The 57,671-nt window shown below is 47.7% G+C and carries 53 protein-coding genes, 3 tRNA genes, 1 pseudogene and 1 CRISPR repeat array (1 of these 58 running past the window's edge); of the genes and pseudogenes, 18 read left to right on the forward strand and 39 right to left on the reverse strand.

All coding sequences use genetic code 11. The annotated features are described in order from the left end of the window. Positions 1-480: pseudogene (locus Mcas_RS17680) on the forward strand (ISAzo13 family transposase); the annotation flags it as partial. Between the two features lie 233 nt (positions 481-713). Continuing rightward, positions 714-3,138: a CRISPR direct-repeat array (repeat unit 29 nt; unit sequence CTTTATATCCCACATAGTTCAGATGAAAC). 214 nt (positions 3,139-3,352) lie between these two features. On the opposite strand, the gene cas2 reads toward Mcas_RS17680, so the two are convergent. The 14 genes from cas2 to Mcas_RS10235 all read right to left on the reverse strand — a co-directional run bounded on the left by cas2 (position 3,353) and on the right by Mcas_RS10235 (position 18,152). Further along, on the reverse strand, positions 3,353-3,619 hold the full coding sequence (cas2, locus tag Mcas_RS10165) for a CRISPR-associated endonuclease Cas2 (RefSeq protein WP_040335437.1): 267 nt from the start codon (positions 3,617-3,619) through the stop codon (positions 3,353-3,355). Next, on the reverse strand, positions 3,619-4,602 hold the full coding sequence (cas1b, locus tag Mcas_RS10170; RefSeq protein ID WP_040335438.1) for a type I-B CRISPR-associated endonuclease Cas1b: 984 nt from the start codon (positions 4,600-4,602) through the stop codon (positions 3,619-3,621). Before cas1b ends, cas2 begins: the two co-directional genes overlap by 1 nt. An 18-nt stretch (positions 4,603-4,620) precedes the next feature. After that, positions 4,621-5,145: a CRISPR-associated protein Cas4 gene (locus Mcas_RS10175; RefSeq protein ID WP_040335439.1), complete on the reverse strand. Its 525-nt coding sequence runs from the start codon at positions 5,143-5,145 to the stop codon at positions 4,621-4,623. A 33-nt stretch (positions 5,146-5,178) separates the two neighbouring features. After that, a complete protein-coding gene (locus tag Mcas_RS10180; RefSeq protein ID WP_040335440.1) occupies positions 5,179-7,365 on the reverse strand; it encodes a CRISPR-associated helicase/endonuclease Cas3 in 2,187 nt (728 codons plus the stop codon). 1 nt (position 7,366) lies between these two features. Beyond that, positions 7,367-8,080, reverse strand: a complete 714-nt coding sequence (gene cas5, locus Mcas_RS10185; RefSeq protein WP_040335441.1) for a CRISPR-associated protein Cas5 — start codon at positions 8,078-8,080, stop codon at positions 7,367-7,369. Between the two features lie 6 nt (positions 8,081-8,086). Further along, positions 8,087-9,058: a type I-B CRISPR-associated protein Cas7/Cst2/DevR gene (gene cas7i, locus Mcas_RS10190; RefSeq protein WP_040335442.1), complete on the reverse strand. Its 972-nt coding sequence runs from the start codon at positions 9,056-9,058 to the stop codon at positions 8,087-8,089. Between the two features lie 4 nt (positions 9,059-9,062). Continuing rightward, positions 9,063-10,685: a type I-B CRISPR-associated protein Cas8b1/Cst1 gene (cas8a1, locus tag Mcas_RS10195; RefSeq protein ID WP_040335443.1), complete on the reverse strand. Its 1,623-nt coding sequence runs from the start codon at positions 10,683-10,685 to the stop codon at positions 9,063-9,065. Further along, the gene (gene cas6 / locus Mcas_RS10200; protein ID WP_040335444.1) at positions 10,682-11,512 is read right to left on the reverse strand and encodes a CRISPR-associated endoribonuclease Cas6; all 831 of its coding nucleotides are present in this window, start codon (positions 11,510-11,512) and stop codon (positions 10,682-10,684) included. Before cas6 ends, cas8a1 begins: the two co-directional genes overlap by 4 nt. A gap of 46 nt (positions 11,513-11,558) precedes the next feature. Next, on the reverse strand, positions 11,559-13,352 hold the full coding sequence (cas3, locus tag Mcas_RS16760; RefSeq protein WP_052567142.1) for a CRISPR-associated helicase Cas3': 1,794 nt from the start codon (positions 13,350-13,352) through the stop codon (positions 11,559-11,561). 22 nt (positions 13,353-13,374) lie between these two features. Next, the gene (locus Mcas_RS10210; RefSeq protein ID WP_040335445.1) at positions 13,375-14,217 is read right to left on the reverse strand and encodes a CRISPR-associated endonuclease Cas3''; all 843 of its coding nucleotides are present in this window, start codon (positions 14,215-14,217) and stop codon (positions 13,375-13,377) included. Next, positions 14,207-15,022 carry a type I-B CRISPR-associated protein Cas5b gene (gene cas5b / locus Mcas_RS10215; RefSeq protein ID WP_040335446.1) on the reverse strand — a complete coding sequence of 272 codons (816 nt, stop codon included), beginning with the start codon at positions 15,020-15,022 and terminating at the stop codon, positions 14,207-14,209. The genes Mcas_RS10210 and cas5b overlap by 11 nt, the downstream gene beginning before the upstream one ends. A 136-nt stretch (positions 15,023-15,158) precedes the next feature. Then, positions 15,159-16,301, reverse strand: coding sequence for a type I-B CRISPR-associated protein Cas7/Cst2/DevR (gene cas7i, locus Mcas_RS10220; protein ID WP_040335447.1), 1,143 nt, complete (start codon positions 16,299-16,301; stop codon positions 15,159-15,161). Then, the gene (locus tag Mcas_RS10225) at positions 16,294-16,854 is read right to left on the reverse strand and encodes a hypothetical protein (protein WP_040335448.1); all 561 of its coding nucleotides are present in this window, start codon (positions 16,852-16,854) and stop codon (positions 16,294-16,296) included. The genes cas7i (Mcas_RS10220) and Mcas_RS10225 overlap by 8 nt, the downstream gene beginning before the upstream one ends. A gap of 434 nt (positions 16,855-17,288) precedes the next feature. Continuing rightward, complete coding sequence (locus Mcas_RS10235; RefSeq protein WP_040335450.1) at positions 17,289-18,152, reverse strand: hypothetical protein; 864 nt, start codon at positions 18,150-18,152, stop codon at positions 17,289-17,291. Between the two features lie 409 nt (positions 18,153-18,561). Here Mcas_RS10235 and Mcas_RS10240 point away from each other — a divergent pair. The 6 genes from Mcas_RS10240 (at position 18,562) to Mcas_RS16765 (ending at position 22,738) form a co-directional block, all read left to right on the forward strand. After that, positions 18,562-18,651: transfer RNA gene (locus Mcas_RS10240), tRNA-Ser, on the forward strand. A gap of 116 nt (positions 18,652-18,767) precedes the next feature. Then, the gene (locus Mcas_RS10245; protein ID WP_162176305.1) at positions 18,768-19,205 is read left to right on the forward strand and encodes a PH domain-containing protein; all 438 of its coding nucleotides are present in this window, start codon (positions 18,768-18,770) and stop codon (positions 19,203-19,205) included. A 200-nt stretch (positions 19,206-19,405) separates the two neighbouring features. Beyond that, positions 19,406-19,792, forward strand: coding sequence for a DUF3568 family protein (locus tag Mcas_RS10250; protein WP_040335452.1), 387 nt, complete (start codon positions 19,406-19,408; stop codon positions 19,790-19,792). A gap of 29 nt (positions 19,793-19,821) precedes the next feature. Beyond that, positions 19,822-20,043 carry a DUF2249 domain-containing protein gene (locus Mcas_RS10255; RefSeq protein WP_040335453.1) on the forward strand — a complete coding sequence of 74 codons (222 nt, stop codon included), beginning with the start codon at positions 19,822-19,824 and terminating at the stop codon, positions 20,041-20,043. 89 nt (positions 20,044-20,132) lie between these two features. Next, positions 20,133-20,594, forward strand: coding sequence for a CBS domain-containing protein (locus tag Mcas_RS10260; protein WP_040335454.1), 462 nt, complete (start codon positions 20,133-20,135; stop codon positions 20,592-20,594). Positions 20,595-20,725: 131 nt separating this feature from the next. After that, entirely contained in the window at positions 20,726-22,738 is a 2,013-nt protein-coding gene (locus tag Mcas_RS16765; protein ID WP_052567144.1) for a bacteriohemerythrin, read from the forward strand. A 58-nt stretch (positions 22,739-22,796) separates the two neighbouring features. On the opposite strand, the gene Mcas_RS10270 is transcribed toward Mcas_RS16765, so the two are convergent. Beyond that, positions 22,797-23,366, reverse strand: coding sequence for an NYN domain-containing protein (locus Mcas_RS10270; protein ID WP_040335455.1), 570 nt, complete (start codon positions 23,364-23,366; stop codon positions 22,797-22,799). A gap of 223 nt (positions 23,367-23,589) precedes the next feature. Between Mcas_RS10270 and Mcas_RS10275 the strand changes: the two genes are divergently transcribed. The 3 genes from Mcas_RS10275 (at position 23,590) to Mcas_RS10285 (ending at position 25,881) form a co-directional block, all read left to right on the forward strand. Further along, positions 23,590-24,393: a Stp1/IreP family PP2C-type Ser/Thr phosphatase gene (locus Mcas_RS10275; RefSeq protein WP_052567146.1), complete on the forward strand. Its 804-nt coding sequence runs from the start codon at positions 23,590-23,592 to the stop codon at positions 24,391-24,393. 1 nt (position 24,394) lies between these two features. Then, positions 24,395-25,108, forward strand: coding sequence for an FHA domain-containing protein (locus tag Mcas_RS10280; protein WP_040335456.1), 714 nt, complete (start codon positions 24,395-24,397; stop codon positions 25,106-25,108). Between the two features lie 224 nt (positions 25,109-25,332). Beyond that, positions 25,333-25,881: a type II secretion system protein gene (locus Mcas_RS10285; protein ID WP_040335457.1), complete on the forward strand. Its 549-nt coding sequence runs from the start codon at positions 25,333-25,335 to the stop codon at positions 25,879-25,881. Between the two features lie 2 nt (positions 25,882-25,883). On the opposite strand, the gene Mcas_RS10290 is transcribed toward Mcas_RS10285, so the two are convergent. The 7 genes from Mcas_RS10290 to Mcas_RS10320 all read right to left on the reverse strand — a co-directional run bounded on the left by Mcas_RS10290 (position 25,884) and on the right by Mcas_RS10320 (position 31,586). After that, entirely contained in the window at positions 25,884-26,309 is a 426-nt protein-coding gene (locus Mcas_RS10290) for a response regulator (RefSeq protein WP_040335458.1), read from the reverse strand. A 19-nt stretch (positions 26,310-26,328) separates the two neighbouring features. Next, positions 26,329-27,234: a signal recognition particle-docking protein FtsY gene (gene ftsY / locus Mcas_RS10295; RefSeq protein WP_156033307.1), complete on the reverse strand. Its 906-nt coding sequence runs from the start codon at positions 27,232-27,234 to the stop codon at positions 26,329-26,331. A gap of 13 nt (positions 27,235-27,247) precedes the next feature. Next, complete coding sequence (locus tag Mcas_RS10300) at positions 27,248-27,925, reverse strand: SurA N-terminal domain-containing protein (protein WP_040335460.1); 678 nt, start codon at positions 27,923-27,925, stop codon at positions 27,248-27,250. A 19-nt stretch (positions 27,926-27,944) separates the two neighbouring features. Next, on the reverse strand, positions 27,945-28,202 hold the full coding sequence (gene hfq, locus Mcas_RS10305) for an RNA chaperone Hfq (protein ID WP_040335461.1): 258 nt from the start codon (positions 28,200-28,202) through the stop codon (positions 27,945-27,947). 44 nt (positions 28,203-28,246) lie between these two features. After that, positions 28,247-29,755 carry a tRNA (adenosine(37)-N6)-dimethylallyltransferase MiaA gene (miaA, locus tag Mcas_RS16770; RefSeq protein WP_081853774.1) on the reverse strand — a complete coding sequence of 503 codons (1,509 nt, stop codon included), beginning with the start codon at positions 29,753-29,755 and terminating at the stop codon, positions 28,247-28,249. Positions 29,756-30,270: 515 nt separating this feature from the next. After that, positions 30,271-31,311, reverse strand: coding sequence for a hypothetical protein (locus Mcas_RS10315; protein WP_040335462.1), 1,041 nt, complete (start codon positions 31,309-31,311; stop codon positions 30,271-30,273). Then, on the reverse strand, positions 31,311-31,586 hold the full coding sequence (locus Mcas_RS10320) for a hypothetical protein (RefSeq protein WP_040335463.1): 276 nt from the start codon (positions 31,584-31,586) through the stop codon (positions 31,311-31,313). The genes Mcas_RS10315 and Mcas_RS10320 overlap by 1 nt, the downstream gene beginning before the upstream one ends. A gap of 71 nt (positions 31,587-31,657) precedes the next feature. Between Mcas_RS10320 and Mcas_RS18205 the strand changes: the two genes are divergently transcribed. Both Mcas_RS18205 and Mcas_RS17685 read left to right on the forward strand, forming a co-directional pair. Next, positions 31,658-31,822, forward strand: a complete 165-nt coding sequence (locus tag Mcas_RS18205) for a hypothetical protein (protein ID WP_156033308.1) — start codon at positions 31,658-31,660, stop codon at positions 31,820-31,822. Between the two features lie 731 nt (positions 31,823-32,553). Then, the gene (locus Mcas_RS17685) at positions 32,554-33,870 is read left to right on the forward strand and encodes an EF-hand domain-containing protein (RefSeq protein WP_081853775.1); all 1,317 of its coding nucleotides are present in this window, start codon (positions 32,554-32,556) and stop codon (positions 33,868-33,870) included. Positions 33,871-33,916: 46 nt separating this feature from the next. Here the strand turns inward: Mcas_RS17685 and Mcas_RS17690 are convergent, their stop codons facing one another. The 3 genes from Mcas_RS17690 to Mcas_RS10345 form a co-directional block, all read right to left on the reverse strand. Continuing rightward, on the reverse strand, positions 33,917-34,879 hold the full coding sequence (locus Mcas_RS17690) for a glycosyltransferase (protein WP_040335490.1): 963 nt from the start codon (positions 34,877-34,879) through the stop codon (positions 33,917-33,919). A 54-nt stretch (positions 34,880-34,933) separates the two neighbouring features. Continuing rightward, positions 34,934-35,010 (reverse strand) — tRNA-Arg (locus tag Mcas_RS10340). A gap of 15 nt (positions 35,011-35,025) precedes the next feature. Next, positions 35,026-35,103 (reverse strand) — tRNA-Pro (locus tag Mcas_RS10345). Positions 35,104-35,311: 208 nt separating this feature from the next. Here Mcas_RS10345 and Mcas_RS10350 point away from each other — a divergent pair. The 3 genes from Mcas_RS10350 to Mcas_RS10360 all read left to right on the forward strand — a co-directional run bounded on the left by Mcas_RS10350 (position 35,312) and on the right by Mcas_RS10360 (position 38,900). Then, on the forward strand, positions 35,312-35,602 hold the full coding sequence (locus tag Mcas_RS10350) for a hypothetical protein (RefSeq protein ID WP_040335466.1): 291 nt from the start codon (positions 35,312-35,314) through the stop codon (positions 35,600-35,602). A gap of 371 nt (positions 35,603-35,973) precedes the next feature. Continuing rightward, positions 35,974-37,176 (forward strand): DUF401 family protein, encoded by a 1,203-nt coding sequence (locus Mcas_RS10355; protein ID WP_040335467.1) that lies wholly within the window; start codon positions 35,974-35,976, stop codon positions 37,174-37,176. Positions 37,177-37,343: 167 nt separating this feature from the next. After that, positions 37,344-38,900 (forward strand): peptide-binding protein, encoded by a 1,557-nt coding sequence (locus Mcas_RS10360; protein WP_235203380.1) that lies wholly within the window; start codon positions 37,344-37,346, stop codon positions 38,898-38,900. A 13-nt stretch (positions 38,901-38,913) separates the two neighbouring features. On the opposite strand, the gene Mcas_RS10365 is transcribed toward Mcas_RS10360, so the two are convergent. Together Mcas_RS10365 and Mcas_RS10370 are read right to left on the reverse strand one after the other, a co-directional pair. Beyond that, the gene (locus Mcas_RS10365) at positions 38,914-39,720 is read right to left on the reverse strand and encodes a polysaccharide deacetylase family protein (protein ID WP_052567151.1); all 807 of its coding nucleotides are present in this window, start codon (positions 39,718-39,720) and stop codon (positions 38,914-38,916) included. Positions 39,721-39,728: 8 nt separating this feature from the next. Next, on the reverse strand, positions 39,729-41,000 hold the full coding sequence (locus Mcas_RS10370; RefSeq protein ID WP_052567153.1) for an NAD(P)/FAD-dependent oxidoreductase: 1,272 nt from the start codon (positions 40,998-41,000) through the stop codon (positions 39,729-39,731). A 227-nt stretch (positions 41,001-41,227) separates the two neighbouring features. Here Mcas_RS10370 and Mcas_RS16775 point away from each other — a divergent pair, with 227 nt between their 5' ends. Then, complete coding sequence (locus Mcas_RS16775; RefSeq protein ID WP_052567155.1) at positions 41,228-41,770, forward strand: response regulator; 543 nt, start codon at positions 41,228-41,230, stop codon at positions 41,768-41,770. Positions 41,771-41,940: 170 nt separating this feature from the next. On the opposite strand, the gene Mcas_RS10380 is transcribed toward Mcas_RS16775, so the two are convergent. The 12 genes from Mcas_RS10380 to rplU all read right to left on the reverse strand — a co-directional run bounded on the left by Mcas_RS10380 (position 41,941) and on the right by rplU (position 56,397). Then, positions 41,941-44,091, reverse strand: a complete 2,151-nt coding sequence (locus tag Mcas_RS10380) for a sodium-translocating pyrophosphatase (protein WP_040335468.1) — start codon at positions 44,089-44,091, stop codon at positions 41,941-41,943. 341 nt (positions 44,092-44,432) lie between these two features. After that, positions 44,433-45,122 carry an ABC transporter ATP-binding protein gene (locus tag Mcas_RS10385; RefSeq protein ID WP_040335469.1) on the reverse strand — a complete coding sequence of 230 codons (690 nt, stop codon included), beginning with the start codon at positions 45,120-45,122 and terminating at the stop codon, positions 44,433-44,435. 5 nt (positions 45,123-45,127) lie between these two features. Next, positions 45,128-46,318, reverse strand: a complete 1,191-nt coding sequence (locus Mcas_RS10390) for an efflux RND transporter periplasmic adaptor subunit (protein ID WP_040335470.1) — start codon at positions 46,316-46,318, stop codon at positions 45,128-45,130. Between the two features lie 43 nt (positions 46,319-46,361). Further along, a complete protein-coding gene (locus tag Mcas_RS16780) occupies positions 46,362-48,551 on the reverse strand; it encodes a DNA translocase FtsK (RefSeq protein ID WP_052567157.1) in 2,190 nt (729 codons plus the stop codon). Next, complete coding sequence (locus Mcas_RS10400; RefSeq protein WP_040335471.1) at positions 48,536-49,321, reverse strand: undecaprenyl-diphosphate phosphatase; 786 nt, start codon at positions 49,319-49,321, stop codon at positions 48,536-48,538. The genes Mcas_RS16780 and Mcas_RS10400 overlap by 16 nt, the downstream gene beginning before the upstream one ends. Next, positions 49,318-50,994 carry a ribonuclease J gene (locus Mcas_RS10405; RefSeq protein ID WP_040335472.1) on the reverse strand — a complete coding sequence of 559 codons (1,677 nt, stop codon included), beginning with the start codon at positions 50,992-50,994 and terminating at the stop codon, positions 49,318-49,320. Before Mcas_RS10405 ends, Mcas_RS10400 begins: the two co-directional genes overlap by 4 nt. Before the next feature lie 84 nt (positions 50,995-51,078). Next, a complete protein-coding gene (argF, locus tag Mcas_RS10410) occupies positions 51,079-51,975 on the reverse strand; it encodes an ornithine carbamoyltransferase (protein WP_040335473.1) in 897 nt (298 codons plus the stop codon). Further along, entirely contained in the window at positions 51,972-53,171 is a 1,200-nt protein-coding gene (locus Mcas_RS10415; protein ID WP_040335474.1) for an acetylornithine transaminase, read from the reverse strand. The genes argF and Mcas_RS10415 overlap by 4 nt, the downstream gene beginning before the upstream one ends. Before the next feature lie 3 nt (positions 53,172-53,174). Beyond that, complete coding sequence (locus Mcas_RS10420; RefSeq protein WP_040335475.1) at positions 53,175-54,137, reverse strand: GSU2086 family protein; 963 nt, start codon at positions 54,135-54,137, stop codon at positions 53,175-53,177. A gap of 450 nt (positions 54,138-54,587) precedes the next feature. Then, on the reverse strand, positions 54,588-55,658 hold the full coding sequence (gene obgE, locus Mcas_RS10425; RefSeq protein WP_081853777.1) for a GTPase ObgE: 1,071 nt from the start codon (positions 55,656-55,658) through the stop codon (positions 54,588-54,590). Positions 55,659-55,808: 150 nt separating this feature from the next. Further along, positions 55,809-56,069 (reverse strand): 50S ribosomal protein L27, encoded by a 261-nt coding sequence (rpmA, locus tag Mcas_RS10430; RefSeq protein ID WP_040335476.1) that lies wholly within the window; start codon positions 56,067-56,069, stop codon positions 55,809-55,811. Beyond that, on the reverse strand, positions 56,059-56,397 hold the full coding sequence (rplU, locus tag Mcas_RS10435; protein ID WP_040335477.1) for a 50S ribosomal protein L21: 339 nt from the start codon (positions 56,395-56,397) through the stop codon (positions 56,059-56,061). The genes rpmA and rplU overlap by 11 nt, the downstream gene beginning before the upstream one ends. A gap of 258 nt (positions 56,398-56,655) precedes the next feature. Here rplU and Mcas_RS10440 point away from each other — a divergent pair, with 258 nt between their 5' ends. Beyond that, positions 56,656-56,901, forward strand: coding sequence for a hypothetical protein (locus tag Mcas_RS10440; protein ID WP_040335478.1), 246 nt, complete (start codon positions 56,656-56,658; stop codon positions 56,899-56,901). Between the two features lie 30 nt (positions 56,902-56,931). Continuing rightward, positions 56,932-57,671: the 5' portion of a glycosyltransferase family protein gene (locus tag Mcas_RS10445; protein WP_156033309.1), read on the forward strand. The gene runs 799 nt beyond the window's last position; the window shows 740 of its 1,539 coding nt (coding positions 1-740); it begins with the start codon at positions 56,932-56,934; the stop codon falls past the right edge of the window.

Raw genomic sequence — 57,671 nt, forward strand, 5'->3', positions numbered from 1 at the left:
AGATAACGATACTTCGGAGTTTGCAGTGGAAAGTATCCGCGCTGGTGGCGTAAAATGGGGTGTGAACATTATCCCAATGCTAAAACACTTCTCATTACTGCTGATTGCGGGGGCAGTAATGGCTATCGTGTCCGTTTGTGGAAGGTTGCACTCCAACGTTTTGCAAACGAAACAGGTTTAAACATATCGGTTTGTCACTTTCCACCGGGAACCAGCAAATGGAATAAAATAGAACATAGAATGTTCTGCCATATAAGCATGAACTGGCGTGGTAAGCCTTTGACAAGCCATGAGATAATCGTAAATCTAATAGGTAGCACCACAACAAATAAGGGTTTAAAGATCAAGGCAGAACTGGATACAACTGCTTACTCAAAGGGAATTAAGGTGTCTGATGAAGAATTTGACAAAGTTAATTTAACTAAGGCTTCATTTCATGGTGAATGGAATTATACTATAGCACCTAATTGTTCAAGTTAATTATGGACAGTTACTAAGAAGGAGAACCTTTCTTTAATCACTTTATATCCCACATAGTTCAGATGAAACCGCATATCGCCAGTGCTGCTTTATAAGCATTTCCCACTTTATATCCCACATAGTTCAGATGAAACAGCCAAAGCAGACAAGGGACGGACAGTATCTTGACACTTTATATCCATTCCCTGTTGCACTTCAACGCGTTACCTTTACAGACGGACAGTATCTTGACACTTTATATCCCACATAGTTCAGATGAAACGCATTGCCTGTGGTGACAGCACAGACAGTGAAATCACTTTATATCCCACATAGTTCAGATGAAACGCTTACCCACATTCAAAAACACCGGAACCTTTTTCCTTTATATCCCACATAGTTCAGATGAAACGCAGAACGCAACCCGCAGTTTAACGGCATACAAAACTTTATATCCCACATAGTTCAGATGAAACGTGTTGACCTATTTCGTAGACAAGCTCCTTAATGGCCTTTATATCCCACATAGTTCAGATGAAACTTTACATTAACCGTGCCACTTGCTTTTGTCTTTAAACTTTATATCCCACATAGTTCAGATGAAACTGACGCCACAACCGCAATACCGGCAAAGTACATGTTCTTTATATCCCACATAGTTCAGATGAAACTACAGCCTTGTCATCCAGTTTGGTTAGTGTACCGTCCTTTATATCCCACATAGTTCAGATGAAACCCGTCAAAAGTTGCCCGTTTGCCCATATGCGTATAAACTTTATATCCCACATAGTTCAGATGAAACACGGCACGGTGATTGATACCAGTAGTGATTTGGAACTTTATATCCCACATAGTTCAGATGAAACTTTAATATCAGGTAAAGCCATTCTTGACATATCTGACTTTATATCCCACATAGTTCAGATGAAACTTGATAGACCCAACTAAGACAATCCTTTCATCCTCACTTTATATCCCACATAGTTCAGATGAAACGTAGCCCTTGCGCTTAAAATACTCAATAGCCTCTTTCTTTATATCCCACATAGTTCAGATGAAACCCAGCCGTGCTATCTGCCCTGAAAAGCAACTTACCACTTTATATCCCACATAGTTCAGATGAAACAAGGATATCGGCGATAAGGCCCACGGGCTTTTGTGTCTTTATATCCCACATAGTTCAGATGAAACGTGGATGCTCATCAGGCTGCCCAAAGTTGATTAAGCTTTATATCCCACATAGTTCAGATGAAACACCCTGCCAACTCACGCAAGATACTCGTTATTGACGCTTTATATCCCACATAGTTCAGATGAAACTCTGCCAGTTTTTTCATTTTGGCGTTAAATTCTTCCCTTTATATCCCACATAGTTCAGATGAAACGCAATGTAGTCATACGTCTCTTTATTTACAGTCATGCTTTATATCCCACATAGTTCAGATGAAACCTGAATCTGAAAAAAGAAATGTCAATGTAGTTATTACTTTATATCCCACATAGTTCAGATGAAACCATCGTAAGCGGCCTGATATGACGTATGCAGAATGCCTTTATATCCCACATAGTTCAGATGAAACCTCCTGATGCTTTAGCTGAACTTAGAAGGAAGTATGCTTTATATCCCACATAGTTCAGATGAAACTTGACAGTTAATTATAACAACAGACGCATCAAGCCTTTATATCCCACATAGTTCAGATGAAACGCTGTAGGGACGACGGCGGCAGCGGTAAAAACACCTCCTTTATATCCCACATAGTTCAGATGAAACTCGCTCGTATCGGGGCAGTGGAGGAGTTGTTATCACTTTATATCCCACATAGTTCAGATGAAACCTACAGGGGCCGGAGACGTGAAGCCTATCTCTGCACTTTATATCCCACATAGTTCAGATGAAACGACTTGCTGTGATGTTACGACGGTTGTCATTTTGACTTTATATCCCACATAGTTCAGATGAAACACGCTTGCCCCCCATGAATCCCCGGAGTTCAGCTTACTTTATATCCCACATAGTTCAGATGAAACTTCGTTGCAACTGCTCAAGGTTTGCCATCCATTCTGCTTTATATCCCACATAGTTCAGATGAAACTATTCCTTCTGAAATTATGTTTGCAGGGTCTCCATCCTTTATATCCCACATAGTTCAGATGAAACTCATAGTGACTCCTGATTATCCACACCAGAGGTGTCCTTTATATCCCACATAGTTCAGATGAAACGCGGACACTCCGACACGATCTGCGCATCGTCATGATCTTTATATCCCACATAGTTCAGATGAAACTAATATATACAAGTATTCGTATATTAAGTGTTAGAACTTTATATCCCACATAGTTCAGATGAAACGAGGTCATAGATGGTAGTTTACAATCTGTGTTTACTCTTTATATCCCACATAGTTCAGATGAAACCCGGACGTGAAGGTTCCCGTAAGGCTGCGTCTTCTTCTTTATATCCCACATAGTTCAGATGAAACCTCAATCTTGAAGCGTACAGGATTGCTTCATTGAACCTTTATATCCCACATAGTTCAGATGAAACTAATTGCCTTTATCAGCAAGCCCCTTCCTTTAGGTACTTTATATCCCACATAGTTCAGATGAAACTTGGTATTAGTCCTCCTTGCCACTAACCGTAGCTCTTTATATCCCACATAGTTCAGATGAAACTCAACCTTTGCTGTCAAAGATCAAAATCACAAGCCCTTATAAAATAACATATTAGACGAGGGGTTTTCTCAAAATAATTGAAATGTACGTACTTTTTTGCAGTGAACCTGCGGTCGCGTTTTTCAGGCATAGATAATTCACAGGTATTGTTTAATATTATCAGTGACTTATATGGATTCATACTTGAAAGAGGTTTACTGCACATACCATCTGCCTAAAAAATGTTACCAGTCATTTCTTTTTCAAGGCCAAGCACTGCCTTTGAGAGATTGCTTCTGTTTTCTATGACGTAGAAGTATACGCTGTCTGATTCTAAGTCTATTATTTTTAAAAGCTCCTGCCTGCACTTTTGAAGCTTACCGACGCTCAACTCACCCTCAAACACCGAGTTTTGTACCCAGTGAAGATATTTTTTGAGCGCCTTGCGAACCTTGTTTACACGCAACTCCCCAATATCGTATGTCACCACGTAATAGGGCATCACCACCACGCCTTAAGGGGAACGTACTCTTCGTCTCCCAACAGATGCTTTATAAGCTTGTAGCACTCTAAACGTATCAACGTGGAATACGACACCTTGCGCTTGAGCTTTCGGTGCTGGACGGTGGTATTGAGTTTTTCGTCGAGCTCCCGCAGATACTTCTTGCGCCCAACCTCCGTCAGGTAACAATAATCCACATCCTCATCGAAGTCTTCCTCCGTGAGCATCCTGTTGTTGACGAGCTTGAACATGACCGTATCGGCAATTAGTGGCTTGAATATATCCGATATGTCAAGACTCAGCGAATAACGCCGCTGACTTGGTTCGTGCAGATAGCTGATAGTTGGATTAAGCTGAGTGTGGTATATATTGGTCAACACGTGTGTGTACATCAGCGAGTTGCCAAAGGAGATCAGGGCATTAACGGGATTTGTAGGTGGCCGCTTATTACGCTTGTCAAAGGAGAAACCATCAGCCACCATCACGACGTTAAGTGCCTGGTAATAGGCGTTGCGAGCACGTCCCTCACATCCCATAAGCTCGGCAACGGAACCCGCCGATTCAATGTGTTTCAATTCACGGTCTATGATGTCCCTGAATTCTTCAGTGCCCTTGTGACGGCGGAGATTACGCTGGAGATGAAAGAGACTCCCCTGGACAAATCCAACTGCAATGGCCAACCGCTTGGCGGGGTCAAGGTAGTGCTGAACCTGCCGGACGGTAAGCTCCCCCGATGCACTCTTATGGGGCGGCATGAAGCTCCCCGTGTAAAACCCATAGTAGTTGTAGAAGTGAATGGTCGTGTTGTGTTTGGAGAGAAAGTTCAACAGCTTGGAGTTTAGGTCAATTTCACCAAACAGGTGGATGGTGTCGATGTCTTCAATGGGAATGGCCTTCTTGTCACCCTTTTCGTTTTCGATGACAACGGTGTTTTCCATCCGTTTTATCCTGCCATTTGAGGATATGTAATACGGTCTGTCCATAGTCTTTTTTTCCTTATGTTATGCCCAACACAGTTGACAGTATGCACACTTTGAACAGATGGGTTTATGGACTGGTTTGGGCGGATTTGGTAGTGCGGTGATGGCCCTGATTTTATCGAGGTCAGCAAGAACACTCAACTCGTCTTGTTCCGTGAGAACGACTTCTTCGGTTCGTCGGAGTTTGGGATAACTGATAATACCCGTTTTGTTGATGCCGCGTTGTTTGAGAATGAACAGGTAATAGAGAATTTGCGCCCTATCGGCATCGGCAATGGAGTTGGAGAGCTTGATCTCGCGGATGGTGTCGGGGCCAACGACGTCGATCCTAATCAGGTTATCGATCAATACCTCGCGTGACTTCTCCCGTGGATAGGCAGATTGATCAAGGAGCTTGCCAAGCAGAACACTGTCTGACTCTGCCTCCATCGTGATGTGCCGGTCAAAGAGCCATAGCTTGCGCTGACAAACGTACAGGTAGTTGACCTTTACCCCCGTTACCCGAAACTCCTGCGGCGGAGACCCTATCGATTGTGAATCTGACATACCTATATCAACCTGAGCTTAACATAAACAGCGTCAGTCAATAAACACCCCCGCACCCACAGCCTCGTTGAGTTCAATCCCCTTCTCAAAGGAATACGTGACATCGTTTATGATACATATAGCGTTTCTATTGCAGTAAGCGGAACCAGCAACACGCATCAGGCGCTTGCGGTCAAATAACTGAACGGCAACCGTATATTGCCTCAACTCCGCCTTTGCACGGAGCCTGTCATCGAACGACACCCCCTTTGCCTCAATTATGCCGAGAGCTTCGGTGATCTCCTTCTCACATGCGTTGTAGACCGGTCGGGGAATAACGCAGTAATTAAAGGCAATCTTTCTGAACATCTCCTGGGCTTCTTTTTTTGTTTGCGCCTTAAAACCGAGTTCAAGCAGGTTCTTGTAGTTTTTATAGCTGCGATAGTATTGCGTTGTTTCGATGTCACGAAAAATATGTTCTATTGTCGCTTGCTTGTCTTCTTCGGTCATAAAGAGGCCGTCATAGCGATCCTTCAGGTGGCGATACGTCCGTGCCATCAGGTCAGCGTCGTAGACTTTGAATGTCTTTGCATGAAATATGTGGATATTGGGTGTGGGCAACCCATACTCCCGTTTCCTGTAACAGCGCCCAAAGCGTTGAAACAGACTGTCCACGGGAGAACATTCGGTAAAGAGTACGTCAAAGTCGAGATCAAGGCTGGCCTCAACTACTTGCGTGGCTATCCAGACCACAGGTGGATGAGTGGGATCGTTGATGGCCATGATGGCCGTTTCCTTGAGCTTGCGATCTCTCTGTATGAACCGGGAATGAAGGAGACAAGCCCCCTCGTCTCTGAGCGCCTCGTACATCTCCTGTGCACGCCTGACCGTGTTGCAAACGACAAGCACCTTTCTGCCGGTTTCGAGACTGTCAATGACCATTGCCAATGACCCCGGGTCGTTAATCTCTTCACCGTGTACTGAAATCCTATGCCGCCTGATGCCAGGGAGAACAGGGGAAGGGATTTCAACGTTGCCAAGGGCCTCCAGCTCCTCTTTTACAAAAGGCGGAAGGGTTGCCGTCATCAGTAGAAACTTACCCCCCAGGCGATGAATCTCCTTCAGAAACACAACAATGGCCGCAATGGAATCGGGCGAAAAGCTCTGTATCTCGTCAACGACGATCTTTGAGTAGGACGCGGTGAGGTAAACAAGTTCATAGCCGTTGTACTTAAAGGCCGCCGTGACAAGCTGGTCTGCCGTGGCAACCGTCAGGGGGGCGCAGAGTTTTCTGGCCGTCTCGATACGTTCCGTGTAGGTTTCGGTGTTATCGGTGTCCTCAAGGTTATAAGCAATGTCCCCATGCAGGAGCGAAACGTTATTATTGTCGTCTTTGGCAAACACCTCACGAAACCGCTTGTGCATCTCACTCACGGCCATCTTAAGCCCCAGGAGATAAAACGCCTTAGCGCCATCTATCCAGTTCATGGAGTACTCGGTCTTACCCGAGCCTGTGGCCGCAACCAAGATGATGTTCTTGGCAGCCAGCCTCCTGGCCTCCTGCTGAAAAGGTTTCAGAGTCCAGACTTTGCCAGCAAGACAGCGGGCAAAGTCGTCGCGATAGTTGCCACGATAGAGTCTTTCGGCATCTATGCCGGCGGATGCGGTGTAGTCACACTTGTGGAGGATGCCCTTGAAAAACACGATAAGCTCAAAGTAGTGGCGATAGTACGCCTGTGACTCTATAAGTTGCCGCAGGTCTTTTTCAATGTCGTAGTCTGCATTGAGCGGTGAGGTGAAGCCTATCTTGTCTTTGTTTTTCTCCAGGTCGAGTTCAATAAACTTTATCACGGCTTCTTTGTTAAACTTGTCGCTTCGTGTGTGGTGAAAAGCCACGCAGTATTGGACGAGCCTATAAAAGCGGATATTCTCCGTACTGAAGCCGTGAAAATACCTATTATCTTCGCTTGTGATGAAGGCAACGGAGAGCCATTCGTGTGGGATCTCTTGTGCGTCCTTCAGCTCTGGGATGATAGCCTTTTCCTGCAGTCCCAGTTTGTTCTGAAACTTGTGGTTGAGTTTACCGAGGTCGTGGTAGCAGAGTATCTTTTTAATGACGGCGTCGTATTTGTTGACCTTTTCGGGGTCAAGGTACGGCTTGAGTGTCTCATAACATGCGAGCAGATTGCGGTTGTGTGTCTCAATTGTCTCCGGAGGGTCTGATTTTGCGTAAACTGGCATGTCATTTCTCCATAAGGTTTACGATATAGCCATCACTGTCTATGGTAATATTGTAAAACTTTATTTGATTGCCCTTTGTTATGTATATGGTATCGACATAGCTAAATATCCGTTTGTCCTCAAAGGACTTTACGTCTTCATAGTAAAACGGCAGACGATAATATGTCCCAACCAATTGCTGCTGTTTACAGAACTCCGGCGGGAGGTAGGTATCGTATGGAAGCCTGAATCCGTCTGTTTCATGGGACGATATATCGACGAGCTTCGTTTCGCCTAAGTCAACGCGGGCGATGTCCTCGTTTCTGCCAATTACAACGGTCTTTGTCCTGACCGCATCATAGAGCTGATCGGTAAGGCCCTCATCGTCAAAGGCAATATGCAGGAGAAGCTTCATGTCAACGATTTCGTCAACAAACATGACGCCGTGTGTTGCTGTTTTCTCAGATGTACCAATAACCACATCGTAGGGATTTTTGGGTCTATCCTTTCTGGCACGGTCGAATTTATACACCTTCTGCATGTTGGTAACAACGGATGCGTACCTGCCCTGGATCGATATGGCAAGGTTGCGATACTGTGTTAAATCGAGCAGGGCGTGTGCCATGCCCCTTACCATCGAGGGCGTGGGAAGCGGATATGTCTGGACATAGCCAAAGCTCATCTCTCTGCGGTAGTTGACCAGGTTTTGATACAGCTTTATCTTTAATGCCTTCATGGTGGCTTAATTTGCGTTTCCATTGTAGTGTTCGTCAACCGATTGACGCAACTGCGCAAAGAAACCTTCTACGTCCCTTTGATTGTCCACCGTTATGGAACCGACATTGGAAAATATGCCGTCTATAACGCCAAGCATGGTTTGTTCCTTCACGGTATGATTGTTGAGAGTCGTGATGGCGAGTACGCTGTTGATGGCCTTTTCGTCTATCTCAACCTTGTCTCTGAGGAAGGTCAGTCGCAGTCTGTTGTAAAAGAACGGATTGCCGACGTCGTAAATTCCGCCTATTACAAAGACCGGGGCAAGGTTTTCCCGTTTTCCTCTGATGTCCCGGTAGAGGAGCTTTATGACGCTAAGGAGGTTGTTGACTCGTTCTGCTTTCCTGGCAGGAGACAGGTTAACCTTGTCTATTGTGTCTTTACCGATATCATCGAGATTGAAGGTCATTGAATAACAATAAAACGAACGGTGTATCTCTGCCTGAAAGATGTCGTTACCAACGTTATTGGGGATTCTGTCAGCAAGTCCCTTGTTTGTTCCAAACTCCATTTCGTTGTGGAAGGTTTCGAGGCTTACTGCGTCTGTGAGGCGGACTACAGCCTTTCTGATTTTTGTTTTTTCTTTTACATCTTCATCATTTGTCTCGGGTTCTTCAATTTCGTTTTTTGTCTTACTCTTTTTCTTTTTCTCTGTTTTCATGTAGCCAAAGAAATCTATTTCAGGAAACTTGTCAATTGTTGATGATTTGGAAAATTGTATAACACCACTCTCTTTATCAACTTCAGTAAGTGGATAGTTGTATACCTCATTGAGCATACGCACGATATCGTAACGAATGGCCTGTCTGCTGACGTATGAATAGTTCTTGGCATCTGTGGTAAGTTTTTTCAACGTAAGAATGTTGCCAACCCCTTCGCCGTAGTTCAGATTAGAGGCCTTAAAGATTACGGCCATGTGTATATGTTTGGACTTTGCCATTGTGTTATCCTCCTTGTTTGCTATTGTCTGTGTTATTGTCTTTTTCAGATGCAAGAAGTCCGTTTAGAAACGAATAGCCAAATTGCATGAAATAATCATCATCGAGCATTTCGTCTTGTCCAAAGGCAAGAGATAAGTCATTGGACATCATCACTCGCATGTACTTGTCAAGGAACTTCTCACGGTCGGCTAACTTTAGATCGTTTAGAAAACCGTAGGCAATGCCATTGATCTGATTGTCCTTATTTCTTCTGTGAAGCTCTTGGCGGAGAGTTATTCCACTTCGGTAGCCTTTTTTCACTATCTTCTGACTGTTGCCCATATCCTTCTGCCCCCTTATAGTTTGAATGTAGCTTATTATGTAATTTGTAACCTTGTAGAGGTTGTATTTGCCTGATTCATCGAGATAATAGGAGAAATATCTGTCAAGCGTTGCGTATCCGATCTGGCGGTTGATGGCATACAACAAAAGCTCTTCCTCAATGCTATAAAACGTCTTTTTTATCTTGTAAAAACCTTTAGGGATTTTATCCTTTGTAAACTGTTCGTCAAGGAACCTCGCAATATCAACGCTGATATTGTAATTGTACGTGTTATATCCTTTTGTGCTTTGCCCACCGGCAATCGGGTTGTCTGAGACCTCAATAAAGTTGATATTCTCACTTGTGTCTTTGACCTGCCGGGTTCTGATATGACGAACGGTTTCTTTTATCATGGCAATAATTACATTAGTCTCAGTCTTGTCTGTTATGATGTTGAGTTGGGTATTAAATGATACCGTGGATTCGTAAAGTGTTTGTAAATCGGTGTTTTGATTTACAAAGTAGAAATACTTTAAGTAATCGCTACGTCTTAAGACATATATCAGTGAATCAAAAGCACTGTTGTATATGAGGGCACATAGAGGACAGACCTTTACCTTCTGAGCCTTACAGCCCCATATCCAATTAGAATTGTCCTTGTTAAAGCCTATGATGTTTGAAATGGCATTGCTGAACTCGTATTCTGCCTTTTTCGTCTGGCATGAAACACACAGGTCAGTGTTCTTGATTGTCTTAACCGGGGGCCGTTTTTTTATGTCCTTAATGTACTCATCGGCTTTATCGTGTGCACAGACTCCCTTTAAAGCAAATTTAGACGATATAAACGACTGTATTGAATCTTTTCCTTCCTGGGTTTTATTTAGCGCCTGAAATACGCCATCTTTAGTCAGGCCCTTGAGCTTCTCTACTGTGGCATCAAGATATGCGGCATAGTCATCTTGGGTCTCTATGCTGTTTGGTGAATAACCAAGCAGACTGAGAAAATTCAGATAAGGGCTTTTTTCAAGCTCTGCCAACTTTTTATCTATTTGTGCTTTAGTCATCAGTTGCTTTTTCCCTTGAATCTCCTTTCGTGCCTTTTTGAAGCGCTGACAGTACGCCTGCACGTTAAAAAACTTGGCAAAGGCGTGTTTGACGAACTTATCGCCGAAGTTGTCAAAGATGGCGTCGTCGAACTCCACGTAATTTTCCCCGACGTGCAGATGCTCCACCTCGTCAAGGCTTCTGCCGTCGGCAACTATCGTCAGGAAGCCAACAATGCCGGCATTAAAGTACCAGTCGCGCATGTAGAGCCGATGTTTCATATTTCCACACCGACCATTCCAAACCCCTGGGCAGTGCGCAGTCCCACGCCAGCCTGATAGAGCAGTTGCAGGTCACTGACATCCCCGATGACCTCAAATGTCCCCTCAAATACCGTCAGGTACATAAAGGGCTTGCCCGTCCGTTGCACGAAGTGGCGAATTGTGTGCTTGACCACCTTCTTGCGTAACGTAAGGGGCCGAAACTCCAACGGTCTGTGTAAGCCTTCCCCGCGCAACTCACGACACAGGCGGTTGTGGATAGCATTGAAGTCATCGTTAAACCTGTCGCTGTAGAATTCCATCCCGGGCATGGGCAACAGGGGTTTGCCATCCCTGCCCTCAATGGAAACCGGTGAGTGTGTCCTGAAAACCACACGGTCCCCGGTGATACCCGCTTCGTTGAGCATGTATATCTTGTCCACCTCAAGCAATATCCCGTTGTCAAACTCAAATGACCTCTTGTCGATAAGGCCGTTGTACAGGTTGGCAATGAACTCGTAGTCACAGGAGCTTACGTACAGGGATACGTAGCCACCCTGATCAAAGTAAAACACCGTTTCCTCAACCGTTACATCCTCTGACACGTTAAACCGCTCCTTAACGACCCGACTCTTGTGCGGTAAGTCCACGCTAAACGTAAATGGTTTAACCACCTTTGAGTGCGTCGTCTTTGATTGTTTTGTACTATTACCCTCGCCACTGTTGGGATAGAGTGCCTCCTTGTACGGCTTGTTGGAGGTCTTAAGCGCCTGGATGATCATGCTCATAAACATGTGACGATACATTACAGGCAGTTTTTCAGCCTTGCAGTTAACCCTGATCCTCATCTTTACCTCACTTCTGAATTATTATGTTCTCTGTCAATCATAGAAATCAAGAGATGTTGTCCTTGCGGACCTTTGTGTTGTCTGTTTTTGTTTCCAAACCCGTTTCCTCGCAGTACATAGCGTCAAATATCAGTATATCACCAAGCCAATGAGTCAGCCTGTTAAACTTCTTTTCTTCAACCTTGCAATCTCTTAGCTCACATAAGATTGTGCTTGCAAGTTTTGGTTTTTCTGTCATCAGGACGGGTCTGACGTTTACCACGACGCGAGATAACACCTCGTCCTTAAACGACACGTATCTGAAGCTGTCATCGTCATGCTCGTCGATGAAGGTCTCAAGGGCTTCCTTCAACGTGCCTTCAAGGGCAGAAGGGATGCCGGAGATGGTGCAGATATTCCTGAACGTCCGCAGCGCCTCCTCTTTCCTCTCTGACATGTACCCTGAATCAAGCAATCTCAGTGCCTGAGCGAACTTACGCTTGTAGGCGGATGTTTTGGGAACTAAATCATATAGCTCCCCGACGAGTTCCTTCTTCCTGGTTTCAGGTAATAGAAAAGATAATTCGAACCTTGCCGGAGCAGATGTGAAGTTATCGATTTCTTTATTTATCTTGATTTGAAAGTTATCCTTTTCAGCAGGATATTTGACCTTGGTTATAAAGTCATCAACCTCTTTAATCTTATTGTTGCCACTGTTGACCAACAGGGCAAGAGAAAGGGCGCAGATCAATTTCTCATAAACATACCCCTTTCCGGATTCAAGGATAGTTTCTTTTTTATTTTCTTGTTGTCCGTTGTTAAAACAGACTATGACGTTTGGAGGCTCTTTTTCGTTGTACCGAAAGCCTGAATCGTAGGCATAACGCCGAAAAACACGCCCCATACGCTGCACAAGACAGTCAAGCGGTGCAAGCTCCGTGTAAAGGATATCGGCGTCGATATCCAGCGAGGCCTCCACTACCTGAGTAGCCACGAGTATGACGCCTGAGGCATCGTTGCCTCCCCCGGGGTTGGCAAAGAGGCCACTCTTACCCGCTATTTGGGCTTCAATATGCTGCCGCTTTTTTAATACGAACCTGGAATGAAGCAACAGCAGTTTTATATTGTCCCCGGCGTCCAGTTGTTCTTTAAGGCTTTTATATATACCCTGAGCCTTATGTACGGTATTAACTATAACGAGCGTTCTGTGCTTTCCCCTTGCCTTTTGTATGATGTCAGTTGTAATGTTATCGTCCCCAATATCTCCGGCTCTTATCTCCACTTTATGTTTGGTACACATTGCGCCGACATACTTGTCAATATATTTGTAGTGGGCTTTTGTTCTTTCTTCGATTTCGCTGCGGACAAAATCCGGCAGAGTAGCGGTCATCAGGAGGAACTTGCCACCGAGTGCTGCAATGTCTTCGACCAGCTTTACGATCATGGCTACGGCCTCTGGATTGTATGCCTGTACCTCGTCTATGACGAGTTTTGAATACAGGAGTGTTGCGTATATTTTTTCGTAGCCGGGGTACTTCAGGGTAGCCGGAAATATCTGGTCGCCGGTTGAGACGGTGGCCGCAAGGGAGAGGTGTCTTGCCATTTGAAGGATTTGTGGTCTCTCACCTTCCATTGCTTCGTGTTGAGACTGCAGGTCGTTGTGGTTGTTGTATCCTGATTTTTCGAGGATGTAGAGATCGGCATCCGAATGCAGGAGCCCGACGTTATCCCTTCCGTAGACGGTTTCGGTGCGGTCAAAGATGGAGTTCACGGCCGTTTTCAGTGGCAGGGTGAAAAACAGCTTTGAATCAGCGCCCCACAGATAGGCAAACTCCGTCTTTCCTGCCCCCGTTGGAGCCACAAGGATGATGCTACTGCCATTGTCATCGCCGGAGAGTTCCTTTTGTTGCCAAGGGTTTTTTGTTTTTTTCTAGTAGCCCTCTGAGGACATTAGTTCTGACATGTGTGCCGTCTATCTCCTGTTCGATTAGTTCATCGGTGTTTTCATCCTGAACGTAAGACGTAAAATGATCGAGTCTCATGAGAAACCCCGAGAGTAGGAGCCATTTTTTCAGATACGTAGCCTGCGGGAAATTAAACGATCTCTGAAAAAGGAAGTTGTGACTATATGGCGGCACGACGTAGGCAAAGAGGTCGTTTCTATCCTTGAGGGTATGGGCTAAATCCTCGTTGAAACCGATCAGTTCAGGGAGTTTTTTGAAATCGCTGTTGCCATCGAAGTGTTCTCTGAGGTTTTGCAGAAGGGCGGCTCTGTAGGCTTCGTTTTCGAGGAGAATTTTTGCGGTTTTTGTGAGTTCGCTACTTAATCCAAAGAGCATCTGTTCGAAGTTGTCCCTCCAGTGGTGAAAGGCAATGGCCGAGTATAGAATCTTTACGTCCTTGTCGTTGTTAAAGCGCTTTCGTATTTTTTCGTAATCCAGCCAAAAGAGTGAGAATATGCTGTGAGGTACGTTTGGCAATGGGATACGCGGCCTGTAGTGCCAGTTGCCAACGTTGAGCTGAAAGGTGGACGAGACCTTGCCCAAGTCATGCGCAAAGATGGCCACATCCAGGAGGTCAGGGAAATTGCGGAATTCATCATTGTCAGGTAAATAAGGTTTAAATGCCTTCTTCAAAGACTCTGACTGTGTAAGCAGACCTTTGGTGTGATGGCTGAGGGTAATAGCGTGTTTGCTCTTTGCGAGTATGTTTATTTTACTTGTCATTGCATTGCCCCAGTGTGGTTAATATGACTGGCGTATCCTCATCCATGAGGAATGTCTGGCGTTTAAAGCTCAATCCCTCATAGAGCTTGACGTCAATGTAGTAGTCGAAGATGCGGACGCCTTCGGAGTTGATCTTGTAAAATCCGGGGAGCTTAACCAGATTACAGTTGAGGTTGTGGAAAAAAGCTTCGTATGATTCTTTGCCTGGTAGGTAGTGCGTGTTTACCCATGCCGGGGAGGGTATCCATGTGTATGAGGGTATGGCGCTTGTCTTGGCTTCCTTGAGAGTAACGGTTGTGATGTCGTTGAAAACGAGCCAGTCTTCAGCGCGTCCCAGGGAGATGGTGGAGGTTCTGTTGACGGGGTTTTCAAAGGCGGATTGGATCGTATCAAGCATGTTGTCGTCGCTGTGATGGATGTATATAGTGAGGTTGACGTTATCAAGGACGTTGATAGTTACGGGCATCTGTCCACCGGGGTGCTGGACGATACCGTCTAACGTCCTGTTTGTGGGGGAGGTAAAGCGAGTAACATGGCTCTTTTTTTTAAGGCTTCTGTACCATATGTATTCCCTGACCATTGATTCGTATGTGCCGTGGATGGCCATTGAGAGTCCGGAGCGGAGCGAGCTGAGGGTTTCATCATCGTTATAGTCCTTCACGCCTGTTTTCAAGCCCATGAGGTTAGTCATCAACCCCTTGACCGTTGAAAAAGGCGGTATCGGATACGTCAGCAGCCTTCGGTAACTGAAGTGTATGCGATAGAACGCAGAGGGTTGGTGTATCTTAATCCGCAGAACTTTCATCGTATCCTCTTAAAAAAGCATGGTAAAATGGGGTCAAGGGGGCTGGCCCCCTTGCAGGGGAGGTCTGAGGAGGGGGCGGAGCCGCCCTCCTTCTTTCCTTTACCGTGAAATATAAAGAGGATACCTTTCATCGTCCTTATAAACCGAGGGCCGTTAAGAATTCATCCCATTCGTTGTTTTTATAGTAACCGTCATTGGGAATCCCGTTGATTATATCCTTTGGATTGCAAAAATAAACCTTTTTCTTACCGGTTCCATTTGATACGATATAATGATTATCGAGTATGGCGTCAAAGAACTTACCCTGTTCAAGGTAGGAGTTAAAGAGCGGCACGGGTAGCTTTAAACCAGCGGCTACGATGAATACAGGGACAATGCCATAGTTCTCTCCACTGGTATGGTATATGAGACCGTTTTTTATAACTGTGAGAATCTGTCTGATACGCTTGAGCTTTTCTGATTTAGCCAGTTCAAAGACGGCCCTTTTTGTTGTGCCATCAGACTCATTAATCATAGTAATGGAACCAAGCTGTTTTTTCTCAATTACGTTTTCAGGTTGTGAAAAAATATCAAACTTCCCGCTTATATTGATGGGAGTTTTACTCTTGTCCTTTTTTTTCTTATTACTTGTTTCATTTGTAATCTGAGAGGTTTCTTGATCATGCTTACTTTCCGTGTCGCTTTTTCCGATTGTGTCTTTAAGCACCTGCTCAATGCATAGTAATTGCCAATTTTTATCATCCTTAATTAACCACTCATCGTTTCCTATTTTTTCTGTATCAATGGTATAAGACACTTTAAAGTATGAACAATGCTCCTCCTTGTTTACAGGATTAGGGTTGCTACCTCCCCGCCTTGCCAGATCATGATTGGCGTTGAACTGCATATCGCCTTCCCAGGTTTCAAATGCAACGGCCTTTGTTATTCCAACCGGCGACTTTCTCGTCATAGTTGGTTGTACCGCAGTAAACATGTAACCAAATGCATCTAGCTCTGATGAGTTAAGGATATTGTTTCTTGTCAGGTCAAATTGCACTACATCCGAGCTAACAACACTTGCTTCGGCCCAATCTTTGGGATACAGCTTGTTCAATGAGTTAAACAAATAATGTCGCATAGCAACCCTGGATATGTAACTAAACGTCTTATTGCCAAAGCGGACCATTTTTTTAATTGAAGGAATATTGCCGCCGATTTTTTCGTCTCTGTTTAACGCACACGCCTCAAAAATAACTGTAAGCGTAATTCCCTTAATGTTTTGATTGTCGTTGTTATTCATACCTGTCATCCTCCTTCTTCTTTTTTTCTTTAATGAACCCACTTAGAAATGCGTATACACACGCCTTAAACATGTTGTCATCTATATCGTTTGGTTTTAGAACAGCGACTAGTTCCTGTGGAAACTTTTTGCCTCTTGTTGTGCACAGACGTAGTAACATGTGGATCACATTCTCTCTCTTACCCAATCTTGTTTGCTCAAGAAGGCGATAAATTATTGCCTCCATAGACTCTACAAAGTCAACGTCCTTAGCTAGTGTTGCCCCCCTGTATTGCAATACTTCTATTAGCGAGTCTGTTTTTCGTGCCTTAATATATACGTTAATTCCAGACAGCCTTTTCAATAATTCTTTTTCCTGATCGTTAAAGCTCTGGTTTTTTCGCAAGTCTTTTTCTACAAGGTCAAGCATATCAAAAAGAGGGTGCATACTCTCATCACGCAAAAACATCTTAATGACTTTATCAACGTCGTCTATCCAGTCCTGTACATTCTGTGGCGACATGTTTTCATAGAGGTTGTCTATGATTTTATTTATCTCTTCATGTGGTCTCATATATACTCCTGTGTTATTACTTGTCGTATTCTGGCATAAATTAGAGGCAACTTGATTGCCAGTTTTCTCAATGCGGTTATGTCTTTCTTTGTTATTTTGTCCAATCGTTTCAGATAACTGTCATTTGAGATTATATTGTTCATTTCATCTGTTGGTTTACCTTCAGAGATATCATTAAATGCGAAAAGTAGTTTACATAAACTATGAGAAAGTTTTATCAAATCATCAAAGTCTCCGTTTAGTATCATCTTAAAGACGAGAGGTTCTCCTGCTTCATGTATCAACGCTGCGATGCCCTTTTGATTGAGCACCCTTGAAATGTGCAAGGGAAGTGAAAAGTAAGATATATGAGCCTCTTGCAAATCTCAAATCAAGCAATTATAGTGCCCCCAAAATATCATTTAATATCAGCCACTTACAAAATGAGCTTTTTGCTATATTTTACATAACATGTACTTTTGCAAGAGGCTCATATCACCGTCTTTTTTGATCACCATCTCAATATTCATCAACGACCATGTCCCTAACAGAGAATATATCCTCTGAGCTAACCCTAAATAACTCAATCCTAAGATTTCTCTTCCTGCCATATCAGGTTGCCTTGACATCATCTCAGTTGCTATCTTGTTAATGTACCACATAATTTTAAATGACGGCGCATTTATAAACAACTCACCGGATGTTGTCCTGATAAACGGTAAATGATGATGCAATACGAGATATATACACAGGGGACACAGCTTGACAGATGTCTTCATATTCCAAAAAGCGTTAGGAAAATCAAATGATCCCCCAATATATGAACCGTGCATCATATTTAATTTACTACGGTTTTTTAGAAAATCCCCGAAGTCTTGATTTGCATCTTTATCCGGGATTATTGAAAAAGATTGGCAACATAGATTACATGGTTCAGACACACCAGTTTTAAAACTATCACCGCTTAAGTATTGAACCAGTAATGATAGGTTATGTTCATCCTTTGTTTTTGAACTTGGATTAATAAAGTTTGTATAAAGGCTATTGCCTACGATTTTTAACCCCAGGGGTTTGTTTAGAATAGGGTTAACATATACTTCATGGTAATGATAATACCACTGTAGCGCCTTTGGCCTGTCATCACCGTTGCTTTTGGCAAACACTGATCTGTTTATTTCCACTGTCCCGTCGTCGCGGAGGTAGCTTTCAACGCTTATACCGGCATGTTTCAAGACCTTCAGGAAGCCGATAACGGATGCGTTGTAATACCAGTTGGATGGTAACAGCGTTAAAACGTGTGAATCACCGGCGCCGTTCAATCACCCCTCCGAATCCCGACCACACACGGGCGAGCCGTGGAAATCGTAAACGCCACGATGTTGACACTCATAAAAGGGCGATAATACACCAAAAGGCAGTTTATCAGCCTGGCAGATACACCTGTCCTCAATCTTTACCTCACAATGAATCAATTAAAAGTTATCCCCAAGTATAATAAAAATTATGCTAACATAACTCTATTGAGCCTCTTGCAAAAGTACATGTTATGTAAAATATAGCAAAAAGCTCATTTTGTAAGTGGCTGATATTAAATGATATTTTGGGGGCACTATAATTGCTTGATTTGAGATTTGCAAGAGGCTCTATTGTATAAAGCAACAAAAAAATTTAAAGGCGGCCCTGAGATTTTATAAAGAGATTATGCTATAATAAACTTGATAGCGATTTGGAGAGGTGGCTGAGCGGTTGAAAGCGACGGTCTTGAAAATCGTTGTAGGGGTGACTCTACCGTGGGTTCGAATCCCACCCTCTCCGCCAGAATTTTTCCCATCTGATGTAACGACTTCGCTTGTACCCGGCAACAGGGCTGCCCCGTATCTTTTTTAATGTGTATAGGGGTATAATAATTTATATATATGGTAAAGGTGTTTTCGATGCACCCGGCGCCTGTAGGGTCGCTGTGGATATTGATTGCGGTGGTAGTGGTGATGCTTGGTGTAACGCTTGTTATAGGGTACCACACCTACTCGGTGCGGCACGTGCGGCTTGAGATTGGTGCCGAAGGGTTGCGCATAAAGGGTGGCATGTATGGCAGACGCATTGCCCTAAGCTCTCTTGTCATGTCAGAGGCTAAGGTTATTACCTTTGAGCAGGCACCGCAGCTCTGTCCCAAGACACGCACCAATGGCATTGGCCTGCCCGGATATGGAGAGGGCTGGTTCAAGTTGCAGGATGGCAGCAAGGCCCTCCTGTTTATGGTAAGGCACAAGAGGATACTGTATGTGCCAACCACGGAGGGTTATGTGCTGTTGCTCACCCCTGAAGACCCCGATGGCGTGCTGCTTGCGTTGAATGAGGCAACAAAAAAATGACATGTAATATAGCGCGTTTCGATTGTGTGCAATACAAGAAAAGAAAGGGGCGGCTCCGCCCCCCTTCAGAACCCCCCGCAAGGGGAGGGGCGAGGCGCCCCGGCCGGAAAGAAGTCCCCTTGACCCCGTAAAAATGCCACCTATTTTGTATTTAATCCAATCGAAATTTGCTATATAAAAAAACTAAGGAGGACTTTCAGATGTTAAAAAGAACTGCCAAAATGATGATGCTGGTAGTGCTGGTAATACAGCTTTGTGGTTGTGTGGCTGCCGTGGTGGGGGCTGGTGCAGGGGTTGGCACGTATGCCTTTGTTTCGGGTAAGCTGAACTATACCTTTGACAAACCCGTGTTGGTTGTTCATGGTGCAACCTTGCGGGCTCTCAAGGACATGAAGATGTCCATAACCGAGGACAGGAGTGATAAGATTGCTGCCGTTGTAAAATCAAAGTTTGCTGATGGCGAGGGAGTACACATTGAAATAAATTCACAAACGGCTCAGACCTCCACAATCTCTGTCAGGGTTGGGGTCTTAGGAGACGAAAAGAGGTCGCTTGCCATATTGGATGAGATTAAAAAAAAACTATAAACCCACAGACGATACACAGGAGACAAGACATGAAAGAACTCAACGTAATAAACATCATTCCCAAAGAGCGACATTCCCTGATCTTCAGGACATTTGACGAACTGCAACCGGGCGATGCCTTCATCCTCGTCAACGACCATGACCCCAAGCCACTGTACTATCAATTCCTGCACGAGCGCGAAAACATCTTTGCATGGGAGTACCTTGAGCAGGGCCCGGAGGTCTGGAAGGTAAAGATATCAAAGAAGTAAAAGGTGGCCAGGGAGAGAGTCAGGGGGAAGCCCCCACGGGTAGATACAACATCAGCAACAGACCAGATTCTTAACACAGAGGGTTAATCATGAAGGATATAAGGGCACGAGATATATGCAGCAGGGACATAGTAGCAGTAACCCCCAATACAACCATTGAGGCACTGGGCAGGTTGTTCATGGAACGAGACATATCCGGGGCGCCGGTTATAGGAGATGATGGCATCCTCTATGGGGTGGTGACCGAAAACGACCTCATCAGCACGGAGAAGTCCTTCCACATACCCACGATCATAAACATCTTCGATGCCATAATCCCCATACACGGCGATGCCTACATAGCGCGGGAGATAACGAAGATGGCCGCAACCATTGTGGATGACATATGTGTCCGGGACGTCGTCACCGTGGAGGAAGATACGCCCCTGCAGGAGATAGCCGACATCATGGTCGAACAGAAGATACACCTGCTCCCTGTCCTAAAGGATGGCAAACTGACCGGCATAATCGGGAAAAAAGACGTCATCAGGGCCATTGCAACAAAGCGTTGATATTTATGTGGCATTGACTGTGTAGGACAAAAGTTACGCGTTGCTGTTTAAAAACCGTACTATTACCTGTTATAATACCAACAGTAAGGATTTTCTTACATAATATTCAGCATGGGAGTGACATAGTTTAGATGAAGATTAAGACAAGGCTTAGGGGTACGGTGACGTTGTTTTTCCTACTCAGCTTGTTCAGTGCCATATCTGTTTATATACTCGTTGACAGGATGGAGCTTGATGGCAGAGTGGTCAATTACACAGGCATAGTGAGAGGCGCAACACAGAGGCTTGTTAAGCTGGAGATATCAGGCAGACCCTCTGATGAGCTTATTGCCAAACTCGATAAGATCATACATGCACTGATCAATGGCGATAGTGAGCTAAAACTACCCAAGGCCGTTGATAGCGGGTATATTTCCGTTATGAATGAGATTGTCGCCTCATGGGGTGAGCTCAGGAAGGGTATATTGAGTGCCAGGACAGACCCGTCTCTGCGTGAGGCACTGATAAAGCAGAGTGAGGATTATTTTGAGCTGACCAATAAGGCGGTATCTGAGGCCGAAAACTTCTCAAGACAGAAGGTGGGTAGCCTGCAAGTCGTACAAATAGTACTGATTTTTGTATCTCTGATCATAGCAGTATATATATGGATAAATAGTAGTACACACATAACGCTGCCGCTTTCGATGCTGGCCGAAAAGGTCAGGATGTTGGTAACGGGAGACCTGCGGTTGACCATAGATTACTCGAAAAAAGACGAAATAGGAATACTGTCGCAGGGTATGAATGAAATGGTAAGTTCCTTCAGCAATGCCATCAACGCAATCCTGAGCGTTGCAGACTCACTGTCACTCAACGTTGAGACCCTGTTAAAGGCAAAGGCCGAAAAGACCAAGACGGACTCTGAAGTCCTCAACACCCAGGCAACCCAATCGGCTACCGCTGCCGAGGAGATGAACGTTACAATAAACAGCATAGCAAGCAACACAACGGTAGTTGCCGAGGCATCGTCCAAGGCCATGGAGTATGCCAACAAGGGTAAGGAGGTCTCAGATGGCGCTGTTGATATAATAAACCAGGTAAGTACCTCCACAGATGCCCTTGCAAAAATGATTGCAAATCTCAATAAGAGTGTTGCTGAAATCGGTGATGTCGTAACAGTTATCAACGACATAGCAGATCAGACAAACCTCCTTGCGCTCAATGCTGCCATAGAGGCAGCCAGGGCCGGGGAACAGGGCAGGGGGTTTGCCGTTGTTGCCGATGAGGTACGCAAGCTGGCCGAGCGGACTATAAAGCAGACCACCGAAATATCAACTAAAATTAAACTCGTGCAGGAAGACTCGCAAAACACGACAAGGTCTATGGCAGAGGCCTCCACGGGGGTCACGAGGGCCACCGAGTATATCAACGACGTTGGCAGCTCCCTTAGTGCAATCGTTGGCGCTGTCAAGGACACGCGTGACCAGATCGGGCAGATACAGACCTCGGTTGACAAACAACTTGAACTCTCAGAGAAGGTCACCTCCAGCGTGCTTAAAACGTCGGTTATCGTCTCTGATATGGGACACCTCTCCGATGAGGTCATGGCAGACCTTGCCGTGATGGGCGGCATATCGGAGGAACTAAGGACAGCCTCGGCAAGATTTAAGACCAGGGCAGAGGAATGGGCAAGCGTTGACATGTTTGACGCTGCCCCTAAAATGCCCCTGCACATCGAACATGAAACCAAAGGGCTTGGTATGCAGTGGGACTCGTCCTTTTCGGTCAATAACGCATTGATCGATAAGCAACACCAGGAGTTGTTCAAGTTAAAAAACGACCTGCTGTCCGTTATGTCCAAAGGAAAGGGCAAAGATGATATAGCCAGGGTGCTAAAGTTCCTGGAGGAATACGTCGTCAAGCACTTCAAAACAGAAGAGGACCTCATGAAGAAGTACAACTTCCCAGGCTATGACCTCCAAATGAAACAGCACAGTGCGCTGATTGATGCAGTAGGAAAGTTTAAGGCAACGTTCATAAAGGACGGCCCCTCGGAAACCCTCCTGTTAAAGGTCCAGCAGGAACTGGATAAGTGGCTCAAACATCATATCAAGCAGGTAGACATAGACCTAGGCAATTTTCTGAAATCAAAGGGGTATAGATAAAAACAAAGGGGCACCAAGCGCCCCTTTGTTGCATGTTCGGAATTATACAGCCAGAGGCTTAGAAGAGCGAGTACCTCCTCATCGTAATAGAGTCTATGACATCTTGGGTGATTTCACGGCGCTCATCGGCCTCCTTCCAGAGCTCGTCGTGGAAGGTGTTCTTTGGACCGTGAAACAACTTTACAAGAACTCCCTCGTCCTTTGCTACCTTGATGGCAGGTATAAAATCACTGTCGCCCGATATGATGGCAATGTGCGATATCGCACGCTTGACCGACAACAGCGTGATATCTATACCGATCATCATGTCTATGAGCTTCTGGATAAAGATAGGGTTGCCGTCTTTATCTATGCCCCTGAACTCGAGCTTGCCGGTTCTTACCTTAAACCTCTCCAGTTGGTCAATAATGCTGAGAAACTTCTGTTTGCTTGAGAACCTCTTAGCCTCCTCCAGCGTCGGCGTGGGAGACTGATACGGCAGACAATCGTAGTAGTACGTCCTGAATATCTCCATGTCGGACGCCACCCACTTGGCAAACAACCCATAGTGAATCCTTGCCTTACCAAAGTATTTCCTTAGAATATCCGCCATATAACCGCCATCGATAAAAATTGCGACTCTGTTCATTTTGCTTACACCTTTAATATAAATTTGTTTTTGCCTATGTATATTCAAACACTACGCCTCCCTATTATACTCAAAATCACTAAAAAATATATCATTTTTATTTTGCTAAAATAAATAATAAAAAAATCCTTAAATACTGCGTTGTAATTTGCATGGACTTTTGATATAATAGCAAGGTAAGAAGGCTCGTATAATTGTACAGGAAGGAAGAGACAGGACGCAGATGGTATTGGACGCAGGTGGTAAGACAGACATAGGGTTAAGGCGGTCAAAGAATGAAGACTCTTTCTGTGTTGAAGGCAGCAGCGGACTGTTAATCGTAGCGGATGGCGTAGGTGGTTCAGCCTCTGGCGATGTGGCAAGCAAGATGGCCGTAGAACTTATACGGGATTACCTCGTAAGTGGAGATAAAGGAGCCGCTGTCAATGCCGACTACAGAGAGGAGTTCTCCTTTACAACCAATAAGGTTGCAATGGCCGTTAAGGTAGCCAACAGGGCCATACACAATGCCTCTGTCAAGAACGATAAGCTCAGTGGTATGGCGACTACCATTGTCGTTGGTCTGGTGCATGATGATCGCTTAAGCATCGCACATGCGGGTGACAGCAGGCTATATCTGATACGTGGCGACTCGATCGAACAGCTCACCGATGACCATTCGCTGATAGCAGAACAAATACGAAAGGGAATGATGACCCAGGAGGAAGCAAAAGAGGTGGGAATGAGAAATGTTATAACCCGCTCCCTGGGATACTCAAGCAGCGTCGATGTAGAACTCGGTGAGTTGACTGTCTATGACGGCGATGTGTTGCTCTTGTGCTCTGACGGCCTGTATACCATGGTATCAGATAACTCTATCATGAGGACTGTTAAGTCATCCAAAAACCCGAATGAGGTATGCAACAGACTGGTAGAGTTTGCAAACAAGAAAGGCGGCAGGGATAATATCACAGTTGTGGTAGCTTATGTATACAAGAAGAGATGGTTCTCTTTCTTGTACAACCTTTTTAAAAGGAGAAGGAGGTAAAATGGCAAAGATTTTGCTCAAGTTTAAAGACGCGGTGCTTAAGGAATTTAACCTGGAAAAGGATGTGCTGACCATTGGTCGAAAGCCAACTAACGACATACACGTAGACAACCTGGCTGTCTCCGGTACTCATGCCAGGATATTCAAAAAAGACGACAAGTTTTACATAGAAGACCTCAACAGTCTCAATGGCACGTTTGTCAACGGTAAAAAGATATCCGTTCATCACCTGACAAACTCCGATGTCGTGATAATCGGTAAACACTCCCTTAACTACATATCCGACAAGGAAACCCCTAAACCGAAGGTCGAAAAAGAACCAAGCATCATGGATGAAACCATCATGATTGATTCCAAGCTCAAGGATGAGATTCTACAAAAGTCGCCGACGAAAGACTCGGCCCCTGACAAGGCCATTATGGGTGGTTTTGTCGTAATAGAGGGATCAACCGAAAAAAATGACTACGAACTGATTGACAGAATAACTACCATTGGAAAGGACAAGAGTGCCGTCATACATCTCAAAGGTCTGTTTGCTCCAAAGGTTGCTGCCCTTGTCAACAAGCGCAAGGATGGCTATACTATCAGCTCTGCTACAGGGGGGAAGGGCGTTAAGGTAAACGGAAAGGATATTGAGGGTGCGCACAAACTCGAAGAGGGCGACATCGTTGAAGTAGGAGGCCTTAAGATGCAGTTCTATATAAAAGAAAACTGATAACATTTTTCCTGTTGGTATGGATGTGTTGCCCCTAAAAAACAGCATCTACAGCAGTCAGATGTTATGTCTGGGCTATACGTTTGGCTATATTACAGATGCAATATCCGTACCCTTGATTAATTCTATACACGTACACAATTATTTATATAGACAGAGCCATAATACTATGCCCGGTCGGGCTACTGTGATTGGTATCTCAGGGAGGATCGTTAGTTCAACATATGATACGGAGGACAAGGTTGTTGATTGTCGGTGGTGGCAATGAGGGGTTTACGTTGGTTGAGTTGCTGGTTGTCATCGCAATAATTGGAATCCTCACTACCATTGGTGCCATGATGTACCTGGGAAACAGGGACAAGGCCGCTGTTAGAACCATTGAGGCCAGTGCAAAGGGTGCCGTCGCTGATATCCAGCAGTACCTCGATGCCTATCACGCCAAAGGCCCTTTTATCGTAGTAGACGCCGCAGGGACAGAGATATGTGTGCAATACAGCAACCCGGGGACTTTCAACACGTGTCAGGCCATCTTTAATCAGAACAACAATGGCAACGTATACAGCAACATTAACGACATCGTCAACTACGTCCTGGCTCACCATCAGGGTAGAAAAGAGGTTGATCCACACTCCGGTTCCACATTCATGTTTGTCAACACCGCAACCCCCTGGACTATTGCCCTGACTCCACTAGGCACCTCCGGCATTTCGATCGTTGGATATGCCGAATCGACCACAACCCCTATCTTTAGTTACTCTGTTGTCGGAAGGTAACTCTATTTAAGCGATTGCAGGCTGATATCGTCGTTTAAGGGCAGCTTGAGACGACTCAGGACTCCCAACAGCTCTTTCATGTCTACAGGCTTATACAGATATGCCATGCACGAAGTCTTATATAAATTAAACAACTCACGGGAGATACCCATGCCCGTCATTAAGACAATCTTTACCTCGGCGCCGTTTTTGACGTTACACTGGCGCTCATACTCACGGATTGTCTCATATGCCTCTATGCCGGTCCTGCCTGGCATCATGACATCCATGACAATGAGGTCATAGGGTCTGTCCATATGCCAAGCATCCTTGAACAAAGTAACTGCATCATCGCCGTTAGTAGCTGCCTCACACAGACCATAACGGGAAAACAACCGCTTAAGCATCTTGGTTGTCACGGGTTCGTCATCAACGATTAGCGTATTCATGGCTTAGTCGCACATTAGCTTAGTCACACAGTGCCGATACGAACTCCGCGGGGATGAAGTCGCGGAAGTCCTCGATACCCTCGCCAACACCGATCAGTCTTATGGGGATGTTTAACTCCTTCTTGATTGCCAGGACAATGCCGCCCTTTGCCGTGCCATCGAGTTTGGTCAGGGCTATGCCAGTGACGCCGACGGCCTCGTTAAAGATGCGGGCCTGATGCAGGGCGTTCTGACCCGTTGTGGCATCCACTACCAGGAGGGTCTCATGCGGGGCGCCGGGGACGGCCTTGCCAATGACCTTTTTGATCTTCTTGAGTTCATCCATCAGCGGACTTTTGGTGTGTAGTCTGCCTGCCGTATCGACGATGCACAGGTCGATGTCTCTTGCCTTGGCTGCCTCTATGGCGTCAAAGGCCACGGCGGCGGGGTCGGAGCCACCCTGATGCTTGACGATCTGCGCACCGGCACGCCTTGACCAGATGTCCAACTGCTCTATGGCGGCAGCCCTGAACGTATCCGACGCCGCAAGGATTACCGAGTGGCCCTGATGAATCGAGCGGTGTGCCAGCTTGCCTATCGTGGTCGTCTTGCCAACGCCGTTGACGCCCACGCACAACACCACAAAGGGTCTCTCCTGGTAGAGCACAAAGGGTTGGGGCAGACCCAGGATGTCCAACATACTGCGCCTGAGGATGTCCTTGACGTCTTCGTAGCGTTTGAGGTTACCGGACCGGTAGCTGCTCAGGAGAGTTTCTACTATCTCCGTGGTGGCGTTTATGCCGATATCGGAGGACAGGAGCATCTCCTCAAACTCCTCAATTGTGGCCTCGTCTATCTTTCTGGATGAAAACAGTACCTCAACGTCTGTAAAGAGCGCCTCTTTGGTCTTCCTAAGACCCGACTTTAATGTATCTACAAATCCCATCAGCTTAACTTCTCTACGCTATAAGTTCGGAACGTATCTTAATGGGAACGGTCTTTTTTAAGCCCTCTATGTACGCCTTTAACACCTTGGACTTGGCCTCTTGCACCTTTGATTGCCGGATGGATTGCATTATCTGTTCATTGTCTTTGAACTTCTCCTGTAAATCAGGCGGGATACTGACCTGTGCGGTGGCGGCAAGTTCAATGAATCTCTTTGTTTTTTCAACCAGCAACTCCTCACGTCTCCTGTTTTCATAGTAGCCGGCAGTCATCTGGTTTGCCTGCAGGATTCTCAGGTATATCTCCTTATTGAAGACACCGTCCTTGGAAAAATTCGGCTCAGAGGTGATCGCCCTGGTCAACTCATCCAACGAAACAGCCAGGTTGAAACGCTTGGCCGCCACCAGGAGCAGTTCGCTTTCAACGAGGAAATCCAACGCCTGCTGTTTGATGTTCATCTTTTTTTCCATTTCGGCGTTAAAGCCGTCCTTGAACATATTTGCGTAGTTGTTTCTCATGCCCTCATATGTCTTCCAGTACACCTCGGGATACACCTTTTTATCGCCAATCTCAATCAGCGCAATGGCACTCTTTTGATCCGTCGGGCCGATGTAGAAGAATATAAACGAAATGATTATCAGGAAGAAGAAGATATAGAAATATTTGGCCCGTCTTTGCATGAATTTTAGCATAGTTGTTACTCCCTTTCTCTCAAGATTTTTCCGTAGTGGTTTCGGTTGCGGGTTCGAATTTAAATACCATGTCATCATCGGGGATGATGGATGAGACGGCATGCTTGTATATCAGTTGCAGTCGTGCGTCTTTCATCAGGATAACGAAGTTGTCAAAGGCCCTTATCGATCCTTTCAGTCGAACTCCGTTGGTCAGATACATTGTCACGGGGGTCTTTTCCTTTCTCAACTGGTTCAGAAAGGCGTCCTGCAGGTTAAAGCTCTTGGTTGCTGTCATATTAATCTCACTCCTTAAATCTTTTATCTTATATATACGATATATTATTTGCAGTTTTTATTCAAGATGGGTTTTATTTTTTCAAGGATATCCTGACTGTTACTGATGCCGCTGATGTCAATCCAGGAGATGTTGTCTTCGGCGTTGAACCATGTAAACTGGCGTTTAGCGTATCTTTTTGTGGCTTTTTTTATTTCTCCGACGGCCATATCGAGGGTCATCTCACCACGCAGACATGCCAGTAGCTCCTTGTATCCGATGGCCTGAAGTGGTGTACGTGCAAGTGCAAGCTGCGATAGCACCCTGACCTCCTGCAGCAGCCCACTACGGAGCATTTCATCCACCCGATGCTGGATCATTGCATATAGCTCCTGACGGTTGCGCCTCAGCCCGATCTTGATAAACCTGTGTGGCAATGGTCTTGTGCCAGTGTGTTGGATAGCCGACATGGGGCTTCCACTCTTGAGGAACACCTCCACGGCACGCACGATGCGTCTTGTGTCGTGCGGATCGATGCGCCTGCAGGAAACCGGATCAATACGTCCGAGGTATCTCATCAACCAGCCCGGCCTTTTAGACTCAATTGCCGTGAGTCTGTCTCTGAGTTGCCAATCGGCCTGGGGGGCGTTCACCAGACCGCGTGTCATCGCCCTAAGGTACAACCCCGTGCCACCGACAACAAGCGGAATACAACCACGTTTATGCAGGTCGTCGATGACGCTCACCGCATCACTGAGATACCTGCCCGTGCTGTAGTCCTCCCAAGGCTCCACCACGTCTATCATGTGATGTTTAACCGCACGTTGTTGTTCCGCGTCGGGCTTGGCCGTGCCGATATCCATCCCCTTGTAGACCTGCATCGAATCGGCACTGATTATTTCGGTGCCGAGGTACTGTGCCATCAATATGGCCACACTGCTCTTGCCCACACAGGTTGGGCCAACCAACGCAACTACGGTATGCCGGGGGATTGCCTCTTCAGCCTCCGACAACAATCCGCTATCCCCCTTGACAGAGTCATCGGGGTGTTCTACACTATAAGCAAGGAACCTGCTTTGGCCCGTGCGCCTCGCACCATCGACCTGAGTTGTTTTATCCGCGATGGGTGTATTAGTAAGAGGGACCAACTGCTCAGGGCTGGTCGAAAGGAATGTGCTCCTTTCCCAAAGTAGCTTCTTTCTGACAAGGTTGCTATTATTCATAATAAAGGCAGTTACTACCCCATAATAATTACCATGCACCTCACGCCTTAACGCTGTAACGGAAACACGGCATAGTCCGTTTGTTTTTACCAGCAATAATCTGCTTTTACCATTATCACGTACCTGCGTAAAATTTTTCGTAATATCTTCAACAAAGGTTATGACGTTGGGGTATCCGGCTTTTCTAATCTCTTGTCCGTGTCTCTGTGCTATGTGTATCTCGCCGTAGCCATCATTGCCCCTTTGCAGTCTTATCGGTGCAGCCAGGCAATTAATCTGTCCTGCCAATTCCTCATCAATGTATCCAAAATCAAAGGAACCATCGCCGGCCTCAACGAAATTCACTGTCATCGCCGCCTTTGCCCCTTGACAGGTTCATCGGGGTGTTCTACAATAAAGATAGAAGAACTGCTTTGGCCCGTGCGTCTAGCGTTGTTCACCTGAGTTGTAGCGTTTGGAACATCGTTTACTAGTGGGGCCAACTGCTCAGGGCTGGTCGAAAGGGATTCGCTCCTTTCCCAAAGTAGTTTCTTTTTATCCACATAATCAGTAGTTCATTGCAATTATATCCTTCATTGCTTAAAATTATACAATGTGCTCTCTGCCTAACTCTATGTTGTTTACTACTGAGCCTCTTGCAAAAGTACATGTTATGTAAAATATAGCAAAAAGCTCATTTTGTAAGTGGCTGATATTAAATGATATTTTGGGGGCACTATAATTGCTTGATTTGAGATTTGCAAGAGGCTCTACTTCTATTAATTCTTCTCAATAAACTTATTGTCTCCCGAGTTAAACCTTTAATAAATCTCATGATAAAAATGCACTCCTTATCGTCGTATATAAACTTCATCCCATATTATATTTTATATAAAAACTTTTGTCCAGGTACTTATATCAACCTCAAGTGGGCGTTGCCCTCTAACAGCATCAATAACATTCTCCCACGAACCTGGGTTTATATAAGAAACGCTTTTAAGAGCATGGTGATATCCTCTTTCTATGAAATAACTGTATAAGCCATCACGATAATACTTTGATAACGTCCCAGCTTCTCTACAACCAGATGCATCACGGTCTCCCGCTTCAACAGTTTTCATGAGATACCTGAAACGATCAATCGTATAACGCACGTCATTGTCTTGGTAGTTAGTGTTGTTGTTATCTGAAGGATTTCCTACTAAATTAGGAAAACCGTTTCTGTCCCAGTATTCTGCAATAATTGTAAATGCAACAGGAACACAACCTGAGTAATTTCTAATATTTGATTTATATGTGCCATAGTCCGTATTACATGTATATGGCCAAACAGAAAGGCAGCTTGGGGGAGTGTCAAAACACTTATATGGCCAAAAAGGAAGGCAATAATGAGAACCAAGAGGAACCCAAGTATTCTCCCATTCTCTGCACTCCTGATTATAATCGGATAACCAACTCACTATGTGATTTTGCTCCCTACTACTTAACTGCTCTGTTTCTTTTCGAAAGCCTTTTATTGCACCTGAGCTAACCTCATGGAAAAACTCCTTGGAATATTCCTGTTTGATTAGGGCATTGCGAAAATCTTCCTTCGTCTGATCATCTGCAGATTTTATTTCAAAATTCACAGGCATTACCGACTGTCCTTTTCCAAAACTCACACTCGATGGAAGTGGCATTAGACTGAGTATATACCAACCATTCTCTTGTTTTACATCAGTCAACCTATCAGAATAACCGTTAAACTTAAATCCTATGGCATAGTGTATATGCGAAAGCATAAAGCGCCTGTCAGCCACACTTAATCCTTCTTTTTCTATCTCTCCCTTCAGAACATCGTTATAAAACGTCTTAAGTTGACTGACGGTAGAAGGTCCAGACGGTGAAAACGATTGTATTACACCTGAGTTCTTGTTGGCGTAAACCATCACATAACCAGCATCCTCCCCTTTAGCAGACTTAACACTTCATAGGCTATCACCACGTCGTTAGAGCTGTAAAACGGTTGCACGTCCAAAACTGAAGCACCGTTCCAATCTTCATAGCCTTCTTTAGCCTCCTTAGATTTTATGAATCCCTCGGCTATCTTTACCGCATCATCTGAACTGATCAACGCCGACGTTGTGGCACTATATGCGCCCTGTGGCACCAGTGTCAGCAGCAATGATATCAACAATATCCATTTTCTTGTATTGCTTAACATACAGATATCTCCCACAGATTTAATCTAACATCATATAGCCTGTAAAACAGGTCTATATCAAAGATAATCACTTGCTCTTTGCGCAAAGCGGCCATAGTCAGGAGAATACGAAAAGACTCAAAAACGACAAAACCCACCCCTGCCTGGATGTCAACCTAAGAGACATAAAGCTGGCGGCAGTGTTGAGGTTAGTACAAAGAGAGCTACTGAGGGTGGTGTTGCTCGTTAAAAAATGAAATTGGTGTTGACAAAATAAGCTAGATGGATTAGACTTAGTTGTGACTTGTGACTTGTGACTTGTGACTTGTGACTTGTGACTTGTGACTTGTGACTTGTGACTTGTGACTTGTGACTTGTGACTTGTGACTTGTGACTTGTGAGAAATCTTCCCGACTCTGATAAGCCGGTGTAGTTTTATAGTCATTTTGGACCATTGGACCAATAGATAGGCGCCCGACGGGTTTGGTTTAGTCATATACCCTTCAAAGGCTAAACTTGCAACGTCAAGCTCTGAAGTGCCGTACACATCAGTATATTGTCGTATTTGCAATATTGATAGAAACATTATACAAAATTTTAAAAATATCCTTTATCATTTGTCAATAGCGAGTGCATAAATTTTTGTGGCGAGACAAAATGTCTAATTCCTCGCAAAGCGGTATATAGTCTATAAGAAGCAATCGCAGGGAGCATGGGGGTCAGCGCCCCCGCCCCTTTCTTTATCTCTTACGGTCAAATGCGATTGCCCTGTTCTGTCATAGCTGCTGCCTGTCTTGTGGACGGATAATATTTTGAGAAATTTATTCCTTGCACAATAGGAAAATGTTGCCGCTATGGCGGTACAATTTTAAGCAGATATGTATATAGTATCCTCAGTTTAAGGTCTGGCATGGTAGTTGCAACTCCCTATACCAAAGATTAAATCAGTCAAAAACAAAAAACTTAATGGAATATATAGGAGGTCACAATGGTAGGGTTAAACGGATTAAACAGTACGGCAATAAGGCAACAGCTTTTAAACAGGGCAAGCAGTTTGGCATCGTTAAAGGAATCTTCAACGAGTAATGGCACCGATACTTCCAACAAGTCGGATTCGGTAAGCATCAGCTCAAAGTTGTCTGAACTCAAGAGTAGTCTGAGTTCACAAGAGTCAAGCAGCAGCAGTAGCAACAGTGATGATGCTGTAAGCACCACCGATACTGGTTTATCACTGAAGGAATCCGGGTTAACGGCAGCAGTATTTAACAAGGCCGACATAAATGGCGATGACAAGGTTGATAGTGTTGAATCACGACTCTATAAGCTTGGACAATATGCAAAGACGGTAAGCAGTCTCAACTCCTCCACGGGTACCTCAAGCACAAGCAACTCAAGCTCCGGCAGTTCAAGCACGAGCAATTCAAGCAGCAGTTCCTCTGATGATTCCGATAGTTCTGCAAGCAGCAATAGCGCTGCCAGTGGGACTGGATTAATAAAAGACCTCGATAAAGATGGTGATGGTTCCCTGACATTAAAGGAGAGTGGTTTGAAATCGGACGAATTTAACAAGATAGACGTCAACGGTGATAGTCTGTTGAGTTCCTCTGAGCTAAAGGCTGCCTACTACATGCGTGAGGCTGAAACTTCTTCGCAGTTTATAATCGACAAGATGGACACCGATGGTGACGGGAAGTTGTCTGCCGAGGAGACTGGCATGTCATCCAGTGTGTTTGCATCCTATGACAAGAATTCAGATGGCTATCTGAGCCTTGACGAGTTAGTAGCTGCCAATCCGCTTGTAAAGCTCGTAGAGAAGCTGCTTGGTACAAACTCATCGGCAAGCTCATCCTCGTCTGACAACAGTGGTAGCAGTAGTAGCGATAATTCATCATCCGGGACGTCAAGCAGCGCATCGGCTTCAACTGTAAGCTCGGCGGCATCCACTGCCAAGAGCCTGTTAAACGCATCCACCTCATCATCCGGGACGTCAAGCAGCGCATCGGCTTCAACCGTAAGTTCGGCGGCATCCACTGCCAAGAGCCTGTTAAACGCATCCACCTCATCATCTGAGACGTCAAGCAGTGCATCGGCTTCAACCGTAAGTTCGGCGGCATCCACTGCCAAGAGCCTGTTAAACACATCCGGGACGTCAAGCAGCTCATCGTCAGCGGCAGAGTCAATCACTGCCAGTTCGACATCGTCTGCTATACAAAAATTGCTCGACTCGTTTAAGTCAAACAGCTCCTCTGCCTCATCCAGTGCAGGATCAAAGAGCGTCAAGAGTCTGGTAAATATCACAGCATGATAATGGTATACATGTAATAATGGGTGGTGGCTGATATCACCCATTATTATAGCCCCCTTATAAGGTAGTATATCACCCCACATCCTATAGAGATGGCCCTGAGGGCAAGATAAAAGATCGATAAAAGCCCAACGGGTCTGTCCATGGAAAAAGCAAATCTGATAAACCCCAGTGTCGAAACCGCATAGACTACAGTCAAGACCCCGGAGATATACAACACTGGTCCGTACACCGGGGCAATGGCCAGCGACAACAGCAAGGCAAACACCGTCAATATCTGCAGCTTAAGACTCTGTGGCGTGTATGAATCCCTGAGCATCTTCTGCGGGTAGCGCTTGTATACGATCATCCGCCAGTAGCCACGCCAAAACTTCTGTCGTGCGTACTTCAGTACAGAGGCGGGGTGGTTTAGGTGATATACGACGGCGTTTGGGTTAAAGACCATCTTGTAACCTGCGGCAGAGAGTCTGTATGACAGTTCGGTGTCTTCGTTGTTGGCACATGGAAAGCCCTCATCAAAGCCGCCAATGGCCTCAAAGACATCCCTCCTGATGGCCGCACAATAGGTATCTACCATGTCTATGTATTGGGCATTCTTCAGAAGTTCGTAGCGTTCTTCAAACTCAACCTGCGCAAACCTCGACGTCAGTGAGCGTTGTGCGTTTCTGTAGACCCCTTTGGCAGCGATGACATCCGGACAATCAAGAGTCCGTACCATTTCTTGTATCCACGCCTGGTCACAAACGCAGTCTGAATCTGTAAAGAGCAGGATATCGCCTGATGCATGTCTGGCGCCGAGATTCCTTGCCGATGCTGGTCCCCTGTTAGGCTGTTGGTAGAGCTTAATCGGCAATCCCTCCATGACCTCAACCGTTGCATCCTCAGAGCCATCGTCTACGACTATTACTTCGTAGTCGTTGCGGTCAAAGGTTTGCCCAAACAGCCCATCCATACACCTGCCTATGGTGGCTGCAGCATTGTAGGCAGGTACAATAACCGATACCCTCATTGTTGTGCCTTGCTTTGCATGGTTTGATGTGTTAGTACAACAGGGTTTTAAGAGTGGCGCGCCTGAAGGGACTCGAACCCCTCACCCACTGCTTAGAAGGCAGTTGCTCTATCCTACTGAGCTACAGGCGCTCGGAATAACGTAATTGGTCGGGGCAAGAGGATTTGAACCTCCGACCCCCTGCTCCCAAGGCAGGTGCGCTATCCAGGCTGCGCTATGCCCCGATCATGATACCTGATAACCATCTATAGTTAGTAGTATACTATACACACATGGCAAATGTCAACAATCCCAATTGCCTCATCTAAAACCTATACGAAATTATAATAAACCTCAGAGCCTCTTGCAAAACTCCTAAAATTTAATGATATTTTAGCCCTCCCTATGATAAAATAAATCTCGTAAAAACATCTTAAATCATAAGGAAAGCATATGTTAATAGAGAGTATATCATGGCTATTACGAAAAGTGCAACGACTATTGTTCCCAGAGCTTGAAGAGATTTGTACCGACCCCATAACTGAAAAGCAAAAGCATTTAATTACAATCCTGGAGATAGTTCAAATAGAAAAGTATATGTGGTGGGTAGATAATCAATGTAAAGGCATGCTCTGGCAGGATGGCTCAACCGGCGACGTGTACATCTGGTTTATGGACGGCACGACGATTAACTCCGGAGGCTACGCTGATCAGGGCGTGCCAAGCGACTGGAGTATCTACTAACAAAGCAAAGAAATAGAGAAGAGGGGGGCGGCGGAGCTTCTTTTCCGCTCCAGGGGGTGAGGCACCCCTGCCATAAAAGTCGCACCTGACCCTCCTCAGACCTCCCCCGCAAGGGGAGGGGCGAGGCGCAATCTTGTCGCAGCGGGTCGCACCCGCCCCGGGCACGAAGAAGTCCCCTTGACCCCATTATTTCACACTCAATTATCATGCATGAAAAAAAACTGTGTCATTTCAGTATATACCTCTGGATAAACTATCAAGGCAAGCAAGCGAGTGAGGTTGTACCACTTGCAGATATCAGGACAAAAACGTTATCCTAAACGTATGGATGAGATTAACCATATGGCCTGTTGGCAGGACACTAAGTCTGCGTGTATGACATAGCAAAGATAGCGTTGGCCTTTGCAGTCATTGTGCTGCTGATGCGGAGGAAGTACAACGTCGGATACGTGCTTCTGGCGGCATCGGCCCTGATATGTGTGCTGTACCTGATGACGCCGGTCAGGATACTCAAGACCATGTATGGCTCCATAACCGCGGGGGTGACAATAGAGTTGACCGTGGCCCTGACCTTTATCCGTATGCTTGAAATGCTCCTGCGGGAAAACGACGTCCTCAAACGCATGTCTGATACCATGCGGGGCGTCCTGAGAAAAAAGCGATTTGTGATGATCTCCATGCCACTGTTGATAGGCACGCTGCCATCGGTGGGTGGGGCGTACTTTTCATGCCCGATGGTAGAGGAGTCGGCAAAGGGGCTTGGTCTGTCCCCAGAGGACAAGGCCTTCACCAACTACTGGTACAGACATCCCTGGGAGCTGATACTGCCCCTGTACCCCGGCATAGTCCTTGCCTCCCTGATAACAGGCATAGGGTTGAGGCAGTTTATGCTTCTCAATCTCAGCTTTGCCGCTACGATGTTACTGGTGGGACCACTGTTTAGCATGAAGGGCGTAAACGGAACTTTTGAACCTAACGGCAAAATGAACAAAAGCGATGTTCTGAGCTTCCTGCCACTGGTTGCACTCATTGTCATGGTCATGGTGTTTAAGGTGCGTTTGTCTGTCGGACTGGTCGGCGTGGTGTGTATGCTGCTGTTGTACTACAGCTATGATCGCAGGAGAGTTGCCAGTGTGCTGAAGTACGGTTTTTCACCGGACCTCCTTGTGCTGATCCTTGGAGTGGTCTTGTTTAAGGATATGCTTGAGTCCTCGGGGGCCGTGGGTAACCTCAGCAAGGTCTTTATCCAGCATCACATACCGGTGCTGTCCATACTGATAATCCTGCCGTTTATCAGCGGATTCCTGACAGGATTTACGCTGGCCTTTGTCGGTAGCACCTTCCCGTTGTTCCTGAACATGCCGGCAATGACGCCATATGCCTATTCCCTTGCCTTTGCATGTGGTTTTATCGGTGTGCTGCTGTCACCCGTACACGTGTGTCTGGTGCTGACACGGGAGTTCTTCAAGGCAGACATGTGGGGGATATACAAGAAAATACTCCCGGCTGTATTGCTGATCTTCCTGGTAACGTTGATTCAATACGTGATACTAAATGGATATTACACAAGATGAACGTCAGAGCTAAACTAAACGCCATCGCAGGAAGGGGTCAAGGGGGCTTCTTTGTGGCCGGGGTGCCCCACCACCCCCATTGCAGGGGGGATCTAAGGGGGGGAGGAGCCGCCCCCTTATTTTCTCTTTTAGCGTATGTTTTTGTTGTGTGCCTGTTTCTTTGCATCTTGGCCGACAGATCCCAAGCAGACAACGCCCAACCCCACTACGGCGATACCCTTGTTGAGGCCACCACGGCAGAGCCAAGTATATTAATCCCGATGCTTGCCGGTGACAGCATATCGCACGAGGTGGCAGGACTTATATTCAACGGACTCGTCAAGTATGCCCCCGATCTCTCACTCACCGGCGATCTCGCACAGAGCTGGGATATCGATGGCCTAACGATAACGTTTCACCTCAGACACGGTGTCAGGTGGACCGATGGGGTGGAGTTCACCGCCGAAGACGTCATGTTTGGTTATAAAACGATAATCGACGACAAGACCCCCACCGCCTACAAGGAGGACTACCTGCAGGTGAAAAAGGCCGAGGTCGTTGACAAGTACACATTCAGGGTGACCTACGAAAAACCCTTTGCCTCAGCACTCTCCAGTTGGGGTAGCCTGACCGTGTTACCAAAACACCTCCTTGATGGTAAGAATGTAACCAAAAGCCCCCTTACCAGAGCCCCCACGGGCCTTGGCCCCTACAAGCTAAAGAGATGGACGCCCGGACAGGAGGTGCTGTTGTCATCCAACCGCGACTACTTCGACGGCAGACCCTATATAGACAATTACATGTTTAGAGTGATCCCCGATCAGTCAACGATGTTTATGGAACTCAAGGCCGGCGGCATAGACTTCATGGGTCTTACTCCGCTGCAATACAAGAGACAGACGGATTCTGCGTATTTTAAGGAAAACTTTAACAAGTACCGTTACCCTGTGTTTTCCTATACATATCTTGGATTTAACCTGAAACATCCCATATTCAAAGACAAGCGCGTACGACAGGCCATTGCCCACGCCATAGACAAGAAGGAACTTGTAAGCATAGTCCTGCTTGGGCTTGGCAACGAATCCACCGGCCCCTACGTGCCAAACACGTGGCCCTACAATCCCAACGTCAGGCGCTACGAGTACAGCCCTCAAAAGGCCAAAGAGCTACTTGCCCAGGCCGGCTGGAAGGACTCCGATGGTGATGGCGTCCTGGACAAGGATGGCAGGCCGTTGGAGTTTGCGATATTGACGAGCATGGGCAACAACGCCCGTGTCAAGGCCGCAACAATTATCCAGTGGCGATTAAAGCAGATTGGCATACGGGTCAACATCCGCACCCTTGAGTGGAGTACGTTTATCAATGAGTTTATTGACAAGCGAAGGTTTGAGGCCGTGTTGCTTGGCTGGGCAATCGGGATGGATGCCGATCAGTACGACATCTGGCATTCCAGCAAAACAAGGGAGAAGGAGTTTAACTTCATAAGCTACGCAAACCCCGACGTTGATCGTTTGCTTGACGAGGGCCGTCACACGTTTGACATAGAAAGGCGCAAAAAAGCCTACTACCAAATACAGGAGATACTTGCCGAGGATGTACCCTACGTGTTTCTGTATGTCCCCGATGCCCTGCCGGTTGTGCATAAGAGGTTCAAAGGCATTGCCCCCTCCCCCATCGGCATCGGCTACAACCTGCCCAAGTGGTATGTCCCCAGGGAGCAACAAAAGAACAAAATCGATCCCTGAGCCTTGCTTGTCTCTACTTAAAGACCCGCACGTAGGCACGGCTTAACCAGGGGCTTGAATGTATAAACAGCTTCTTTCTAAATGCAAACTCCCCCACGTTACCGATAACCAAACGTTTGATCTCAAGCAGGCTATCCTGAGCGGTGTTGGTGCCCGTGCGGGTGGTAAAGAGCGCCTTAAACCCTGCCTGTGTAGCCGTTGCTATCCACCCCTGATCGTATATGCCCCAGGGCCAGCAGAGGGCATGACACGCCTTGCCCAGCCGCTCCTGGATGAGGGCCTTTGACTGTTGCAAGTCCGAGTGCAGTTGCGCCAATCTGTCGTCATTGTCCTCGTAGAGCGTGTCGAATCTTGCATGTGTGTGCGTGTGCGATTGGACGTCTATTACGCCGGAGCGTTCCATTTGTATTAGCTCCTGCCAGGAGAGTACGCACTGTGTACCGTTGCCCTCCTCAACCATCCTGACACACTCCTTGTGCGATGGCAGGGGCGTGTTGAACCCCTCATCCATGCGTGGCCTTAGTCCCTGATCAGTAATCCGGGAGGTGACAACGAATATGACAGCCCTGTGGCCATACTTCTTCAGGATCGGATAGGCGTAGACGTAATTGTCAAGCCAGCCGTCATCAAAGGTAATCATCAGGCACCGTTGAGGTGTTGTCTTGCGTGCAGCAACCTCCAACAGACCGGCAGTGTCAAGCGTCCTGTACCCCATCCGCTGAATCAGTTGCATCTGCCGCTCAAACTTCGCAACATCAACGTTGATAAAGGAACCCCTGTCATTGACATGGTGGTACATCAGCACGGGTATCGCAGCCATAATAGATGCTAATGCTCCTTTTTGTTGTACCGGAGATTCTTAAACGGCATGATAAGTCTGACCGCCCGGTCTGAGACGAGATAGTCCAACGCCCAGTTAAGGGTGACAATCATGCGGTTTCTGAACCCTATGAGACTCAACAGATGCACCACCAGCCACACCAGCCAAGCAATAAAGCCTGTAAAAACCCTCTCTCCCAGACGCACCACGGCAGCATTGCGACCAATCGTGACCATCGCCCCCACGTCCTTGAATGTAAACGGTAGAGGACTCTGCTCGTTGAGCCTCAGGAGGATGTTTTTGGCGGCATGTATACCCTCCTGGATGGCAACCGGCGCCGTCATGGGCAACATCGGTCTGCCATCGTCAACAGAGGACATATCCCCAATGATATAGACGTTGGGATGGTCTTCAAGCTGCAACGTGGGGGTGACATTTATGCGCCCGTAGCGTCCGGTTGGCAATCCCCAATCGGGGTTAATGGCGGCCGTGACGCCTGCCGTCCACAGGACGGTCTCTGTTGGCACTACACCCTTTTCCTTGAGATGAACCGTGTGTCGGGTGATATGACTGACCATCGTTTGCAGCATGACGACCACTCCCATTGAGCGTAACCTGTTGAGGGCGTACAGGCGCTGCTTTTGCGGAAACCCAAGCAATATCGAGTTGGCGGCTTCAAGGAGTATGACGCGTGCACAACTCAAGTCAAGGCGGGGATAATCCCTCTTCAAAGGGCCATTGATCAGCTCTGCAAGGGCCCCGGCAAACTCCACTCCCGTTGGACCGCCTCCAACTATAGCAAACGTCATAAGATGCTGTCTTAGCTCCTCATCCGTCTCCACGGAGGCCATCTCAAAACAACTCAATATATGATTTCTGAGCCCTACTGCATGGTCGAGCGTTTTTAACTGAAAAGCAAATTCCTCTGCCCCTGCGATTCCAAAAAACTGTGTCTTGCTGCCCACAGCCAGGATCAAGTAGTCATAGGCAATGTTAAGTCCGTCACACTTGACAAATCTCTTGGCAAAATCTATGCCTCTGACATCGGCCATAACAAAGCTGGTGTTTGGCATTTTCCTTATGATTGTCCTCAGCGGATATGCTATATCCTCCGGCTCAAGCTCTGCCGCCGCTACCTGATACAACAGAGGCAGGAAGGTGTGGTAGTTGTTTCTGTCTATCAACGTCACATCAACAGGTGCATTTTTAAGTGTGCGTAACGCCCATAGCCCCCCAAATCCACCCCCCACGATCACTACCCTTGGTCTCATACTGCCCATTTTGCTTTATGTATCTCCTTTGATGCCTGTCGGGAATTATAAACCACTTTGACTGAATTATATCACATCTGTCATGTTTTTATAAATACTCCGAAATTATTTATATTCTAAAACATTTGTGAGGGCCAAAAAAGTATCCACCCAAAATTTATGTACCAAAAAATTACGAAAAATGTTAAAATGACCGTTCTAAACATGTAGACTAATTTTATATAAAGGAGAAGACAATGAGCAGAAGAGTCTTAATAGTAGATGATGATGTGGCTGCAAGGAAGTTTCTGTCGTTAGTGTTGGAGCAAAAGGGGTATGAGGTTGTAATGGCAGAAAACGGTGCCGAGGGGTTCAACAAGGCAAAAGAGACAATGCCCGACCTTATCGTCCTGGATGTAATGATGCCAAAGCAAAACGGTATCAGCACGTTGCAGCAGATCAGAAGCACCCCTGAGCTTAGAGACATCCCTGTTATCATGTTAAGCTCTGTTGACAGTTTCATAGAACAAGCCAGTAATGATATTGATGATCCTGAAATTATAAAAGAAATGCGCGGGTTGCTGGAGCATGTAGACAGCACAATAGAGAGATTTTTCCTGAGATACACCTCCTATCGGAGACTTCTGCTGATGGAGAGAAAAGACCTGATAGAGCGGTATCGTCAAAAAGATGCAAAGATAAAACCGTCTATGGTATTGCCTGACCTGTTTTTGGATAAACCGACAAACCCGGAGAACTTAATCGAGGCCGTAACGGGATTGCTTGATGAAGCTAAATAACAGGGGTGGCAGATTATACGGGGCATCTCTGATTCTTTGCTTATAAAGCAAGCACTCTATGGTTAGTTTTTTTATGGGGTCAAGTGGTTTGTGCCCACCTGACCCCCTTTGCCCTTTTATTAACAGTTATACACAATAGCTAAATTACATATAACATATAACCTGAGATTCTAAATAAACAACGGTGCAAGCACGAGCGTTACGGTAGACAGGAGCTTGATAAGGACATGCAAGGAAGGCCCTGCGGTATCCTTAAAGGGGTCGCCCACGGTGTCGCCTACAACTGCCGCCTTGTGAGTATCTGAGCCTTTGCCGCCATAGAAGCCGGTTTCTATGTATTTCTTGGCGTTATCCCATGCTCCGCCGCCGTTGTTGAGAAACGTTGCCATCAGGATACCGGCAATCGTACCAACCATCAGCAAAGAGGCAACCGCCTCCGGGCCGAAACCAAACATCTTAAAGACTACTCCTACGATGATAGGCGTAAGCACCGCAACCAATCCCGGCAGTACCATCTCTTTCAGGGCGCCCTTGGTTACGATATCAACACAACGACCGTAGTCGGGCTTTTCCGTACCGGCAAGTATGCCAGGTTTTTCCCTGAACTGGTCCCTGACGTCCTGTATGACATAGTATGCGGCCTTACCCACCGCCTTGATAGCCAGCGAGGTAAAGAGAAACACCAGCGTTGCCCCCAACAGTCCGCCTACAAAGACAAACGGATTTGCCAGGTCGATGCTTGGCATGTCGTGCCCATAGTTTTTGACCTCATCGATATATGCGCTAAAGAGCAGAAAGGCCGCAAGTGCCGCCGAGCCAATTGCATATCCCTTGGTCAATGCCTTTGTCGTATTGCCTGCTGCGTCGAGCTTATCTGTTCTTTTTCTGATATCCTCGTGGTGTTCGGTCATTTCAATGATACCGCCGGCGTTGTCTGCGATTGGGCCAAAGGTGTCCATTGCCAGTACGTATGCGGCAGAGCCGAGCATTCCCATTGTAGCCACTGCCGTGCCAAAGATGCCGGCGTCCTTAAACCCTGACGTTTCACCGAGGTAGTAGGCAACCAACAACGCCACGGATATGGACAACGCTGACAGTGCCGTGCTTTCAAGCCCTACGGAGATACCGGCGATGATGTTTGTTGCCGGTCCGGTCTGGCTGGCCTTGGCTATATCCAGGACGGGTTTATGTGTGTAATCCGTATAGTACTGCGTTATATAAATAAATGCCACCGAAGTCAACACCCCTACAACTCCGGCCAGGAAAAAGTTCAGCCAGCCATTAGGCGCCGACTCGTGAAAAAACAACCACTTGCAGGCTATAAACAGGCCAAGTATGGTAATTGCAACTGTAACAAAATACCCCCTGTTCAGGGCGCTCATCGGCTCCTCGTCCTCAGACATCTTAACGGTCAACACCCCGATGATGGAGGCAATGATACCAAATGCCCTCGCCAGGAGGGGAAACATCATCACACCGACAATCCACTCAGGGCTAACCCCCGGCACTTTCTTTGCCATAACCCCGGCAAGGATCATGGCGCCGATGTTCTCCGCAGCCGTGGACTCAAACAGGTCGGCACCACGACCTGCGCAGTCACCAACGTTGTCGCCAACGAGGTCGGCGATAACGGCGGGATTTCTGGGGTCGTCCTCCGGGATGCCGGCTTCCACTTTACCGACGAGGTCGGCACCCACGTCGGCTGCCTTGGTGTATATTCCACCGCCAAGCTGCGCAAAAAGCGCCACAAAGGAGGCTCCAAAGCCATATCCCACGATCAGAAACGGTATCTTGTCAGGATCGATGTTGGCAAAAATCTTCACCATCCAGTACAGGCCGCCAACTCCCAGGAGGCTCATCGAAACGACCATAAGCCCCGACACCGCACCGCCACGTAACGCCACCTGAAGGGCGGTATTGACGCTGGTCATAGCCCCGGCCGCAGACCTGATATTGCTCCGTATGCTGACCCACATGCCAATGTAGCCGGCAAACAGCGAACATATTGCCCCAAAGATAAACGACAGGGTTATCCAAAATGCCATCTGAAGACTCGAGCCCACAGGGTCGAAGTCCCTATGTTCACGAATCAACCCATAGCCGATAAACAGAACCGCTGAAAACATCAGCGCCAAGTAGATGATCGTTCTGTACTGCCTTTTTAGGAAGGCATTGGCCCCTTCCTTAATAGCATCGGAAATAACCCTCATTTCCTCTGTCCCGGTCCCCTTGGCCAAGACCCACTTGGCAAGCATAAATGCCGCGACACCGCCCACTACACTGAACCCCATAACCAGGGCCAGCAACACGTTTTCAAGCATAGCTTCTTTCTCCTTCTCTAAGCCACTCTTTTATTGTAAATAACGTCACACAACGTATGACCTTGCAAACTAGCGAATGCAAAATATTGTGGTTACTATAAAATTATATATTCTCAAAAGTCAAGTTTCCGACAGGGCAATTCTTTTACGGCAAAAAAATAAGTATCTTCTTTATATTTCATGGTAACTATACTTTTATGCATCCTGGATTCCTGGTCAAGTCAGGAATGACCCCTGTTCGAGCCAGGGGCAGGCACACTTGGAAAACGGCTGTAACTGTCATTCCTGCGAAAGCAGGAATCCATGTCTTTTAACCTGGAAATAAATTTTACCATGCTTTTTTAGAAGATACTTGTTGACGTGTCGCTAACCACGCAGCCGTCTGAAAACCGGATCAACCGCTTGCTGTAGGCCGCTATGTCAGGCTCGTGGGTGACAAGGATAACAGTTATCCCTGAGTCTGTGTTCAATCTTGCCAATAGCTCCATGATTTCCTTGCTGGTAACGGTGTCGAGGTTTCCGGTTGGCTCATCGGCAAGGATGATTGGTGCGTCGTTGACCAGCGCCCTGGCGATGGCCACGCGCTGCTGCTGTCCGCCGGAAAGCTGATTGGGATTGTGGTGCTCCCGGCCACTGAGTCCGACCAACGACAGGGCATGTGAGGCACGCTCTCTACGCTCTTTTGGCGGTACGTTACTGTAGAGCATTGGCAGTTCAACGTTTTCGATGGCCGACGTCCTCGATAGCAGGTTGAACCCCTGAAAAACAAAGCCAAGCTTCTTGTTCCTTATGCTTGCACGCCCGTCCCTGCCCAGCGTAGAGACGTCCATGCCATCAAGTAGGTACTGCCCGCTGGTGGGCGTGTCAAGGCATCCAAGCAGGTTCATAAACGACGACTTCCCTGAGCCGGACGGCCCCATAATAGCCACAAACTCCCCCTTGTCAATCCCGACGGAGACGTCCCTGAGGGCGTTGACCGGAATGTCGCCAAGCGTATAGACCTTTGATATCTGTTGCGTCTGTATGAGCATCGCTATTAAAACATCCTTGGTCCACCGGAGGTTGGTTGGGCCTTGGGCTTTTCAAGTGATTCCACGATCAGCTCCTGTCCTTCAACGAGGTCGCCACTGAGCAACTCTGTATAGGTGCCGTCACTGATGCCGGTGTTTATTGCAATTCGCTTTGGCTTGTTGCCTTCATTAATCCAGACACCTCTGCCTTTGTTCTGTCCGGGCTTTTGCCCCTGGGGGCTTTTCTCTCCCTTGGACTTGTCCCTGTCAGGGGGCTTGAAGCGTAAGGCGGAGTTTGGAAGCCTCAATACGTCCTGCTTCCTGGAGACTATGATTGAGACGTTTGTGGTCATTCCCGGTTTGAGCTTGAAATCCGGATTTGCCACCCCAACCACCACGTCATAGGTGACGACGTTTTGCACGACAATGGGCGCATTTCTGACCTGCACTACGCTGCCATTAAACGTGACATCGGGATAGGCATCCACTGTAAACTCAACGATTTGTCCGACCTCAACACGGCCAATGTCCGCCTCTGCCACGTTGGTATCGATCTGCATCTTGGTCAGGTCCCGGGCTATGCCAAAGAGTGTAGGGGTCTGAAAACTCGCCGCAACCGTCTGTCCGACATCGATTGTCCTCGATACAACGATGCCGTCAACGGGGGAGACGATCCTCGTATACCGGAGGTTGGTCTCTGAGGCTGCCAGTGCTGCCTGTGCTTGGGCGATCTGTGCCTTGGCCGCATCCACCTGGGCTGCGGCGGTGTCGCAATTGGTTGCAGCGGTGTCGCGGTCTGCCTGTGCGATGAGGTCCCGTTTGAGGAGTTCCTCGTTTCTACCCAAAGTCCTTTTGGCGTCAACAAGTGTTGCCTCGGCCTTTTTCAGATTGGCCTGCGTAACGTACAGATTGGCACGTGCCTGGTCAACCTGGGAGACAAACAGCGCAGGGTCTATGCGGGCGATCAACTGCCCCTTCTTTACCGGTGAGTTAAAGTCAACATACAATTCCTGGATTATGCCAGACACCTGTGTCCCCACATTGACCATCGTCACGGCATTGAGTGTCCCCGACGACGTAACCGTAGATGTTATCTCACCACTGGTCACCTTTTCTGTTCTGAACCTTGGTCCGCTCTCTTTGCTCCTGGTAAATACAAAATAGCCCCCCACAACGCACAGTAAGATGAGAACAAAGGCAACTATCTTTTTTCCCATAAGCACTAGCCATCCTTATTTCAGGGTAATCGCAGTGTCAATATCACCCTGATGCGAAGTTGCGAGGTTTTCCGCCACCCTTGGGAGGGCCGACCAGGCCATCCTCTTCCATCATCTCCATGATCTGTGCTGCCTGGTTGTATCCAATCTTAAATCTCCGCTGGATGGAGGCTATGGATATCTCACCGATAGTCTGGGCGTATCTTACCACCTCTTTGTACATTTCGTCCCTTTCGGCGGTTGGGGTTGCGGTGACCGGTTCCGAGGGGCGGAGGTTGTTAAAGGCTGTGTAATCCGGCTTACCCTGAGCCTTTACATAGTCGGTGACGGCCTTGACCTCGTCTTCGCTAACGTAGGCCCCGTGAACCCTCATCAATCGTGCCCCCGGGGTCAGCAGGAGCATGTCGCCACGGCCAAGCAACTTTTCTGCCCCGTGGGTATCCAATATGGTTCGTGAATCTACCTTCGAGGACACCATAAAGGCAACCCGTGAGGGGAAACTTGACTTGATTTCGCTTGTGATAACGTCCGCCGTGGGATGTTGTGTGGCCACGATCAGATGTATACCCGCACCACGCCCCATCTGTGCCAACCTCACAATTGACTCCTCAACACCCCTGGCCGACGTAAAAATCAGGTCTGCCAGCTCATTGATCACGACCACGATGTAGGGCAACTTGTCTTCTTCGGCTACACCTGCGTTGAACATCTCTATGTTTTTTGCCCCCTGAGTCGCTATGTGACGATAACGCCTGTCCATCTCAAGTAGCATCCTGGCCAAGGCATCGGATGCCTCCCCGGGACTGGTGATCACGTGACTGAGAAGATGCGGGATACCGTTGTACATGGAGAGTTCAAGCAGCTTGGGGTCTATAATCAACATCTTCACCTGCGACGGCTTGACCTTGTAGAGAATGCTCAGTATCATGGCATTGATGACCACACTCTTGCCACACCCAGTTGTCCCTGCCATAAGCAGGTGCGACAACCTGGAAAGCTCCTCTACCACGGGATTGCCGTATATGTCTATACCCATAGACATGGTAAGCAGGGCACTGCGCTTTGCAAACCTGTCTGAGTGTATGATCTCTTTGAGGGTAACAACAGCCGCCACCTCATTTGGAACCTCTATGCCAACAGGGGCCTTGCCGGAGATCAGAGAGACCCGTACCTTCAGTCCGCCCATGGCACGGCCAAGGTCATCAGACAATGACACCACCTTGCTGAGTTTGACACCGGAGGCCGGCTCAAACTCGTACATCGTCACGATAGGCCCCGGACTAACGTGTACAATATTGCCATCAGCGCCAAAGTCAGACAGTAATTCCTGGAGGTTTGCTGCCCCTCGCAGGATTTCCTCCTTTGTAAATGCCTGACCATCCGTGTGTTCGCTGCTAAGGAGCTCCGCCGGGGGCAACAGGTATTGCCCCTTCCTTGCCTCTGGAATCTTTGGTGCGGTGGGCCTCCTGGGTGGGGCCGCCTTTGCAGGGGCATCCTTGGGCAGTGTGGGTGGAGGTTCAGGGGCTTTGGCAGGGGCCTGGACAGGTTTTTTGGGGACGGGCGCTTTCGATACTGATGCTGCGGCGGGGGCATTTGTAACGGGGGCAACCGCCTTCTTTGGCTGCACCGCCTCTGTCACCCTGGGACGGTCAACCCGAGGGCCACCGATGTCGCCGTCCCTTGGGAGTGAGACCCTTTCGGTCAAGTCCTCCTTGCGGCTGTCTTTCTTGTACGTGGGGGTGGTTGAAAGAGACATCGGGATCAACAGCACTATGGACGTGTACAGGACTGAGAGGCTGATTATAAAAGCCACCACTGTGGAGAGAAACGTCTGCAGGATATAAGAGATAGAACTGCCTATCAATCCCCCCTTGACAATGGTTATCTCAAAGGTATCCCCCATGAGGGAAAAGTTTATGGACAGCGAAATAACCATCAGGACAACGCCTACTATGTTTTCAAGCCTCCTGGAGGCACCGGTAAACCTCCTTGCCGCATAGAAAAACAGTACAAGCGGGAGAGCATATGCCGACGTTCCAAGCACGGATATCAGGACATCAGCAATGTATGCCCCCACCATGCCGCCATAATTTTGGGGCGGAAGATTGGTATAGGTAAAGGGCGACGGGTCCCACTTATTGTACGTGGCAAGACTCAACCCCGCAAATAGCGCAAGAAGAGTCGCTAAAAAGCCAATTACCGTACTCCTGCCACTTTTCAGTTCTTTATCCATAGCAACAACACTATAACTCCGGCCAGGGTAAACCTGTAATAGACAAATGCCCTTAATGAGTATTTCTTAAAAAACGCCATAAGAAATTTAATGGCGATCAGGCCTACTATAAACGAGGCCGCTATGCCACACAGGAACACCTCTAGGTCAAATCCCGCTGTCGCACCATGCAGTAGCTTTACCCCGTGTAAGAGTGCAGCCCCACCTACCACGGGCGTGGACATGAGGAAGGAAAACCTGGCTGCCTCCTCCCTTGTGATGTTTAGGGCCAACCCTGCCGAAATGGTTATCCCCGAACGCGACACCCCCGGTATTATGGCAATGGCCTGGGCTATGCCCACCATCACGCTGTCATAGATGTCCATATCCCGTATGGATTTTTCCCTGGTGCCAATGCGTTCAACATAGAGCATCACAAACCCGACAACAACCAGACTTGCAGCTATCACCAACGGATTTCTCAGCGTTTCTTCCACGAATTCGTCCAGGAGCTTGCCCGCCACAGCCGCCGGGATGGTTGCCACAATGAGCAGCCCCAACAGTCTGTGTTTTTTGAGCAGGATGTCAAGCCAGTCCTTAAAAAAATACAACAGCAGTGCCAGGAGCGTGCCCACGTGCAGGGCTATGTCAAAAGACATGGACTCGGTTATCCCGTGCCAGTCAAATAGCCACGGTATAAGCACCAGGTGTGCGGTGCTGCTTATGGGGAAGAACTCCGTAACGCCCTGGACAGCCCCCAGGGCAATCGATTGAAGTATCTCTGCTCTCATACCTCTACCACCACCGGCATGATAATGGGTCGTTTGTCGGTGACATTTTTAATGTGTTTCCTCAGTGCGCTGTGGAGTTTTGCCTGCAACACGGAGGAGTCCTTTCCGACGTCCCGGTCGATGTTGCTGAAGGTTTCGACGATGAGCTTTTTGGCCTCGGAGATGACCATCTGTGAGGCGCTCTCCAGGACAAACCCCCTGTAGATGATCTCCGGTTCGGCAACGAGTTGCCAGAGTTCCTTGTTGATGTAGATCAGGACCAGTACAAAGCCATCCTGTGACAGGCGTCGTCTGTCTTTGAGGATAATATCGTCTCTGTCCACAAAGCCCTTGCCATCGACGAAGTGTCTGCCGCAGGCAACGCTTGAGGTTTTGGAGGCGCCCTGTGCGGTTATTTCGAGGATTTCGCCGTTTTGTGGGATGAAGACGTTTGCCTCCGGGATGTTGAGGTTACAGGCCAGCTTGGCGTGGTAGATCAGTTGTCTGTACTCCCCGTGGATTGGCATAAAGTAGCGCGGTCTGACCACGTTGAGCATCAGTTTCAGCTCTTCGTTGGATGCGTGTCCTGAGACGTGGACATCGGATATCTTGTCGTAGAGGACGTTTGCTCCGCGCTTAAACAGTTGATTGATTATCCTTCCTACGGCCTTTTCGTTACCCGGGATGGGTTTGGCCGAAACTATTACGGTGTCATCGGAGGCTATCTTTATGTGTTTGTGTTCGTTGATGGCAATCCTTGTCAGGACTGACATAGGCTCTCCCTGGGAGCCGGTTGTTATGATTACCGTTTCTTCGGGTTTGATGGTGTTCATCTGTTCGAGTTTCAGGAGGACATTACCGGGGATATTGAGGTAGCCGATGTCCATAGCGATCTTTGCATTTGAGATGATGCTTCGGCCACAGAGGATGATCTTTTTGCCAAAAGCCACAGAAACATCCACTGCCTGCTGCACGCGGTGAATGTTGGAGGCAAAGGTGGCAATGATGATCCTGCCCCTGGCCTTTGAAAATATGTCCTCAAATGCCCTCTTGACCTCCTTCTCAGATGGTGTGATGCCGGGTTTTTCAGCGTTTGTGCTATCAGAGAGCATCAGCAGGGTGCCCTTTTCACCGTACTCGACGAACTTGTTAAAATCCAGCAGTTGGCCGTCAACGGGACTGGAATCGATCTTGAAGTCCCCCGTGTGGATGATGTTACCAAGGGGCGTGCTGATACCAAGTCCCACTCCGTCAGCTATGCTGTGCGTAACGCGGATGAACTCGACCGTAAAGCTGCCAAGCCTGGCCCTGTCACGGGGTTTTATCTTCTGGAAGGGAACACCCTTTATGCTGAACTCCCGCAGCTTTTCCTTGATCAACCCCAGGGTCAATGGCGTCCCGTACACCGGTACCATCTTGCCGAGGTCCCTTAGCAGAAACGGCAATCCCCCTGTGTGGTCCTCGTGTCCGTGGGTGATGACTATACCGCGGAGTTTTTCACGTCTCTCCAGTACATAGGAATAATCAGGGATAACATAGTCAACTCCCGGCATATCATCATCGGGAAACATGAGGCCAACATCGACTATTATCATATCGTTATTGGTTTCAAACACCGTCATGTTTAAACCAATCTCCGCAACGCCTCCCAGCGGGATCACTAATAGCTTTTCTTCGTTATTTCCATTACACATATAGTTTTTCTTATCTTTCCCCCTGTTATTTTCCCATCTGCGGGGGGGATGGACAGTGGGTGTTTAGCAGAAGATTTCTGTCTGTTATTTAACAAGCAGTTCTAGTATGGCCTTTTGCGTATGCAGTCTGTTTTCAGCCTGGTCAAAGACTATGCTGTTTGTACCATCCAACACCGGAGATGTTATCTCCTCCCCCCTATGAGCCGGCAGACAGTGCATGATTAGCGTATCGGGTCTTGCATGTGCCATGAGGGCGTCATTTACCTGAAATCCGCTGAATTTTTTCTTTTTGTCTTCGGCAGCTCCCTTATCACCCATGCTGACCCAAACGTCGGTATAGATGACATCGGTCCCCCTTACGGCTTCCGAGGGGGCGTGAGATATGTGTATATCAGCCCCTGTTGCTGCCTCCAGCACATCCCTGTCAGGCTCAAATCCCGCCGGGCAGGCAACGGTCAACGACATGCCCGTCAACCACGCCGCATCAATGAGGGAATTGGCCACGTTATTGCCGTCGCCCACGTAGGTGAGTCTGACCCCCTTCAGGGTGCCCTTTTTCTCCTTGATGGTCATCAGATCGGCAAGCACCTGGCAAGGGTGGTGGCTGTCGCTAAGGGCGTTGATTACGGGTATTGTGGCATACCGGGCAAACTCCACCAGACCTGCGTGCTGGTAGGTCCTGATGGCCACGGCGTTGAGGTACCTCGATAGCACGCGTGCCGCGTCGGCTACGGACTCACCCCTGCCCATTTGCGTATCCCCCTGGTTGAGGTATATGGGAAGCCCGCCAAGCTGATATACCCCCACCTCGAGGGAGACCCTCGTGCGAGTGGATGACTTTTCAAACAACAGCCCCACCGTTTTGCCAATAAGAGGCCGGGCGATATTGACACATTCGCTCTTTAGCTCTATTGCACGGTCTATCAGTTGCTCACATTCCTCAGATGAGAGGTCAATGATCCTCAAAAAATCGCGCTTCATGACAGCCTCGTCAGTATTTCGGTTAGTGTGAAGATGAGGCGTTCTATGTCATCTTCCTTGACGACCAACGGGGGACAAAATCTCAGGGTGTTTTGTGCCGTGCAGTTGATAAGTATGCCACGCTCAAAGCAGGCCTGTACCACCTGGCTGCACTCCCTGGTTAGCTCCATCCCCAGTAACAGGCCCATACCACGAACGTCCACGATAATGTTGGGGAACTTTTCCTTTAGCTCTAACAGAGCGTTTTTCAGCATTGCTCCCATCCTCTGACACTCCGCCAGCATGATGCCATCCTCCGTAACCGTATCAAGCACGGCCAGGGCCGTGGCACAGGCCAGGGGATTGCCTCCAAAGGTTGAGGCATGACTGCCTGCCTCAAAGCCCTTTGCTATCTCCTCACGTGCAATGGTTGCCCCTATGGGGAAGCCGCCTCCAAGTCCCTTTGCCAGGGTCATGATGTCGGGTTCGATGTCAAAGTGTTCGTAGGCAAACAACTTACCCGTTCTGCCGATACCGGTTTGCACTTCGTCCATGATGAGGATGAGGCCGTGTGTATCGCAGTGCTGTCTGACCTCCTTGAAGTAGCCCTCAGAGGGGACCTGCACACCACCTTCGCCCTGAATGGGTTCAAGCATCACGGCGGCTGTTTTATCGGTTGTTGCATTTTTGAGTGCTTCTATGTCGTTAAATGGCACGTACCTGAAGCCGGGCAGGAGGGGTTCAAAGCCCTGGTGGAACCTGTCCTGGCCAGTGGCCGATATGCAGGCCATCGTGCGACCGTGGAAGGAGTTCTGTGCGGTTATGATCTCATAGCGATCTCCGGCGCTACGTTGATTGCAGTAGCGTCTGACGAGCTTTATTGCGGCTTCGTTGGCTTCGGCTCCGGAGTTGGAAAAGAACACCTTGTCGCCAAAGGAGTTTCTGACCAGTTGTTTGGCAAGCCTTATGTGGTACTCGTTGTGGTAGAAATTGGATACGTGGATGAGCCTCTGGGCCTGCTTCTGGATAGCTACGACTATCTTTGGATGGCAGTGTCCCAGGACGTTTACCGCAACACCTGCCAGGAAGTCCAGATACTCCTTGCCATCCATGCTCCAGAGCTTCATGCCTCTGCCCTTGGTAAATACCACGGGAAATCGTTTATACGTCTCCATCATGTACTGCTGGGATTCGTCCAGTGCCTTTTTTATCTCCATACTTTAATAATCACCCTTCATTTCTATTACAATGGCACATAGCATCGGAAACATGATTTCGTGATGCCCGACGAGGCTTATGGCCGAACCGGAATTGGCGGTTGGTCTTTTGAGCACATTTACCTCGGCCCTGTATTGTCTTATAAAGTCCATGTTTATAGTTGTAAAGTCCTCCACCCTGTAACCGATGTTTCTTGCCAGATTCAGCGCCTTCAGAAAGACCTCCGGGATGATAACGGCAGAGCCGAGGTTGATAAACACTCCACCATCGAGTGTGGCTATGATCGAGGTAAGGGTTCTGAAGTCTCGCATACTGCCCTCTCCGATGTTGCTGCCGTTGGCTTCGGGGTGCATGTGCAGGATGTCCGTACCGATGGCAACATGTACGGCGAGTGGCACGTTGAGGTCGAAGGCCGTGGCGAATATGCTTATTGACCTATTCTTGATTCTGTCGTCGGAGGCTATGAATTTGCCAATGGAGCTGCCCAGGCCCAGCCCTTGTGTTACGCCGTCGGATATGGCCGTATTGAGCATAACGCCAGTTTCTTCGGCCATGCCAAAGGTACCATGACAAAGCTCGGAGGCCACGTCCTCGGAGGTACATCCCATAAAGGCCATTTCAAAGTCATGGACAATGGAGGCGCCATTTGTGGCTATCGCCGTGACGGTCTCATTTTTCATGAGGTTTATGATAAGCGGTGAGAGGCCAACCTTTATTGGATGGGCACCCATGCCCAGGACAACGGGTTTATTCCGGTTCCTGGCTTCTATGATGGCACAAGCAGCCTTTTTCAGCTCTGATGCGGCCAGCACCTCGGGCATCGTATCAAGGAATCCCCTGAATGAGCCGCCCCTTAAAAACGGCTTACCCTGTTGCTGGAGGTTTACCTTGCTACTTCTCGCACTCAGAGAGTATCTCTTGACGTCTGTCAGCGGCTTATCCACGGACAACGATTTATCTCTCATCCGGTCATTATCTCTCTTTTTAATTTGCCATTATAATTTTTATAATTTCAGCTCTAAAACAAAGCCAAACTATAATATATAATAAATACAGAAATATTGTCAATATTTGATTTTCTGAATCCATCCTTATAGCTTGACTCCATAAAATTGCTACTTTTTGTCTACCGCCCTGATATCCAGTGCAGTTTCCTTCAAGCCCTCTATCTTTAGCACCTGTAAGGATTGAGTATCTCTATGCCACCGCTCTCTCTATCCCCACTGAGGTCTAAGACAGTGTTTAAGAAAGATATCAGTATCTCTTTCCTGTTGTGGATTGTCTGAACCATGATTAAACGGATTAAGAGGATTAACAGGATAACGGCATGTATAATAAGGGGTCAAGGGGTCAGCGCCCCCCCGGCATAAAAGGGGTCAGCGACCCCCGGCATAAAAGGGGCGAGCCGCCCCCGGCTAAGTTCCCCCGGCATAAAAGGGGGCTGGTCCCGCCCCTGCCGTAACCGCCCCCCTTGTAGCCTCTGCCCTGCCCTGTCCGATGACGGTGGAGAGGTAGCCGATCAATTGGCTGATCCCTTCGTTTGATGCGGCTGATATCTTAAACAACGGTATGGCCAATTGTTCACAGTATGCCGTCAGCAGGTCGAGTCTGTGTCCCTGACGTGCGATGTCGAGCTTGGTTGCAACGATGGTCTGTGGCTTGGCTGCCAGGTCGGTGTTGTGCATGGAGAGTTCCCTGTTTGTCTGCATAAGGGCCTCGACGGGGTCAAGTTCGATGTCGTCACTGACGTCAACCAGGTGCAGGAGCATAAAGGTACGCTCGGCATGTCTGAGAAACTGCAAGCCCAACCCAGCCCCCAGGTGTGCGTTTTCTATGATGCCGGGGATATCAGCCACCGTAAAGCTGGTGTAGTCCTTCATCTTGACAACCCCGAGGTTTGGCACCAGGGTGGTAAATGGATAATCGGCAATCTTGGGTCTGGCTGAGGAGATGCTTGCCAGCAGTGTTGACTTTCCGGCATTTGGCATCCCGATGAGGCCAACGTCTGCCAGTAGCTTCAGTTCGAGTATAAGGTATGCCTCCTGGCCGTCCTCGCCAGGTTGAGCGAACTTGGGCGATTGAAAGGTCGATGTCTTAAAATGGGCATTGCCCTTGCCGCCGCGGCCACCGCGCAGGACAACGGCCTCCATGGCATCCTCGGTGAGGTCTGCGATGACCTGCTCGGAGGTCTGGTCTCTGATGACAGTGCCAACGGGAACCCTTATGACAAGGTTGGGGGCATCCTTGCCGTGCATATCCTTGCCCATGCCGTGGCCGCCGTTTTTGGCCTGATAGTGTTTCCTGTACCTGTGATCAAGGAGGGTGTTTAACTGACTGTCGGCCCGAAAGACGATATCTCCTCCGACACCGCCGTCACCTCCGTTTGGTCCGCCCCAGGGGATATACTTCTCGCGTCTGAAACTGACACACCCCCTGCCTCCATGACCAGCCTTGGCATAAATGGTTACATAATCAACAAATTTCATAATCAACAAAGCAAAAAAAGCGGGGTCGAAACGCCCGCTCTTTTGTTATAGCCTCCCTTTATGGCCGCCCACAAATCCCTCCGGTGTTACCACTGCCACCGTTGTCTTTGTGGTGCCGTACAGCGCGTGTGTGTTATTTGTGTCGGATTGCTAGGCAGTTACCGGATATACGCTGATCTTCTGCCTGGTTCTGTCCTTTCTCTCAAAGGTAACCACACCGGCGATCATGGAAAACAACGTGTCATCTGAGCCAATGCCAACGTTCTCACCCGGATGAAACTTGGTCCCGCGCTGCCTGACCAAGATGTTGCCGGCCTTTACCACCTGACCGCCATACTTCTTGACACCCAACCGCTTGGACTGGCTGTCTCTGCCATTTCTTGTACTGCCAACGCCTTTCTTATGAGCCATTGCTACCTCCCACTATTTCAGCTATCTTAAGTATAGTGAAGCCCTGCCTATGTGTCCTGTACTTTCTGTGAGCCTTCCGGGGTTTCATTTTAAATATTTCTATTTTCCTGGTGCGTCCATTTGACAGCACCTGTCCCTTTACCGTGGCACCGGATACATAGGGAGCACCAACAGTCACCTTGCTGTTGTCAGAGATAGCCAGCACCTTATCTATTACCACCTGGTGCCCGACCTCAAACCCTTCCTTCGGACCCAACTTTCCAACCTTGACCCTGTCCTCAGGTGATACCTTGTACTGCTTGCCACCTGTCTCTATAATTGCGAACACCTAATCTATACCTCCTGAATCTTTACTTAATAGTTATATTTTAATATAAAGCCGGTACCCATTGTCAACCTGTTGAATTTTTTAATTTTTCTGGAGTAAAGGACCATTCGGACAGGCAACCGTAATCCATATTTACCGCGGACAATATCCAAGATCAGGAAAAAGTAATGTTGGCATCTTTGGTTGATTATTGCTAAAATATACATAACGGTGTCAGCAGGCGAACCAACAGAATAAAAAAAAGAGAGGTATGTTATTATGAAAGAAAGTTGTCCTGGTAGTCAGGAGATACGAAACCCTTTTCCGGAGCACCTGAAATGTGTTTACTGTGGCGGCGATAACGAGATATGGTCTGACGAAACGGAGACCAATTGCGGCAATTGTGGCAAGTTGATCTCCAGGGAGATGAAGGTGACGTGTCTGAACTGGTGTCCGGCTGCCAAGGAGTGCGTCGGGGTCGAAAAGTATCAACGTCTGATGGGTGCCAAGAAGGTGGACGGATAGGTTTAACCGTATCTGACCTGCGGTATCACGATGGCAGCGTTTAAACGGTGGTGGTTGGTGGGCGTTGTGTCGGTGGCGATTTTCGTGTTTGCCACGAAGGTGCCGCCAAACATGGATGAGTACCTGCAGTACCATCAGCTTGGCTGCTACTTCTTCCCCAATGCCACGGAGAACGTCTTTCGTGAAGGATGCTACGGGTACTACGACCTGAAGATTTTTGGCAAGTTTCTGCCCCTGCGTTCCTTCATGTACGTGGGATTTACGCCGTCGCTGTTTTACCTGCCCATGTACCTACTCTGGCCATACTATCTTTCGGCGCGTGTGATGGGAATATTTGCCTTACTGGTGATCACCTTTGTGATTCATCGGTTGGCGAAGTTGCCCTTGTGGTTGAGCGGGCTTATCGTCTTGTTTAGCTTTCCGGTTGTGTTTCAGAGCATTACGGACAGGGGACCGGTGCTCTATCAGATGGCGCTGATGTTTGTCATGTTGTACCTGTCATCCCGCCCGCCGAGTTTCGCAAGGGGTGCCCTGGCAGGGCTGATAATGTTTGTATGCATAGAGCAGAAGCCCTTCTTTGTCAACTTCATACCAGCAACGCTTATCGTTGCGTTTTTTTTGCTCAAGCCTCTCTTTGACTCCGGCAACAGGGCTGAGAGGTTGAAGATGCTCAAGTCGCTCCTCATCGCCGCGGTTGTTGCGGCAGTGCCGACCCTTATCCTGATGACGGCAGAGACGAGGTACGGCTGCCGGTACTATAACGACCTGCT

Origin of the sequence: Candidatus Magnetobacterium casense, assembly GCF_000714715.1 — a bacterium.
Classification (GTDB): domain Bacteria; phylum Nitrospirota; class Thermodesulfovibrionia; order Thermodesulfovibrionales; family Magnetobacteriaceae; genus Magnetobacterium; species Magnetobacterium casense.

Excerpts from the sequence above, each read along its gene's own strand:
- cas2 (WP_040335437.1), bottom strand. The coding sequence starts at position 3,619 with ATGCCCTATTACGTGGTGACATACGATATTGGGGAGTTGCGTGTAAAC.
- cas1b (WP_040335438.1), bottom strand. The coding sequence starts at position 4,602 with ATGGACAGACCGTATTACATATCCTCAAATGGCAGGATAAAACGGATG.
- Mcas_RS10175 (WP_040335439.1), bottom strand. The coding sequence starts at position 5,145 with ATGTCAGATTCACAATCGATAGGGTCTCCGCCGCAGGAGTTTCGGGTA.
- Mcas_RS10180 (WP_040335440.1), bottom strand. The coding sequence starts at position 7,365 with ATGCCAGTTTACGCAAAATCAGACCCTCCGGAGACAATTGAGACACAC.
- cas5 (WP_040335441.1), bottom strand. The coding sequence starts at position 8,080 with ATGAAGGCATTAAAGATAAAGCTGTATCAAAACCTGGTCAACTACCGC.
- cas7i (WP_040335442.1), bottom strand. The coding sequence starts at position 9,058 with ATGGCAAAGTCCAAACATATACACATGGCCGTAATCTTTAAGGCCTCT.
- cas8a1 (WP_040335443.1), bottom strand. The coding sequence starts at position 10,685 with ATGAAACATCGGCTCTACATGCGCGACTGGTACTTTAATGCCGGCATT.
- cas6 (WP_040335444.1), bottom strand. The coding sequence starts at position 11,512 with ATGAGGATCAGGGTTAACTGCAAGGCTGAAAAACTGCCTGTAATGTAT.
- Mcas_RS10210 (WP_040335445.1), bottom strand. The coding sequence starts at position 14,217 with ATGACAAGTAAAATAAACATACTCGCAAAGAGCAAACACGCTATTACC.
- cas5b (WP_040335446.1), bottom strand. The coding sequence starts at position 15,022 with ATGAAAGTTCTGCGGATTAAGATACACCAACCCTCTGCGTTCTATCGC.
- cas7i (WP_040335447.1), bottom strand. The coding sequence starts at position 16,301 with ATGAATAACAACGACAATCAAAACATTAAGGGAATTACGCTTACAGTT.
- Mcas_RS10225 (WP_040335448.1), bottom strand. The coding sequence starts at position 16,854 with ATGAGACCACATGAAGAGATAAATAAAATCATAGACAACCTCTATGAA.
- Mcas_RS10245 (WP_162176305.1), top strand. The coding sequence starts at position 18,768 with ATGCACCCGGCGCCTGTAGGGTCGCTGTGGATATTGATTGCGGTGGTA.
- Mcas_RS10250 (WP_040335452.1), top strand. The coding sequence starts at position 19,406 with ATGTTAAAAAGAACTGCCAAAATGATGATGCTGGTAGTGCTGGTAATA.
- Mcas_RS10255 (WP_040335453.1), top strand. The coding sequence starts at position 19,822 with ATGAAAGAACTCAACGTAATAAACATCATTCCCAAAGAGCGACATTCC.
- Mcas_RS10260 (WP_040335454.1), top strand. The coding sequence starts at position 20,133 with ATGAAGGATATAAGGGCACGAGATATATGCAGCAGGGACATAGTAGCA.
- Mcas_RS16765 (WP_052567144.1), top strand. The coding sequence starts at position 20,726 with ATGAAGATTAAGACAAGGCTTAGGGGTACGGTGACGTTGTTTTTCCTA.
- Mcas_RS10270 (WP_040335455.1), bottom strand. The coding sequence starts at position 23,366 with ATGAACAGAGTCGCAATTTTTATCGATGGCGGTTATATGGCGGATATT.
- Mcas_RS10275 (WP_052567146.1), top strand. The coding sequence starts at position 23,590 with ATGGTATTGGACGCAGGTGGTAAGACAGACATAGGGTTAAGGCGGTCA.
- Mcas_RS10280 (WP_040335456.1), top strand. The coding sequence starts at position 24,395 with ATGGCAAAGATTTTGCTCAAGTTTAAAGACGCGGTGCTTAAGGAATTT.
- Mcas_RS10285 (WP_040335457.1), top strand. The coding sequence starts at position 25,333 with ATGATACGGAGGACAAGGTTGTTGATTGTCGGTGGTGGCAATGAGGGG.
- Mcas_RS10290 (WP_040335458.1), bottom strand. The coding sequence starts at position 26,309 with ATGAATACGCTAATCGTTGATGACGAACCCGTGACAACCAAGATGCTT.
- ftsY (WP_156033307.1), bottom strand. The coding sequence starts at position 27,234 with ATGGGATTTGTAGATACATTAAAGTCGGGTCTTAGGAAGACCAAAGAG.
- Mcas_RS10300 (WP_040335460.1), bottom strand. The coding sequence starts at position 27,925 with ATGCTAAAATTCATGCAAAGACGGGCCAAATATTTCTATATCTTCTTC.
- hfq (WP_040335461.1), bottom strand. The coding sequence starts at position 28,202 with ATGACAGCAACCAAGAGCTTTAACCTGCAGGACGCCTTTCTGAACCAG.
- miaA (WP_081853774.1), bottom strand. The coding sequence starts at position 29,755 with ATGACAGTGAATTTCGTTGAGGCCGGCGATGGTTCCTTTGATTTTGGA.
- Mcas_RS10315 (WP_040335462.1), bottom strand. The coding sequence starts at position 31,311 with ATGGTTTACGCCAACAAGAACTCAGGTGTAATACAATCGTTTTCACCG.
- Mcas_RS10320 (WP_040335463.1), bottom strand. The coding sequence starts at position 31,586 with ATGTTAAGCAATACAAGAAAATGGATATTGTTGATATCATTGCTGCTG.
- Mcas_RS17685 (WP_081853775.1), top strand. The coding sequence starts at position 32,554 with ATGGTAGGGTTAAACGGATTAAACAGTACGGCAATAAGGCAACAGCTT.
- Mcas_RS17690 (WP_040335490.1), bottom strand. The coding sequence starts at position 34,879 with ATGAGGGTATCGGTTATTGTACCTGCCTACAATGCTGCAGCCACCATA.
- Mcas_RS10350 (WP_040335466.1), top strand. The coding sequence starts at position 35,312 with ATGTTAATAGAGAGTATATCATGGCTATTACGAAAAGTGCAACGACTA.
- Mcas_RS10365 (WP_052567151.1), bottom strand. The coding sequence starts at position 39,720 with ATGGCTGCGATACCCGTGCTGATGTACCACCATGTCAATGACAGGGGT.
- Mcas_RS10370 (WP_052567153.1), bottom strand. The coding sequence starts at position 41,000 with ATGGGCAGTATGAGACCAAGGGTAGTGATCGTGGGGGGTGGATTTGGG.
- Mcas_RS16775 (WP_052567155.1), top strand. The coding sequence starts at position 41,228 with ATGAGCAGAAGAGTCTTAATAGTAGATGATGATGTGGCTGCAAGGAAG.
- Mcas_RS10380 (WP_040335468.1), bottom strand. The coding sequence starts at position 44,091 with ATGCTTGAAAACGTGTTGCTGGCCCTGGTTATGGGGTTCAGTGTAGTG.
- Mcas_RS10385 (WP_040335469.1), bottom strand. The coding sequence starts at position 45,122 with ATGCTCATACAGACGCAACAGATATCAAAGGTCTATACGCTTGGCGAC.
- Mcas_RS10390 (WP_040335470.1), bottom strand. The coding sequence starts at position 46,318 with ATGGGAAAAAAGATAGTTGCCTTTGTTCTCATCTTACTGTGCGTTGTG.
- Mcas_RS16780 (WP_052567157.1), bottom strand. The coding sequence starts at position 48,551 with ATGGATAAAGAACTGAAAAGTGGCAGGAGTACGGTAATTGGCTTTTTA.
- Mcas_RS10400 (WP_040335471.1), bottom strand. The coding sequence starts at position 49,321 with ATGAGAGCAGAGATACTTCAATCGATTGCCCTGGGGGCTGTCCAGGGC.
- Mcas_RS10405 (WP_040335472.1), bottom strand. The coding sequence starts at position 50,994 with ATGTGTAATGGAAATAACGAAGAAAAGCTATTAGTGATCCCGCTGGGA.
- argF (WP_040335473.1), bottom strand. The coding sequence starts at position 51,975 with ATGAAGCGCGATTTTTTGAGGATCATTGACCTCTCATCTGAGGAATGT.
- Mcas_RS10415 (WP_040335474.1), bottom strand. The coding sequence starts at position 53,171 with ATGGAGATAAAAAAGGCACTGGACGAATCCCAGCAGTACATGATGGAG.
- Mcas_RS10420 (WP_040335475.1), bottom strand. The coding sequence starts at position 54,137 with ATGAGAGATAAATCGTTGTCCGTGGATAAGCCGCTGACAGACGTCAAG.
- obgE (WP_081853777.1), bottom strand. The coding sequence starts at position 55,658 with ATGAAATTTGTTGATTATGTAACCATTTATGCCAAGGCTGGTCATGGA.
- rpmA (WP_040335476.1), bottom strand. The coding sequence starts at position 56,069 with ATGGCTCATAAGAAAGGCGTTGGCAGTACAAGAAATGGCAGAGACAGC.
- Mcas_RS10440 (WP_040335478.1), top strand. The coding sequence starts at position 56,656 with ATGAAAGAAAGTTGTCCTGGTAGTCAGGAGATACGAAACCCTTTTCCG.